The following is a 57,671-nucleotide window of genomic DNA, read 5'->3' as shown; positions in this document are numbered from 1 at the left end:
GACAGCAATAACGCGTCACGCATGGACTCGCTGAAGTCGCTGGCGCAGACGCCCGCGGCGCGGCAGATCTTCATGCTGGCCGGTATCGCCGGTGCCGTCGCGATCGGCATCGCCGCGGTGATGTGGTCGCGCGCACCGAACTACGGCCTGCTTTATGGCGGTCTCGAACAGAAGGATGCCGCCGCCGTCACCCAGGCGCTGCAAGCGGGCAATACGCCGTATACGCTGAGTCCGGATGGCAGTTCGATCTTCGTGCCCGCCGCCGATGTCGCCGGCGTCCGCCTGAAGCTCGCCGGCCAGGGGCTGCCCCAGGGCAGCGCCGCCAGCGCGATCCCGCAAGCCGATTCGCCGTTCGGCATGAGCGACATGGCCGAGCGTTCGCGCTACCAGTCGCTGCTCGAGAACGACCTGTCCAACACGATCGCGGGACTACAGTCCGTGCGTGCGGCGCGCGTGCATCTCGCATTGCCCAAGCCGTCCGCCTTCATCCGCGACAACAAGCCGGCCAGTGCCTCCGTGGTCGTCACCCTGTACCCGGGCAGGCAGCTGGACCAGGGCCAGGTGGCCGCCATCGTCCATCTCATCGCCGCCAGCGTGCCCGACCTCGACACCCGTCAGGTGTCGGTGATCGACCAGGGCGGCAATCTCCTCACCGTGAGCGATCCGGACAGTGCCTCGGCCATCGGCGACAGCCGGCTGCGGCTGTCCAACCGCATCGAAGCCACCTATACGCAGCGCGTCGAAGACTTGCTCACGCCCCTCGTGGGCGCGGGCAAGGTCCGCGCCCAGGTCTTCGCCGATCTCGATTTCTCGCAGACCGAGAAGGCCAGCGAGACCTTCAATCACGACAACCCGGCACTGCGCAGTGAGCAGACCAACAGCGATACGCGCACCGAGCCGGCGAACAACGGCGGTGTACCGGGTGCGTTGAGCAACCAGCCGCCGAACACCGGCGCGAATGCGACGGCCGCCAATCCCGCCGCGGGTGCCAAGCCCGGTGCGCAGGCGGCTGCCACGCAGACGGCGCAGACGCCGACCCAGCAGACGCAGAGTGCCACGCGCAACTATGAACTCGATCGCACGGTGAGCCACGTCACCGACCCGGCGGGCAAGGTCGCTCGTCTTTCGGTCGCCGTGGTGGTCGACAACAAGCAGATGCCCGACAAGGACGGCAAGACCAAGAGCGTGCCGTTCACGCCGGAGGAATTGTCACGCCTCACGGAACTCACCAAGAACGCCGTCGGCTTCAGTGCCGAACGCGGTGACAGCGTCAGCGTCATCAACGAGCCGTTCCACGGCGCCACGGCGGAAGAAGCGCCAGTGAGTGCGCCGTTCTGGGAGCGTCCGGGCATGCTCGACCTGATCAAGCAGGGTCTCGGCGTGATGATCGCGCTGCTGGTCGGCTTCTTCGTCCTTCGTCCGATCCTCAAGGGGCTGTTGAAGCCGGCTCCGCTGGCGATGAACAACGTCGCCCTGGCCGGACCGATGCCGAGCGTGTCCGTGATGGTCGACGACGACGACATGACGCCGGACCGCGTCAGCACGTCTCAGGCGCAACTCGGTTCGCCAGCGTTGCTGGCCTACGAACAGAAGGTGGGCCTTGCCAAGCGCATGGCCGCCGAAAATCCGAAACAGGTGGCGCAAGTCGTGAAGAGCTGGGTGTCCGACGATGGCGGCTGAGCAGAAAGAGGCCCTGACGGGCGCACAGAGGGCGGCGATCCTCCTCCTGACTCTGGGTGAGGAAGACGCGGCATCGATCCTCAAGCATCTGGGTGCGCGCGATGTGCAAGCCGTGGGCACCGCGATGGCGGCGCTGAAAAACGTGACCAAGGAGCAGGTGGACATCGTCCTCACCAAGCTCCAGGAAGATGTCGGCCAGCACACCTCGATCGGCGTCGGCACCGAGGAATACATCCGCCGCATCCTGGTCAACGCGCTGGGCGAGAACAAGGCGGGCGGCCTCATCGACCGTATCCTCCTGGGCCGCAGCAGCAAGGGCCTGGAATCGCTGAAGTGGATGGAAAGCCGCGCCATCGCCGAGATGATCGGCCAGGAGCATCCGCAGATCATCGCGCTGGTGCTGGCCCATCTCGAATCCGACCAGGCTGCGGAAGTGATCGGTTACCTGCCGGTGCGCACGCGCAGCGACGTGGTGATGCGGATCGCCACGCTCGATGGCGTGCAGCCGCACGCCCTGAACGAACTGGACGAGATCATGGAGCGCCAGTTCTCGGGCAATTCGAACAAGCTGAAGTCGGCGAGCGTGGGTGGCCTCAAGGCCGCGGCCGACATCCTCAACGCGATGGAAACCTCGCGCGAGGCGGAGTTGATGGCGTCCATCCGCGGCATCGACTCGGGCCTCGGCGAGCGCATCGAGGAATTGATGTTCGTTTTCGACGACCTCGCGGAACTCGACGATCGCAGTATGCAGACGCTGCTTCGCGAGGTTCCGTCCGCGCGCCTCATTACCGCGCTCAAGGGCGCGGAAACGGCGATCCGCGAAAAGATCTTCTCGAACATGTCCAAGCGCGCCGCGGACATGCTGCGCGACGACCTCGAGGTCAAGGGTCCGGTGCGTCTTTCCGAAGTGGATGCGGCGCAGAAGGAAGTGTTGGCCACCGCGCGGCGTCTTGCTGATGCGGGCCAGATCAACCTCGCCGGTGGCGGCGAAGAATTCGTCTGATGAGCCTGACCTCCATCCTCGCACGCGAGCGGGTCGGCCAGTTCGAACGCTGGGAGCTTCCTGTCGTCGGTGCGCCCGATGTGTCGGACGCGCGCGACGAAACGCTGGACGAAGGCCCGCAGCGGCCGACCGTCGCTGAAATCGAGGCGATCGAGCGGCAGGCGCGCGAGGAAGGCTTTAATGCGGGGCTGAATGAAGGCCGCGCCATGGCGAAACGCGAACTCGCCGCCCAGGTGGGCCGGCTCGACGCCTTGTTCGACGCGGTGGAACGCCCGTTCGCCGAACTGGACAACGAGGTCGCTGGCGATCTCGCCATGTTGGCCACGGTGATCGCCGAGCGCGTGCTGGGCTACGAGATCGCCACGCGACCGGAAAAGATCCTCGACGTGGTGCGCCAGGCCGTCGACGCGCTGCCGGCGGCCTCGCGTCACCTGAAGATCCACCTCAACCCGGCCGACGCCACGATCGTGCGCGAGCACCGTTCGTCGCTCGACCACGAAGGCACGGTGGTCGATGACGCGACGCTGGAGCGCGGCGATGTTCGCCTAGAGAGCGAATATTCGCGTCTCGACGCCCGTGTTCGCACCCGGCTCGCGGCCGTGGTCGACAGCGTTTTGCAAGGGCGGGTCGATACATCGCTCGACGACGGGCCGGCCTCGCCATGAGTGCGACCGATCACGTCGCCGCGCGTAACGCGCATTGGCGTGAATCGCTGGCCGCACAGCGCGCCAGCGCCGAGCACGTGCGTCCCCTGCAGGCGGAGGGCAAGCTGCGGCGAGTCGTCGGCCTGACGCTTGAGGCCGTGGGATGCGAGGCACCGGTCGGCGCCCGCTGCATGGTCGCGGGTGCCGATGGCAAGCAACTGGAAACAGAGGTGGTCGGGTTTTCGGACGGCCGCCTGTTGCTGATGCCCACGGGCGAGATGCATGGCGTGTTGCCGAACGCGCGGGTCATTCCGGTCGCCTCGGTGTCGGGTATCCCGGTGGGCTATTCCTTGCTCGGCCGCGTGATCGGGCCGGACGGTGTGCCGCTCGACGGGCAGGGTCCCTTGCTGGCGCGCGAGCGCGCCCCACTGCGGCGCGACCCGATCAATCCCATGCTGCGCCAACCTATCGATACACCGCTGGACACAGGCGTGCGGGCGATCAACTCGCTGCTGACCGTCGGCCGGGGCCAGCGCATCGGCCTGTTCGCCGGCTCGGGCGTGGGCAAGTCGACCCTGATGGGCATGATGACCCGTTTCACCAACGCCGATGTCGTCGTGGTCGGGCTGATCGGCGAGCGCGGCAGGGAAGTCAAGGAATTCGTCGATCACACGCTGGGCGAAGAGGGCCGCCGGCGTGCCGTCGTCGTGGCCGCGCCGGCGGATGCGCCGCCACTGTCGCGCCTGCGTGGCGCGCAGGTGGCCACCGCCGTCGCCGAATACTTTCGCGACCAGGGCAAGCGCGTCCTGCTGCTCATGGATTCGCTCACGCGGTACGCCCAGGCACAACGTGAGATCGCACTGGCCATCGGCGAGCCTCCGGCGACCAAGGGTTACCCGCCGTCTGTCTTCGCCATGCTGCCCGCGCTGGTCGAGCGCGCCGGTAACGACGCGGAGGGGCGGGGTTCGATCACCGCGTTCTATACCGTGCTGACCGAAGGTGACGACTACCGCCACGACCCCATCGCGGACTCGGCACGAGCCATCCTCGACGGCCATATCGTGCTGTCGCGCGATCTGGCGGAGGCCGGCCATTACCCAGCCATCGACATCGAAGCGTCGATCAGCCGCGTCATGCCCGCCGTCGTCAGCAAGGAGCACATGCGATCGGCGCAGCGCTTCCGACAGGTGTATTCGGCGTATCGCCAGCAGCGCGACCTGATCGCCGTGGGCGCCTACCAGAAGGGCAGCGACCCGCGTACCGACGAAGCCATCGCGCTCTATCCGCGGCTCTCGGCCTTCCTGCAGCAGGAAACCGAGGTGCCGGTGACTCTCCAGGAGGCCGAAGCCGGTCTCGCTGAAACCACGGCGGCCAACTGATGCCCTCGCGCGCCGACCGCCTCCAGCCCGTCGTCGACCTGGCCGCCGAGAAGGCCGATGACGCCACACGCGCGCTCGCCGTACAGCAGCGCGCGCTGGCCGATGCGGAACACCAGCTGGTCGAATTGCGCCGGTATCGCAACGAGTACGCCGAGATGCCTGATGGGATCGGCGTGAGCGCGCTGCTGAACAGGCAACAGTTCCTGCAGAAGATCGACATGGCGATCGTGCAGCAACTGGGTGAGGTGCAGCGGCGTGAGCGCGCGCTCGAAAGGGCGCGCAAGGATTGGACCGACGCGCGTGGCCGCGCCAAGGCGCTGGACTCGGTGACGACGAAATATCGCGAGCAGGAGCGCAAGACGCAGGATCGCCGCGAGCAGGAACAGGCCGACGAACGCTCGCAATATCGTCGTCCCCCACGGAGCGACGGCTGACTCCGGTCAGGCCCGTCCCATTCCGACAGCATCGAACGAGTAACCCGCATGAACAACGCTACGCTCGCCCTCAACGTCTCCCATCCCTCCTCGCCGGCCACGCCGCCGGCCGGCGGCCGCGATGCGGACGTCACGTCACCGTCCAAACGCTTCGATGCCGCGCTCGACGCTGCCCGTGCCGATGCGCGCGACCCGCACAAGCAGCCGGCAAACAACGCGGCGGCAGGTGACGAGACGGTGCCTGCGAAGGCCGCCGTGGCGAAGGACACCGTGCACGATGGCGATGAGCAGCCAACGAAGAAGGATGAAAAGACCGCCGACGATGCCTCGATCGCCGCGACCATGTTGTCGTTGATCGGGGTGCCGGCGAAGGTGGCCGACGTGGCCGCGAAGGCGGTCGGCGCATTGAACGATGCGGCAAGCGCCACGGGCGACGCGCTGGGCGCGACGAGCGGATTGGCAGGGGTGCTGCCGGGATCGGAAGCCGCCGTGGATGGGGCAGTCGCGTTGAAAGACAACACGCTGGCGGCCCTGGGCCTCGCCGGTGTGGCAGGTGCCCCGGGCGGTGCCGCGACCGCGGCTACCGTCTCTCCGTTCGCGTCGTTGCTGGCCGCTCATGGCGATGCGGCGCTTGCGAAGGACGACACCTCGCCGAGGGTCGATGGCACCAGTCCCATGCCGTTCTCCCACGCTCAGGGGCTCGGGCAAGGCGGGGTACCGGCGGTACAGGTGCAGGCCACGCAGCCGGCCACGTCTCCGCAGTTCGCCCAGGAACTGGGCGAGCAGATCGCATGGATGGGCTCCGGCCAGGTCAAGGAAGCGCGAATCAAGCTGCATCCCGAAGAACTCGGCAGCATGGACGTGCGCGTCAACATGGACGGCGGCAAGGTAAACATCGCTATCCTGGCGCAGCATCCGGCGGCGGTGCATGCCGTGCAGCAGACGCTGTCGCAACTCGATAGCATGCTCGCTCACCACGGCCTCTCGCTCGGTCAGGCCGATGTCGGCCAGCGCCAGGCGGAGCAGGGTGGAGAAGGCGGCGGACAAGGCGCGGCGGGCCAGGGCGGCGACGCCGATGCGGCCGGCGTCACCGGGGCCGTAGCCACCTCGCGCGTTTCCCGCGGTCTGGTCGACGAAATCGCCTGACGAGCCGACGTAAAGCCGACGACCGTCAAATAATCGACCTCCTGCACGAGCCGTCACCGTCGAATCAAGGCATGACGCCGCTGCATCGGCGGCAAAATGCGGGTCGCCGGCATGGCACGCCGTTTGCAACACACCGCACCATCAGCATTCCGTATCGCGAGGTTTCAACGCATGGCCGCAGCACCGAAAGAAGCCGAAGGGGCTCCCGTGAAAAAGAAGAAGGGCAGCTTGCTCATCATCGGCGCGCTCGTCGTCCTGGCCGCCGGCGGCGCCGGCGGCTGGCTCATGCTGAAGGGTGGCCACGGCAAGCCGGGCGAGGATGCCGCCGAGGCGGCCAGGGCGAAGCCAGCGGTTTACCTCCAGCTCGATCCTGCCTTCGTCGTGAATTTCCAGGACGAGGCGGCGCTTCGTTTCCTTCAGGTGGGCGTTAACGTGATGTCGCACGATCCCGAAGCGATCGCCGCGGCCAAGCAGGCCGACCCGGAGATTCGCAATGCGCTGCTTATGCTGTTCTCGGCGCAGGACATGAAGTCGCTGTCCGACGTGAAAGGCAAGCAGAAGCTCCAGGCCGCCGCGCTGGCCGAGATCCAGCGCGTACTGAAGGAAAAGATCGGCCGGCCGGGTGTCGACGCGGTCTATTTCACCAGCTTCATCATGCAGTGATGGGAAACCCGCGGCCATGACGGACATCCTCACCCAGGACGAAATCGATGCCCTCCTGGCGGGCGTGGAAGGCGGTGCGGTCGAGACCGAAGTCGACCTTCCGCCGCCCGGCGGCATCCTCGACTACGATTTCACCCAGCAGGACCGCATCGTCCGCGGGCGCCTGCCGACGCTGGAAATGGTCAACGACCGTTTCGCGCGCTACTTCCGCGCCAACCTGTTCAACGTGTTGCGCAAGTCGTGCGAAGTCTCGGTCCTTGGCGTGAGGATGACCAAGTTCAACGAGTACGTGCACTCGTTGGCGGTACCGAGCAATCTCAACCTCATTCGTATCAAGCCCCTGCGTGGCACGGCGTTGATGGTGTTCGAGCCGCGCCTGGTCTTCACCGTCATCGACAACTTCTTCGGTGGCGATGGCCGTTACCACGCCCGCATCGAAGGCCGCGACTTCACGCCTACCGAAAACCGCGTGATCCAAATCGTGTTGCAGGAGGCGTTCGGCGCGATGGCCGAGGCCTGGGCGCCCGTGTTGAAGATGCACTTCGAGTTCCTGAACTCGGAGATCAACCCGCAATTCGCCAACATCGTGAGCCCCACCGAGACGGTGGTGGTATCGCGGTTCCACATCGAGCTCGATGGCGGTGGTGGCGAAGTGCACCTGACGCTGCCGTATTCGATGGTCGAGCCGATCCGCGAGTTGCTCGACGCCGGCGTTCAGAGCGACCGCGCCGAGCGCGACGATCGCTGGATCCAGAACCTGCACGAGGAGCTCCTCGATGCGGAAGTGGAAGTCACCGCCATGCTCGCGGAAGCCCGCCTGACCATCGGCGACTTCCTGCACCTGCGCAAGGGCGACGTGATTCCGATCAACCTGCCCGAGACGGCCACGGTGTTCGCCGAAGACGTGCCCATCTTCCGCGGCCGCATGGCCAGTTCCAGCGGCAACAAGGCGATCCAGTTCGAATCGCTGCTCCGCCGCACGGCCCCCCGCTCCTCCACGGTCCCCACCCAACCGTCCATCGAGCCGGCCTGACGTCACCAAGCCGGCCCGGCGCCCCCAAGCCGGCCTGACGTCACCAAGCCGGCCCGGCGCCCCAAGCCGGCCCTACGCCACTTTTGCGAGCCGGCCGCCGGCCAGGCTTGCCGTGCCTGGTGGGAGCCGCTTCAGCGGCGATCCGCCGGCAGGCGGCACGTCCCCTCACGCCGCCAATGGTCCGTCACGGTGACTAACTGCCGTCAAGCGTCAGCTTTCCGTCTGCCCCTCTGGGTCACCCTCCCGGCATGTACCTTCCCACCCCGGTAAGTACCTGATTTCCCGGGTCGGTACCCTCGCTTCACCGTCGTCCACCCCATGGCACGCGGCTTGCTTCAAAGGGTTCGAACCCTCGACAAGCCAAACTCTGGAACGACATGAACGCCACCCTCGACGAACTTGAAAACGCCAACGACGCCTCGCTGGCGTCCTCCATCGGCCTCGGCAACGAAGTGAACCTCGACGTCATTCTCGACGTCCCGGTCACCATGGCCATGGAAGTGGGCCGGACCAAGATCAGCATCCGCAACCTCCTCCAGCTCAACCAGGGTTCCGTCGTGGAACTCGACCGCGCCGCGGGCGAACCGCTCGACGTGTTCGTCAACGGCACCCTCGTCGCGCACGGCGAAGTCGTCGTCATCAACGAGAAGTTCGGTATCCGGCTGACCGACGTGATCAGCCCGGCCGAGCGCGTCCGCAAGCTTCGGTGATCCACATGCGCCGTACCGTCGCCGCCTTCGCCGGTGGCTTCCTTCCCTGCGCCCTGATGGCGGCCCCGGCCGCCACCCCGGCGGTCGATTCGGGCGCGGAGCTGCTTCGCGTGCTGGTCAGCCTGCTCGGTGTCGTGGCGCTCATCTTCTTCGTCGGCTGGTTCGGGCGCCGCGCCCAGGCGCGCGTGCGCCCCGGCGGCCGGAAGATCCGCGTCATCGAATCGATGCCGGTGGGCATCAAGGAAAAAGTGATGCTGCTGGAAGTGGGCGGCACGCAGCTCCTTGTCGGTGCCTCGCCGACGGGTGGCCTGCGTACGTTGCATGTGCTCGCCACGCCGGTACCGGACGATGCGCCGCCTTCGGCGACGCCGGTGGTGCGTGGTTTCCGGGACGTGCTTGCACAGTGGAAGCGCTCATGAGCACCGTGGCTATCGCGGACAGCGTCCGCTCCCACCGGGCACGGTGGTCGTGGCTGGTGGTGCTGTTGCTTTCGTTCGCGCCCATGGTGGCGTTCGCCGCCGAGCCGCCGGGCATCCAGTTGCTGAACGTGCAGCCGGGCGCCAACGGTTCACAGACCTGGTCGCTGTCGATCCAGATGCTGGCCCTGATGACGGCCTTGACCGCCTTGCCGGCCATCCTGCTGATGATGACGTCGTTCACCCGCATCATCATCGTGCTGGGTTTCCTGCGCCAGGCGCTGGGCACGAACAGCACGCCACCCAACCAGGTGATCCTGGGCCTGTCGCTGTTCCTCACCCTGTTCGTGATGACGCCAGTCATCAACAAGGCCTACGACGCCGGCATCAAGCCATACATGGATGGCCAGATGAGCGTGCAGGAAGCACTGCCGCTCGCCGCTGCGCCGTTCCGTCATTTCATGCTCGAACAGACCCGCGACCCGGACCTGCAGCTGTTCACGAAGCTCGCCGGTGAGCAACCGTACGCCGACAGGGATGCCGTGCCCTATCGCGTGGCGTTGCCTGCCTTCGTCACCAGTGAACTGAAGACGGCGTTTCAGATGGGCTTCCTGCTGTTCATCCCGTTCCTCATCATCGACCTGGTGGTGGCCTCCGTGCTGATGTCGATGGGCATGATGATGGTCTCGCCGATGATCATCTCGCTGCCGTTCAAGATCATGCTGTTCGTGCTGGTGGACGGGTGGACACTGCTGCTGGGCACCCTGGCGGGAAGCTTCTTCCCATGACGCCGGAAACCGTCATCGGCTTCGGCCAGCAGGCCTTGCACATCGCGATGCTGATCGGCGCGCCGTTGCTGCTCACCGCGCTGGCGGTGGGCCTCCTCGTCGGCATGATCCAGGCCGCCACGCAGATCAACGAGCAGACGCTGAGCTTCATCCCGAAGCTCATTTCCATGGCGCTCGTGATGATCATCGCCGGTCCGTGGATGCTGCGTACCCTGGTGCAGTTCACCCGCACGCTGATCGAAAACCTGCCCCAGGCGGTACGTTGATGCCGATCGATGTCGGCCAACTGGAAGCATGGGTCGGCGGGGCGTCCTGGGCGTTTGCCCGCGTCTCGGGCCTGCTGCTCGTCGCGCCCGTGCTGAGCGCGACGATGATTCCGGTGCGCATTCGATTAGGCCTGGCGTTGCTGCTGACCATGGTCCTCGCCCCGCTGGCCCCGTTGGACATCCAGCCGATTTCCGCACAGGGCGTGGCGACGCTGGCGCAGCAGATCCTCGTGGGGGCGTCTCTTGGCTTCGTGCTGAAGCTGGTCTTCGAGGCCGTATCCTTCGGTGGCCAGCTCGTGTCGCAGGCGATGAGCCTGGGTTTCGCCGAGACGGTGAACCCAGGCGTCGGCGGCACCACGCCGGTGCTGAGCCAGTTCTACACGATGCTAGTGACCTTGCTTTTCCTGGTGATGAACGGCCACCTGCAACTCATTTCGCTGCTCGCCGACAGCTTCCGCACCTTGCCGGTGGGCGAGCAGGGCATCGGCGCGAACGGTATCTGGGGCGTACTGACCTTCGCCAGCAACCTGTTCGGCGGTGCCGTGCGCGTGGCCTTGCCCGCGCTCACCGCCACCCTCGTGGTGAACCTGGGGTTCGGCGCGATCAGCCGGTCGGCGCCGTCGATGAACCTGTTCGCGGTGGGGTTCCCGATCACGATCTGCCTCGGACTGCTGTCCGTATGGCTTGCGCTGCGCGCCCTGCCGGGCGCGTTCGACTGGCTGCAGACGGCCGCATGGGACACCATGCGCCGGCTCATGGGGAGCTGACACGCCCATGAGCGAAACCGACAAGGAAGACCGCACTGAAGCGCCTAGTGAAAAACGTCTTCGCGAAGCGCGCGAAAAGGGCGACTTGCCGCGTTCGCGTGATCTTTCCACCGCCGTGGTGGTGCTCGCCGGCGTGACCACCCTGATCGCAGCACGCGAGCAGATGTCGCTGCACGCGGCGAATATCATGCACGTGGGCTTGCGCTATAGCCGCGGCGACCTGTTCGCCGCGAACGGCGTGTACCGCGCGCTGGCCACGGCGGCCCTGGAAGCGCTCAAGCTGCTCGGCCCCGTGTTCGCCGTGACCGCGGTCGCCGCGATCGCCGCGCCGGCCCTCATGGGCGGATTGAATTTTTCCACCCAGGCGCTCGCTCCGAAATTCGACCGGCTCGATCCGATCAAGGGATTTTCGCGCCTGGTCTCGGTGAACGGCCTGGTGGAGCTGGGCAAGTCGCTGCTCAAGCTCGTGCTTATCGGCGGCGCGCTGGTCTGGTTCCTGCTTCGCTCGACGAGGGACATGTACACCGTGGGCACCGGTCCGGTCAGCGTCGGCATCGCGCAGGCCTTCTCCATCTTCGGCCAGGCCTCGCTCGTCTTCGCCTGTGCGCTCGGCGCCATCGCGCTGGTCGATGCGCCATGGCAGAAGTTCAGCTTCACCAAGAAGATGAAGATGAGCAAGCAGGAAGTGAAGGACGAGCACAAGGAAAGCGAGGGCAGCCCCGAACTGAAGTCGAAAATCCGTCAGATGCAGCACCAGATGGCGCGCCGGCGGATGATGGAAGACGTGCCCACGGCGGACGTGATCGTGACCAACCCGACCCACTTCGCCGTGGCCCTGAAATACGACGAAAACCGCATGGGAGCGCCCCGCGTGGTGGCCAAGGGCGTGGACGTGATCGCCCAGCAGATCCGCGATGTGGCGGGTGGGGCGAAGGTTCCGGTGGTGGAAGCACCGCCGTTGGCACGCGCCTTGTATCACACGACGGAAATCGGACGCGAGATCCCCGCGGCGCTGTACATCGCCGTGGCCCAGATCCTGGCGTACGTGTTCCGGCTGAAGCAGGCGATCGCCGTCGGCGACCTCCCGCCCGATCTACCCGAGCAGGACATCGATCCGGATTTGCTCGGCCCCTACCGCATGGATAACTGACGATGGCAGCTTCCTCCAACTTCATGGGCACGTTCCGGCAGATCGGCCGCCGCGGCGTCGCCGCGCCGGTGGCGATGCTGATCATGCTCGGCATGATGATGCTGCCCTTGCCGCCGTTCATGCTGGACCTGCTGTTCACCTTCAACATCGCGTTGTCGCTGGTGATCCTGCTGGCCACGATGTACGTCATGCGGCCGCTGGAACTGGCCTCGTTTCCGACCGTGGTGCTGTTCGCCACCTTGCTCCGCCTGGCCCTGAACATCGCTTCCACCCGCGTGGTGCTGCTGCATGGGCACAACGGGCCGGGCGCGGCGGGCAAGGTGATCGAGGCTTTCGGCGAGTTCGTCATCGGGGGCAACTTCGCGGTCGGTTTCGTCGTGTTCGCCATCCTCACCATCATCAACTTCGTGGTGGTGACCAAGGGTGCGACGCGCGTGTCCGAGGTGACCGCGCGTTTCACCCTCGATGCCATGCCCGGCAAGCAGATGGCGATCGACGCCGACCTCAACGCCGGCCTGTTGACGCAGGAGCAGGCCCGCGAGCGCCGCCAGGAAGTCCGCGAGGAAGCCGATTTCTACGGTTCGATGGACGGTGCCTCGAAGTTCGTCCGCGGCGACGCCACCGCCGGCATGCTGATCCTCGCGATCAACATCATCGGCGGCTTCTTCATCGGCATGTTGCAGCATGGGCTATCCGCGGCCGAAGCCGCGCGCACCTACACGCTGCTGACCATCGGTGACGGCCTGGTGGCCCAGGTGCCGGGCCTGATGCTCTCGATCGCCACCGCGGTGATCGTCACCCGCGTGTCGAAGTCCCAGGAAATGGGAAAGCACGTGATGGGGCAGTTGTTCGGCCAGCCGAAGGCGCTCGGCGTCGCGGCGGCCGTGCTGGGCACGATGGGCCTGATCCCGGGCATGCCGAACATCCCGTTCCTCATCCTGGCGGCGCTCGCCGGTTTCGCCGCGTGGAAGTTGACCCAGGCAAAGCAGGAGCGCACCGCCGCCGCGGCAGGCGCGGGTGCGCCCGGCTCCGAACTGGCGCTGGAGTCCGCGCCGCCGGCGGAGCGCCTGGAGCTCTCGTGGGAAGACGTGGCCCAGGTGGACACGATCGGCCTCGAAGTCGGCTACCGGCTCATCCCGCTGGTGGACAAGGCCCAGGGCGGCGAACTGATGGCGCGGATCAAGTCTGTGCGCCGCAAGCTGTCGCAAGAACTCGGTTTCCTGGTTCCTTCGGTGCACATCCGCGACAACCTGGACCTGGCCCCGCACGGCTATCGCATTTCCCTGATGGGCGTGCCGATGGGCGAAGCGGAGATCCACACCGAGCGCATGCTGGCGATCGACCCGGGCCGCGTGCACGGCACGATCAACGGCATCGCCACGCGCGATCCCGCCTTCGGCCTGGATGCCGTGTGGATCGAGCCGGGCATGCGCGAGCACGCGCAGACCCTGGGCTACACCGTGGTCGATCCGGCCACGGTGATCGCCACCCATCTTTCGCACATCCTGCAGAACCACGCCCACGAACTCATCGGCCACCAGGACGTGCAGCAGTTGCTCGACCGTCTCGCCCAGCAGACACCCAAGCTCGTCGAAGACCTGGTGCCCAAGCGCCTCTCGCTGGGCGTCGTGGTCAAGGTGTTGCAGAACCTGCTCGCCGAGCGCGTGCCCATCCGCAACTTCCGCGGCATCGTCGAATCGCTGGCCGAGCATGCGGGTCAGAGCCAGGATCCCGGCGTCCTCGCGGCGGCAGTGCGTGTCACCCTCGGTCGACAGATCGTGCAGGAGATCGCCGGCCTCGGTACGGAAGTGCCTGTCATTACTTTGGCGCCCGAACTGGAGCAGATCCTGTTGCAGTCCCTGCAAGGTGGCGGTCCCGCCGGCGCTGCGGTCGAGCCGGGCCTCGCGGATCGCCTCCAGCAGAGCGTCGCCGATGCGGCGCGCCGCCAGGAAGCGGCGGGTGAACCGGCCGTCCTGCTGGTGTCGCCGGCACTTCGTCCGTGGCTTTCGCGCTTCACCCGGCATGTGGCCCAAAACCTGCATGTACTTGCGTACAACGAGGTTCCGGACAACCGGCGCGTCAAGCTGGTGACGGCCCTCGGGCGATAGGAACGAGATACCGCGCGGGGAATCGCCGTGCGGACCGAACGAATGAAGACAGGATCGAACGCATGAAAATCAAACGATTCGTTGCTCCGGATATGCGCCAGGCCATGCGCCAGGTCCGCGACGAACAGGGTCCGGACGCCGTGATCCTGTCCACGCGCCGGCTGGACGACGGTATCGAGATCATCGCCGCGCTCGATTACGACGAGGCGCTGGTGCGCGAGGCCGGTTTCGGTTTCGACACGCCGGCCCGCGAGGAAGCGCCGATCCGCGCCACGCGCGATGAAGCCGAACGCGCCGCCCGCATCGACCAGGCACGCGCCGCCACCGCCGCCGCCGTGGAGCGCGCCGCGAAGTCGGGCACGCCGCTGAACACCAACGCACCGCAGCGCCAGTCGAGCGCCGCGCTCGCCGCCAGCGTCGCCGACGTGGTCCGCGCCGCCACCGTGGCGCCGGCCAACGATGCCGCCGTGAACGGCGTGCGCGCAGAGATCAACAACCTGCGCGAGATGCTTGAAGTGCAGCTCTCGACCCTCGCCTGGAACCAGATGGACCGCGAGCAGCCGCTGCGTGCCCGCGTGCTGCGCGAGATGACCCGCCTGGGCATCGACGGTGACGTGGCGCGCGCGCTGTGCGCGGAACTGCCTGCCGACATGAACGCCGAGCAGGCGCGCTACCTGCCGCTGGGCATGCTCTCGCGCAACATCCGCACCAGCGGGCGGAATTTCGACACGGTCGGCGGCGGCACCACCGCCCTGGTCGGCACCACGGGCGTGGGCAAGACCACCACCATCGCCAAGCTCGCCGCCCGCGCCGTGCTGCGCCATGGGGCGTCGAACGTCGCCTTGATCAGTGCCGACCAGTACCGCATCGGCGCCGGCGCGCAGCTGGAACATTACGGCCGCCTGCTCGGCGTGCGCGTATTCAACGCGCATGACGCGACGAGCCTGCGCAACGTGCTGATCCAGTTGCGCGGCAAGCACACCGTGCTGGTCGACACGGCCGGTCTCTCCGGCAACGACCCGAAGTTGCAGCAACAGTTCGAGACACTGCGCGCCACCTCGGACGTGCGCGTGTGCCTGGTGCTGGCCGCCAACGCGCAGGCCCAGGCCATCGATAACGCGATCCGCGCCTACGCGCCGCTGGCGCCGCAGAGCGCGGTCCTCACCAAGCTCGATGAGGCCCCGCTGATCGGCGGCGCGCTCTCGGCTCTTATCCGGCACCGGATGCCGCTTGACTACACCACGGATGGGCAGCGCGTGCCCGAGGACATCGCCTCGGCCGACGCGCGCAAGCTGGTCTGCCTCGCGGCCCAGTTGCTCAAGCAGCGCAACGACGAACCGGACGACGCCCTGCTTGCCGAGCGCTTCGGCATCGCGGCGCCGGCCCTGGCCTGATCGCGCAACCACCCTTCCCGGCAACGCAACCGCAAACACTTACGGCAGTGACTTCCTTCATGAGCACACACGTCGATTCCACCCAGGCCGCCGGACTCAACTGGCTCGCCGACCGCCGACCCACCCGAAGCATCGCCGTCGCAGGCGGGAAGGGTGGCGTGGGCAAGACCACGGTGGCGGTCAATCTCGGCATGGCGCTCGCGATGGGCGGCCGTGACGTCGTCCTCCTCGACGCCGACCTCGCCATGGCGAACATCGACGTCCTGCTCGGCCTCCAGCCCACCCGCCACCTCGGGCACATGCTCGGGGGCGAGTGCGGCATCGAGGACCTGATCCTCCAGGCCGCCCACGGCCTGAAGGTGATCCCGGCCACGTCCGGCACGCGCCGCATGGCGCAGCTGCCGAACATCGAGCACGCGGCCGTGATCCGCGCCTTCGATGAGTACCCCCTGCCACCGGAATACCTGATCGTCGACACCGCCGCCGGGATTTCCGACAGCGTGTCGATGTTCGCCGCCGCCTCGGACGAGGTGGTGGTCGTGGTCTGCGACGAGCCCGCTTCCCTGACCGACGCCTATGCGCTGATCAAGGTCATGAGCCGCGAGTTCGACGTGAACCGTTTCCGCATCGTCGCCAACATGGTCCGGCATGCCCAGGAGGGCCGCCAGCTGTTCGAGAAGCTGTCACGGGTGACAAACCGCTTCCTCGACGTGTCCCTGGATTTCATGGGCATGGTTCCGCACGACGAGTACCTGCGCCAGGCCATCCGCCGCCAGTCGGCGGTGGTCGATGCCTGGCCGAGCAGCCGGTCGGCGGTCGGATTCAAGAATCTGGCCAGGTCGGTCGATACATGGGGTGAACCCGAACCCCGGGCACAGGGACGCATCGGCTTTTTCGCCGAACGGTCCCATCTGGGGGGAGGGCTGCCACTGTGAGCGTCGCGACCGAATATCTCGAGATCACGCGTATCCCGGCGGATCAATTAGTCAAGAACCACGCGCCGCTGGTGCGCCGGATCGCCTATCACCTGATGGGCCGGCTGCCGCCAAGCGTGGATGCGAACGACCTCATGCAGGCCGGGATGATCGGACTGCTGGAGGCGGCAAGGAATTACTCGCCGACTCGCGCGGCCAGCTTCGAAACCTATGCGGGCATCCGCATACGTGGCGCCATGCTGGACGAACTGCGCAAGACGGACTGGACCCCGCGCTCCGTCCACCGGAAGTTGCGCGAGGTCGCGGAGGTGACGAGGCAGATCGAGAACGAGACGGGTGGCGACGCCGAAGACGCGGAAGTGATGAAGCGACTGGGCATCGACGCCATGGAGTACAACCAGATCCTGGCCGACGCGGCGAGCGCGCGGTTGCTGAGCCTGACGGCGCCGGAAGGCGACGAAGGCTCCGCGATCGACGTCGCCGACCCGGACGCCTCGGGTCCGGATGGATTGTTCGAGCAGCAAGGCCTGCGTGACGCGCTGGCGCAGTCCATCGATGGATTGCCCGAGCGCGAGAAGCTGGTCATGTCGCTGTACTACGATGAAGAGCTCAACCTGAAGGAAATCGGTGCGGTGCTGGGAGTGAGCGAATCGCGGGTGTGCCAGATCCATGGCCAGGCCCTCATTCGACTCCGCGCACGCATGTCGGGTTGGAAAGACAAGCATTGACGAACGCGCGGTAGCAAGGCGGAGACGAGTTTTGGACAAGAACATGAAGATCCTCGTGGTGGACGATTTCTCCACCATGCGACGCATCGTGAGGAACCTCCTGGTGGAGTTGGGATTCACCAACACCCTCATCCAGGAGGCCGAGGACGGCAACGCGGCGTTGACGCTGCTGCGCGCGCAGCCGTTCGACCTCGTCGTGACCGACTGGAACATGCCGAACATGACAGGCATCGACCTGCTCCGGGCGATTCGCGCGGACGCAGCGCTGAAGGCCATGCCGGTGCTGATGGTCACGGCGGAGAACAACCGCGACCAGATCATCGCGGCGGCGCAGAGCGGCGTGAACGGCTATGTCGTCAAGCCGTTCACCGCGGTCACGCTGAAGGAAAAACTCGACAAGATCTTCGAACGACTCGCCGCGGCCGCGGGCTAAGGGAATCACGATGAACACCATGCTTTCCAGCGGCCACGACGTGGCTCCCGAACTGCGCGCGTTGCTCGACGCCGACGACAGCGTCTCTTTCGAGCAGGCGCTCGACCAATTGCTGCGCACCCGCGAACAGCACCTGTTCATGGCCCTGGGCCACCTCGCCCGCGACCTGCACGAGTCCGCTCGCCGTCTTGCCGCCGATATTTCGCACGATGGCGTGCCGGGCAACATGAGCGACGCGCGCAAGCACCTGCGCGATGTGCTCGAGATGAGTTCGCAAGCCGCGCATCGCACGCTCGATTTCAGCGAGAAGCTGCGTCCGCAAGCCCAGGCGCTGGCCCGTCAGGCCGACGAGGTGCTGGTGCTCGGTCACGCCGACCCTGCGTTCGCGACCCAGGCCACGGCACTGGCCGTGCGCGTGGGCGATTTCGCGCAGAGTTGCGACATCGGCTTCGGCGAGATGGTCGAAGCCCAGTCCTGGCAGGATCTCTCCGGCCAGCGCGTGGCCCAGGTCGAGGCCTTCATGGCCAAGGTGGAATCCTCGCTGGTGGAACTGGTGCGCCTCACGGGCTCGCTGGCGGGCGGCGCCGCGCCGGCCGCCGACAAGGTCAGCCAGGACGAGGTCGATCGCCTCCTCAGCGAATTCGGGTTCTGAGCGCCGTATGAGCGTGGAGCTGGACAACGAGCTGCTCAACGTCTTCCTGATCGAGGCGCGTGAACTGCTGGAGAGCCTGGGCGAACAGCTCGTGGATCTCGAAGCGTCGCCGAACGACATGGAGCTGTTGAACGCGGTCTTCCGCGCGTTCCACACCGTGAAGGGCGGTGCGGGCTTCCTCGGCCTCAACCCGATGGTCGAGCTCTGCCACCGGGGCGAGGACCTGCTCAACGAGGCACGCAACGGCTCGATCGTGCTCGACGCCGGTTTCATGGACGCGCTGCTGGAATCGCTCGACCTCCTCAACGACATGATGCGTGCCGCTGACGGCGGCCTGCCGATCGAACCTGCGCCGCGTTCACTGCTCGACCGCCTCTTGATTCCTGGCCGGGCGGTGTCCGCGCCGCCCGCCGCCTTGACCCTGCCGACCGCGCCGCCCGTGGCGGCACCCGCGCAGGCACGGCCGTACGATCCGATCGAAGATGAATTCGAAGCGATGCTCGATGCCGCGCGCAGCGATCGCGAACCGGCGACCGCGCCTTCGGGCACCATTTCCGATGACGAATTCGAGGCACTTCTCGATTCCCTCTATGGCACCGGCGCCCCTGGCGCCGACGCGACGGCCGATGCGTCTCCGTCCGTTCCGGGCGTGGCCGCGCCCGCCGCCGGTTCCGCACCGGTAGTAGCCGAGGTGCCTGCCGCCCCCGCCGATGGGAACGCGATCAGCGACGACGAGTTCGAAGCCCTGCTCGACAACCTCCATGGCACGGCCGCCCCTGGCGCCGCGAGTGGTTCCGCCGTGGCGACGGCCGCGGCGCCGCCCGCACCGGTCGCGCCGTCCGCGGCTCCGGCCGCCGCCTCGTCCGAGCCTGTCCCGGCAGGTCCCGCGACGCGGGCGGCCGTGAAGGCCGCTCCGGCTGCCGCGGAGAAACGCGGTGCTTCCACCGCCGACACCACCGTCCGCGTCGACACCCACCGCCTCGATGGCCTGGTCGATGCCGCAGGCGAACTGGTGCTCGTGCGCAACCGCCTCACCAGCCTCGCGCCGCGTGGTACGAACGATCCGATGGAACGCGCCATCGGTGAACTCGAGCGCGTGGCGGAAGACCTGCAGAACGCCGTGTTGCGCATGCGCATGCAGCCGGTGGGCAAACTGTTCTCGCGCTTCCCGCGCATCGTTCGCGACCTCGCCCGCCAGCTCGGCAAGGAAATCGAACTGGTGACCGAGGGCGAGGAAACCGATATCGACCGCACGGTGGTGGAGGCCCTGGCCGATCCGCTGGTGCACCTGCTGCGCAACGCGGTGGATCACGGTATCGAGATGCCCGATGCCCGCGCCCGCGAAGGCAAGCCGCGCGCTGGCACCGTTCGTCTCGCTGCCGGCCAGTATGGCGATCGCATCGTCATCACCGTCACTGATGACGGCAAGGGCATGGACCCCGAAGTGCTGCGCCGCAAGGCCGTGGAAAAAGGCCTGATGGACGAGGAGCAAGCCGCGCGCCTCGACGAGCGCGAGTGCTTCGAGATCGTGTTCCGGCCGGGCTTCTCCACCGCCAGCCAGGTCTCGGACATCTCGGGCCGCGGCGTCGGCATGGACGTGGTCAAGACCAAGATCGTCGAACTCGGCGGCACCTTGTCCATCGATTCGCGCGTGGGCCACGGCAGCACCGTGCGCCTGTCGGTGCCGTTGACGCTGGCCATCCTGCGCGTGCTCATGGTCCGCGTCGGCAACCGGCTGCTGTCGCTGCCGTTATCCAACGTGGCCGAAGTGTTCGAGCTCGTTCCTGGCCAGGTCCAGGAACTGGACGGCCGCATCGTCGCGGCGCACCGCCAGCGCGCGCTGCCGCTCGTCGACCTCGGCCGTTGGGCCGGCGCGGCGGGGAAGGGCGGTCACGTGGTCGTGGTGCAGATCGGTCACCAGACGCTCGGCTGCCTCGTCGACGAGGTGCTGGGGCGGGAGGACGTCATGGCCAAGCCGCTCGGGCCGTTCCTGAAGGATGTCCCCGGCGTGGCTGGCGCCACGATCACCGGTGACGGCAGGATATCCCTCGTGCTCGATCTCGCCGGCCTCGCCGACGAGAGTGGCCAGGTATTGCCTTCACTGAGGATGGCGGTCTGACATGGATATCGTGAGCGTCGTCGGCACGATCCTGGCCTTCCTGGTCATCATCGTGGGCACCATCCTGAAGGGGTCGAGCCTCGATGCCCTGTGGAATCCGGCCGCGTTCGTCATCGTTTTCCTCGGCACCTTCGCCGCTTTGCTCGTGCAGACGCCCGGCGCCGTGTTGAAGCGCGCGTGGAGCATGTTGCCCTGGGTCTACCGCCCACCGGACATCGAATCGGAAAACCTCGTCAGCCGTATCGTCGGCTGGAGCGAGATTTCCCGCCGCACCGGCCTGCTGGGGCTGGAGCCTGCGATCGAGCGTGAAACCGACCCCTTCATCCGCAAGGGGTTGCAGCTCCTGGTGGACGGCACCGAGCCGGACGCGATGCGTTCCGTGCTCGAAGTGGAAGTGCTGGCCCGTGAGCACACCGACATCGAGGCGGCCAAGGTGTTCGAGAACGCCGGCGCCTATTCGCCGACCATGGGCATCATCGGCGCCGTGATGGGCCTGATGTCCGTGATGCAGAACCTTGCCGAGCCGAGCAAGCTCGGCCACGGCATCGCCGCCGCCTTCGTCGCGACGATCTACGGCATCGGCCTCGCCAACCTGCTCGCGCTGCCGATGGCTTCGCGTCTCAAGGGCCTGGCCCGCCGCCGTTCGCAGATGCGCGAAATCCTCGTGGAAGGCCTGGTCTCGATCGCGCAGGGCGACAATCCGCGGCACATCGAGAGCAAGCTGCAGGGATTCCTGTCGTGAAGCGGCGGCATCACGAAGAGCACATCAATCACGAACGCTGGGCGATTCCGTACGGCGACCTGATCACCTTGCTGCTCGCGCTGTTCGTGGTGATGTACGCCGTCTCCGCGGTGAATGAAACCAAGTTCCGGGTGATGGCACAGTCGATCAACGAAGCATTCAACGGTACCGGCAAGGTCATCGAGCCGATCCGCGAGGCCACGCCCGCCGCGCAGGTCCCGCTGCCGAACCAGTCGCGCGCCCCCGCGGCCGCGCCGATCGCCAAGATCGACGTGCCCATTCCGCCGCGCAACCTTCCGCTGCCCGGCCATGAGGGCGCCGCACCCGAGCGCCAGGAAGCCGCCAGCGTCACCACGGCCACGGCGGCCAACACGGCCATCGGCAAGACCGAGGCCGCGAGCCTCAGCCAGATCGCCGACGAAGTGCAGCGGGCGATGAAGCCGCTGATCGACAAGAACATGGTCAGTGTCCGGAAGACGCCTGACTGGCTCGAAATCGAAGTACGCACCGACATCCTGTTCCCCGTCGGCGTGGCGAAGTTGCAGGCGCCGGCCGAGGATGTATTGCGCAAGCTCGCCGGTATCCTCTCGCCCTTCCCGAATGCCATGCGCGTGGAGGGCTATACGGATAACACGCCCATCGCGACGGCTACGTTCCCGTCCAACTGGGAGCTGTCGGCGGCCCGCGCGGCCACCGTCGCACGCCTGCTGACGACGACCGGCGTCGACCCGCACCGCGTCGGCATCATCGGCTGGGGCGAGTTCCGTCCCACGGCCGACAACGCGACCGACGAAGGGCGCAACCGCAATCGCCGCGTGCTGATCGTCGTGATGAGCGACAAGGCGGCTCCGGCCCGCTTCTATAGCGATGCGGACCGCGTCGACCTGTCCGCCGTGGGGACGCCCTGATGCGTGTCTGGGCCATATCCAACCAGAAAGGCGGCGTCGGCAAGACGACCACCACCGTCGCCCTCGGTAGCCTTCTTGCCGCGTCCGGCAAGCGCACCCTGCTGATCGACATGGACCCGCATGCGTCGCTGTCGGGATACATCGGTGTGGAAGGCGGAGCACACGGCAGCGTGTACGACCTCTTCGGCATCGGTGGCAACCCGCTGCCCGTGCGCACGCTGGTGCATGCGACACAGTGGGATCGCCTCAGCGTGTTGCCTGCGTCGGCCGCCATGATCACGCTCGACCGGCAGCTGGGTACGCGGCCCGGCATGGGGCTGGTGCTCACCCATGCGCTCGCCGAACTCGTGCCCGATTTCGATCATGTGCTGCTCGACTGCCCGCCGACGCTCGGCGTGTTGATGGTCAACGCGCTGGCGGCGAGTGATCGCCTGCTCGTGCCGACGCAGACCGAGGCGCTGGCGCTCGCCGGCCTTGAACGGATGCTGCGCAGCCTGTCGATGATCGAGCGCTCGCGCGGGAAACACATGCCGCGCACGATCGTCCCGACGCTCTACGATGCGCGGACGCATGCCTCTCGCGCCTGCCTCGCCCAGTTGCGCGAACAGTATGGCGATGCCGTGAGCGAAGCCGTGATTCCTACCGATACACAGATTCGCGAAGCCAGCGCCGCCGGGGTTCCGTTGGCGTCATGGCCCGCGGCGCGGCGCGGCGGGCTGGCTTATCGCCAGCTCCTCGACGAGTTGCTGGCGCTGCCGATCTCGTCGATGACGGGTGCCGCGGCATGATCCGGGCCATGCACGAAGCGGAGCAGATCGTCGCCGACTATCTGGCGGAACTGCTGACGCCCGCGCCAGCGAATGAATCGGCGCCCGCCGGCGCGGTGCAGGTGGTCTCCTTCGAGCCATGGCGTAACGCCTCTCCGCCGGACCTGGCGCGAACAGGCGAGCCGCGCTACCTGTTATGCGTCGCCGCTGGCGTCAGGCTGGCCGTATCCATGGCCGATGTGACGCACCTCCTGCCCATGCCGCCGCTGACGCCGCCTAACACCGCGAATCCCATTTGCCTCGGGCGATGGCGTCACCCGAGTGGCGAAGCACGCGTGGTCGATCTCGCGGCGATCCTCTCGGCGGACATGGCCGGCGCGCCGACGACCACCCTGGTCATCTTGCGCGACCGTACCTGGGCGCTGGCCTGCGTGGTCGATGAAGAGCCGGTCGAGCTTCAGGCGGAAGCGATCCAATGGCGTACGGCGGCCACGACGCGCCCGTGGCTTGCCGGCATATCGCTCGAACCCAAATGTGGCGTGGTCGGTACCACCGCGATGATCGAATGGCTGGAAAAGGAACTGGGCACATGACCGATACCCAACGCGACGGGCGAGGCGCCTGGCTCGGCTTTTCATTGAAGGGGCAGCGATATGCGCTGTCGCTCACCAGCGTGCGCGAGGTGATCCGTCCCGGCGACATCACGCCGGTGCCCGGCGCTCCGGACGATGTCCTGGGCGTCGTGAACCTGCGCGGGCAGATCGTCCCCGTGCTCGACGGCCGCCGCCGCTTCGGCCTCGAGGGCGCCGCCGGTGCCGACGAGGAAGATGCCCAGCGCGTCATCGTCTTCGACGACGGCGGTACCGTGGTCGGGATGCGCATCGACGTCATCGGCGACATGCTGACCTTCGATCCCGATGAAGTCGACCCGCCACCGCCCGGCCGTGCGGAGCGCCGCGACGATCCGGTCAGCGGCGTGATCACTCGCGACGACGGCTTCATCGCCCTGGTCGATGTGCAGAAGCTCTGCCGCGCCTGAGCCCCGGCGTAGGACAGGCGCCCGAGGACAGGCAACTGAGAGGAGCTCGAGGACATGTGGGAGCCGCTTCAGCGGCGATCCCGCGCCAGCGGGCACGCTTGCCGCGACCACCCATCGCCGCTACCGTGTAGCGCGAATCCACGGAGTCCCTCCCGCATGAACGCCGCCATCGGATACGTGCTGATCGTCTTGGCCATCCTCAACCTGGCTGGCCTGCTGTTCCTGTTTCGCCGTTTCGGCGCGATACCGAAGACGCCGAATCAGCAGGATCCGTCTCCCGTCGCCGATGCTCCCCAGCCTTCGCAGGTGGCATCGTCCGAACCGGCCATCCCCAGCGAAGCGCTTTCCAGCATGCTCCGCCGCCTCGAGAACCGGCTTGGCGACATCGAGGATCAGGTCCGTCGCGGCCCGACGGTGACGATGCCGAACGAGCCGGGTGGCAATACGGATCGTGCGCTTGCGTTGGCGCAGCGACTTGCTCGCCAAGGGGCTTCCGCCAAGGACATCGCGGAGACCTGTGGTATCTCGCTTACGGAAGCCGAGCTGTTGCATCGACTGCACGCATCGCGCTGATACCCGATCACGGCGACTCACCAAGTTCCGTGACCTACGTCTCAATTGCTGAGGACGTGGCCTAAACTCAGAATGCTTCCATTTCTATCCCGGCGGAGGGCGCTTAGCCTTCCTGGCCTTCTGGAAGAAATGGAAGACTCATGTCTGCAATGAATAAAGGCGCTTCGTCCGCAAAGAGCTTGGCTACTCTTGTGTTCTTCGCCGCGTTGGCCTGTCTCGCGGAAAGTACAAAAGCAGAGCAAAAATTAACGGTGAAGCTCGATACGCCTTATCCGTCTGACGCGTCGAGATCGTCTATCGTGCACGTCACTGTTGCGAATGAAGGTGACGAGGACGTTGCCATCTATGAATGGAATACGCCATTCGTGCAATCGGACAACCGGCTTGCCAAGCCTCTGTTCGACGTCACCGATGCGAGTGGAGCGAAGGTCCGTTACATAGGCCGGCGGGTGAACGCGGGGCGCGCTCTTGCCAACCAGTTCATTGTCCTTCGCCCCGGAGAATGGAGGGAGGCAGATGTGGACCTCCGCCTGGAATACGACTACGGTCAAGGTGGCGCTTTTGCCGTCAGCTATGTCCTGTCTCTGGTTCAGGAACCGGATAGCGACGTGGTAACGCCGGAGGAATATGCCGCTTTTCGTCGTAACCGACAGAAAGAGAGCGCATCCAACGTCACGGCGATTTATATCGATTCGCCTGTCGAGCGTGTCAGCTCCATCGGTGACGCCGATTGTGACAGCGGGCAGTTGGGAGTCATCAAGTCGGCGGACTCGAAGCTCTTCGACCCGATCTACGGTGCATGGGTCTACATGTCATCCCGCTATAAGAGTGAGTACGCGGAAGACGGAACGTTGCACAACGTTTTTGTCCCGCACGCCCGGTACACGCGCTGGTTCGGGCAAAAAACCTCGGGAGACCCCAATCTAGGGGAGGAAGGTTTTGTAGCGAGCAACGATGGTCACGCGTACTCGATCGTGCACGCGCTCTTTCGTCGCCTCTTGGATCCAGTAAGCGGAAATCCTGTTCTACGGTGCGGTTGCCCAAATTATCCGGAGACGACGCCTGCATGGAGTGAAGCGGATGCGCCCTATGTAATTCACTTCTGTGACAGCTTTTTTAAGCTGCAGGAGGTAGGTCTGCCGTCTTCCCGTGTGGGCACCTTGGTGCATGAGATGTCGCATTTCAATGACCGCGTAGTAGGCACGGCTGACTATATCTACGGGCGACCCGCCGCCGAGAACCTTGCAAAAAGTGATAGATGGAAAGCCGTCAGGAGCGCTGATAATGTTGAATTCTTCGTTGTAGATACCACTCCGTACGATGAACGCGATCCGACAGTTGAACACCCGATGACCTATAGGGAATGAGGGGTGCGAAATACAGCGAGATTTGCCGTGGCGATACTCCTCGCAACACCCGTGGCGGCTATATCCATGCCGCACGTCGAACTAGCGGTCCATTATCGGCCTACCTCCGAAGCGCACAACGTTGTGCTACGCACGCGGTGGCGCCGCTACCGCTCCAACCGGTAATTGAAGCTTGCCCGGCTGAAATCCGTCGCGTTCTGCGCCTCGAAGTTCCACCGATGGCTGAAGAGGTAGCGCAGCGTGATGACCTGGCCGGGGTCGAACAGTCCGACGCCGTAGCTGAGGTACAGGCGGGGCGACAGGTACTTGCCCACGGTGAAGGCTGAGGTGCCGCCGAGAGCGTCGTTGTTGCTAACGCCGATATCGTCCACACCGATCTTCGAGCCCACGCTCTTCGCCAGCAGGTCGCCCGCCGCGGAGCCCAGGGCCTGGGCCGCGGCACCGACCATGTTGCCTTCGCCGCCTTTCACCTGGGACAGCGGCTTGCCGGTGACGAGGTAAGAGAGGGCGTCGGATTGCTCCATCACCGGATTGGAGAACACGGTGAGAATGGGACGGCGCGCCGTGCCGGAAACGTAGAGTCCGACTTTCTGGCCTTCGTCGATGGTGGCATTGGGATTCAGGGTTCGCGCGGCGCGGATGTTCAGACCGGGATTGTCGATCGGCGTGCTGGCGAACAGGAGCTGGCCCTGTTCGATGCGCAGGTCCTGCCCATAGGCCTTGTAGGTACCGTCGACACCGATCTGGCCCTGTCCCGTCGTGGCGCGGCCAGGACGTTCGCGCACATCCAGTTGGCCAGTGATGCGGCCGTCGATGCCGAAGCCGACAAGGTGAACCTTGTTGCCAAGGTCGACGCGGATGTCGGCGGTGATCGGTGCGGATTCCTCCGTCGCCTCACGCTGCTTGTCGTCGACCACGACGACATCGGGCGATGCTTTGGTCGCGCCCGCGCCGGGCAGGCGTTCGACATCGACGTCCGCCATGTCGACATTGAGCTTGCCGCTGACGTTCATGCCCTTGGCATCCTGCACGATGGTCAGGGCAGGTGAGATGACAGCCTTCGCGGCGGGGATATCCACGGCGGTGAACTTCGAACCCTCGATGCCGAGGCGCATCTGTGCGCCGGTGCCGAGGGACGCGTTGCCCTTGATCGACAACGTACCCTCTCCGGAGCGGACCGTGCCGTCGACGAGGTAGTTCTTCGCGTCGGTGGTGTCGATGCTGATCCGTCCGTCTTTCAGTTTGAGTCCCGCACTGGGTACTTCCGCGGCGAAGGCGCCGACGACGGCCTGGCCGGTGATGGCGGGCGCCGCCATGGTGCCGCCCAGGTTGAAGTTGGCATCGAGGGCGCCCTTCACTTCGGCGAGTTCCGCCGTGAACAGTTCGATGACCGACAGGTCTTTCAGATGCAGGGCGACCGTGCCACCGAGTGCCTGTTGCGCACCGCTGATCGAAACGTTGCCGTCCAGCGATCCACCACCGTTCAGCGAAGCGCGCAAGATCACGCGCTGGTTGTCGGGCGCAAGCTGGGCGTTGGCGGAAAGGTTGTCGTAGACGAGCAGCGGACGGTCGCCGCGATCCGCGTAGGCCACCGAGCCATGCGCGGACGTGACGTTCGCCTGGCCGGATAGTGCGCCTGCCGCCGTGCGCCGGATGTTCCCGTCGCCCTCGATGATGCCCTCGGCGCGCATGGGGCTGTTCGAGGCCTCGGCGGCCGTCATCAACAAGGCGAGTGGCACGCGGCGCAAGCGATAACTCGCGTCAAGGTTGCCCGCCCTGTCCTGCTTCGCGGCGATACACAGAAGCGGATCGCCGGCGGTAAGGCAGAGGTCGCTCATGCTCGCCGCGCCGTCTTTCCATGCCAGGGCGCTGGCATTCTGCAGGCGCCAGGGCGGCAGGCCCTGGTAGTCGATGTTCAACGTGGACAGCGTGCCGTTCCATCCGCCGTTCTTCATCGAGCCGGTGAGCATGAGTTGCGCGGCGAGCGGCCGTCCCTTGGCGTCGATGCTGAGCTGGTGGCGTTCCTGGCTACCGTTGGCGACGACGTCGACCCGGCTGAAAACCAGCCCTCCGCTGACGACCCCCGTGCCGACGACGTCGAACTTGCCACCCGGCGTGCTGATGTCCGGAATGTCCGCATCGACCGAGACCGCTTCGATCTTCTGGTCGGCGTAGATGATGGTGCTGCCGCGCACGTTCGCCTTGACCGCCAGCTTCGGCACGTTCCCCTTCGCGGAAATGTCGCCGGTGACCCTGCCACCCGCGTCGGGAAGCCAGTCGCCCAGCGACGCGATGGCGAGTTTCAGCGTGGCGTCGTTTGCCGTGTCACCCTTGGCGTCGAGGCGGATGGTGCTGCCACCGGAGGCGAGCTCGAGGTTGCCGTTGACCACCTCGCCCGGCTTCAGCGTCAGCTTGCCGCCACCCCTCAGCGGGCGCTTCCGCAGCGTGCCGTCGAGCTTGCGCAATTCGAGCGTGCCCAGCGGCTTGTCATTCTCGAGCCGGCCCTCGGTGGAGAGATCGAGATCGAGCGCGCCCGGCCATTCGGCGAGGAGCTGCCCGGGATCGAAACGATCGCCTTCGAGGTCGAGCTTCCACGCGAGGGCGGGGCGCAGGGTCAGCGTGCCATCGGCGGCGAGGGTGCCGGTGCGCTGCTTCAGTTGCACGGAGTGCAGGGTCACGAGGTCTGGTGTGCCGTCCACATCGAGCGTGAACTTGCCGATACGTCCGGGCGGCCCGATGTCGACATCGCCCTTCGCCTGATACGCCTCTGCGCTGCCCTTGAAAGTGAGCTTGCCGGCGCTGGCGAGATCCTGGCCGGCGACATCGGCGGGCACGAGCACATCCTTCCAGTCGAGGGCCAGGTCGGCCGACAATGGTTGCGCGGCGATCTCGACCGTCCCGCGGGCGGTGAGCGATCCCTTGACCTGCGGCGAGGCAAGGGTCAGCTCGTCGAGTGTCAGGCGCTTGTACTCGTGGTCGAACGCCGCTTTCACGGGTGCCAGACGCACGCGGTAATCGTTGATGTCGACATCGCCGGTGAGTTGCGCCCGGTAACGGTCGCCCGACCCCTGCAACGCGAGGCCGAGCGACGCCAGGCTGCCGTCACCGAGCAGCGGCTTCGGGTCGAATCGCGGCGCGTCGATCTTCGCCGTCCAGGCGTAGTCGCCGCTCTGGACAAGGTGGGCATCGATCTGGGCGACAAAGGGCAGCCGCAGCTTGAGGATGGTACGGGCCTTCGACCCGTCGCTATGCGCCTCGATCTCTCCCGTGTAATCCACTTCGCCGACCTTCCAGGCGAACGATGCCTTGCCGTCGCCTTTGTAACCGTCGCCGATGGCGAGGATGCCGCCGAGGTCGGCCTGGCCATCGGGTGCGCGCAGCGCGAGGGACTTCAGCGCGATACCGTCGGCGGTCCACGAGCCGGCGAGATCGAGCGAGTTGGACTCGAACAAGGGCTTGCCTTCCTGCGTGACACGCACATGGCCGACGTTCACCTTGTCCAACACGATATCCAGCGGCGGCTTCAGGGAGAACGGCTCCGATGCCGTATCCGGTTCCGGCACGGGAGGACCGAGCGTGACATCGATGCCGTCGGCACGGAGTTCATGGACATGGGCGCGTTTGCGCAGCAAGGCGCCGAAGGAAAAGTCCAGATGTGCCGTGGCGACGCGAACATCCATGCCCTTGCCGTCGCGATAGCGAAGCCCGGCGATATCCAGCGGCCCGGCGAGCCGGCCTTCGGCCTTCTCCACCGTGAGCGCGTTATCGGTGAACGCCTGTGCGCGTGCGAGGGCGAACCGAAGGCCGGACGCGCTGCCCACGAGCCACCCTACGCCGAGCAGGACGACCACCAGCAGGACACCCAACGCGGCACCGATACGGATCAACCATTTCATGCCCGTGCTCCTCACAGGTCGGGCCCGATGACGACATGCAGATGGATGCCGTGTTCGTTCTTGTCGCCGATGGGGACGGCGATATCGGCACGGATCATCCCGACGGGCGACAACCAGCGGACGCCGAGACCAGCGCCGACGCGCGGGCTGTAGTCGGTTCCCGTGAACGCGTTGCCCGCGTCGACGAAAGCGGCCATGCCCCAGTTGCGCGTGAAGTAGTGCTCGACCTCGGTGCTGCCGACCAGCAGGCCTTCGCCGCCGATCACCCGGTCGTAGGCGTTACGCGGGCCGATGCTCTGGTAATCGTAGCCGCGCACGGAGCGGTCGCCACCGGCGAAGAAGCGCAACTGCGGGGGCAGGGCGCTGAAGTCGCTCGTCCACAGCTTGCCGGCGCTGCCGCGCAGGATCAGGCGATTGCGGCCCCAGAACGACCGGATCCATTTCACGTCACCGATCACCTGGGAGAAGCTGGCATCCGACAGCAGCGGGCCGGCCGTGCTGCGTGCCGTGAGCGTGAGTGACCAGCCATTGCGAACGAAGGTGGGGTTGTCGCCCTTCTTCCGGCTGAGCGTGATCTCGGGATACAGCAAGGTGCTGCGGCCGCGCTCCAGGCCTTCGGCGTTGTCTCCCTCACCGCCGCGTTTGCCGACGGTGAAGGTGCCCGACAACGCGTTGATGCCGATGGTGCGTTGCCAGCCATGCCACAGACGTGTTTCGTTCGCGACCAGTTGCAGCGTGCGCGACTGCGAGGTGACGGTGTCGGCGTCGCGGAAGTTGGCGCCGAAGTTGAAACTGCGCTGGTTGGGACCGGGCATGGGAATCTGGTAAAGCGTGGAGAGTGTCTTAAGGCGCTGCGCCAGCACCAGTTCGTTCTTCCACTTGTGTCCGCGATCGTTGATCCAGCGCTTCTCGATGCCGCCGCGCAGGCCCGCGCCGGTGTCGGTGCCGAAGAAGGGGCCGCCCGTGTAGATCGTGCGCTTGGCCGGCGCGAGTTCCACGGCGATGTCGATCGTGCCGTCCTTCGCGTTGTCGGTATCGGGTATGACGTTGACCACGGCGAAATAGTCGGCGCCGTTCAATGCTTGTTGCAATTCGAGTAGCTGGTTCTGCGAAAAATAGTCGCCGCTCTTGAAGGGTACGTAGCGGTCGAGGAAGCCCTCGCGGAATTGCGAATTCCTGAACACGATGCGGCCGTAGCGATAGCGCTGGCCCACGTCCCACTTGAGGGTCACCACGGCGGAGTGTTCGGCGCGGTTCACTTCCACCGTGCGCGTGACGAGGCGCGCGTCGAGGAAGCCGGTGGCGGTGAGAGTGCCGCTCACCGTGTCGCGCGCGCCGTCGTACGCCCCGTCGTCGAGTGTCTTGCCCTTGAGGTTTTCCACGCCGCGCAAGGCGCGGCGGATCGCCGGTATCTTCGCCGCGTCCTTGTCCATGTCGACGTTGACCGCGGTCACTTGAACCGGCGTTCCGGTGACCACGTGAAGCGTCACCTGCCAGTCGTTGCCGACCTGCTTGAGATCGCCGGTGGCCGTGGCTTCGTAATAGCCATAGGGGCGCAAGGCGGTCTGGACCTCGTCGGGCGCCTTTTCGTAGAGCCGGCGCACTTGCGCCGCGGTGACGTCACGCTTCGCGTACTGGCTCAGCTCGACACTCGCGACGATGGCGTTCCTGAGGTTTTCGTCGACTCCGTCGACGTTGAGCACGATGCCCGCGTGGGCGATCGATGGCATGAGGAACCACGGCAGAAGCAGCAGTCCATGGCGTCTGGTAAGGCGCATGAGCGTCCCGTCCGGTCGTGATCCAAGGCCGTGTGACACGGCCGCTAGCGGGGATGCGTCCGGCATCCCCTGACGTCAGGTCTTGGCGTAACTTACCTCGCGAGACGTGTAACGTCGATACACGAACGTGAACGGACGGCCGGCTCAGCCCGCTTCGTCGCCGGCGCGATGCGCGATCCATGCGCCGGCCAGGGCCGATACGTAAGGAATCGACTGGGCGCCGAGGATGAACATCCACAGGACGCTTTCGACGTAGCTGGTGCCGTAATGCATGCCCATGCCGATCACCGCCAGGAGCAGCGCGATGGCCATGAGGCCTTCCTCACGTACCGGCGCGAAGGCGGCGAAGCTGCTGCCGCCCATGCGGCGGCTCTTCGCTGTGACCACGAAGGCCGTTTTCTCGCGCGTGAGACCGTGCAGGATGCCACGGGCGATGGCATGCGAGAGGCCCATGCTGGCTACCGACGCCATCAGAGTGTCGTACCAGCTGCATGGCACGCGCGCGCGGTAGAGCACGATGCCGAAGATCGCCTTGGCGAAGAAGAAGCCGATCACGGGGATCAGGAACAGCTGCATCGGCAGGTTGAAGTATTCCGGCGCGTAGATCATGCCGGCTGTCCACAGCAGGCCCATCATCGTGAAGACGAAGTGCAGGGCGTCGGCGAACCAGCTGAACCAGCCGGTGAGGAAGTGGAAGCGCTGGCCGGCGGAGAGCGGGCCCTTGCGCGTCATCCAGCTCCAGCGGCCCTTGAGGATCTGCATGGCGCCGAAGGCCCAGCGATAGCGCTGGCTCTTGTATGCCTTGAAATCGGCCGGCGTGAGCCCCTTGCCCATCAATTCGTCGACGTAGACCAGTTCGTAGCCCGCGTGCATCAGGCGCAAGCCGAGTTCGGCGTCCTCGCAGATGGTCCACTCGGACCAGCCGCCCGTGCCTTCGAGGGCGGAGCGGCGGACCATGGTCATGGTGCCGTGCTGGATGATCGCGTTGCGCTCGTTGCGGTGATGCATGCCGATGCGGAAGAAACCGTCGTATTCCCACGCCGTCATGCGGCGGAAACGGTTCTTCTCGAAATCACGGTGTGCCTGCGGGCACTGCACCACGGCCACCTTGGCGTCGTGGAAGTAACCGGTGAGGGAAGCCAGCCAGTCTTCGCGGACGACGTAGTCGGCATCGATCACGGCGACCACGTCGGCGCGCTCGTCGGTGGCCGTGAGGCCGAAGTTCAGCGCGCCGGCCTTGTAGCCGGGCCATGGCTCCAGGTGGAAGAAGCGGAACTTGGGGCCCAGCTTCTTGCAGTATTCCTCGACCGGCTGCCACACCGCCGGATCCTTCGTGTTGTTGTCCAGCACGAGGACTTCGAAATTCTCGTAGTTCAGCGCCGCCAGCGAATCGAGCGTGATCTGGACCATCTCCGGTGGCTCGTTGTGGCAGGCCAGGTGGATGGAAACGAAGGGCTGCTTCTCGACCGGGTCGTGCGGCAGCATGCCGGCATGGCGTACCCAGCTGCGCCGCCAGAGCACTTCGGTGAACTCGAAGCCGTTGATCAGCAGGATGCCCAGGATCGCTATCTGGGCGGGGAACAGCAGGATCAGCATCGCCCAGTCGAACGGACTGAGGTAGAAATTGAAGGGCAGGGTGGCCGACCACACGATCAGGCCGCAGGCAAGCTGGATCAGCGCCATGAAGAACAGGCGGCCCATCAGCTTGAAACGGCTGAAGCGGATACCGAACCAGAGCATCGGGAAGAAGGCGAGGATGGAGGCGGCAAAGGCCTTCCACGGCCAGCCCACGTCCTCGGTCACGGGCCCCGTGAATGGGAACTTCAGCTGGCGGTCCGCGTTGAACATGCCCCAATAGGCGCCGGTGCGGCCCTCTCCGAGGTTTTCCTTCCAGGGCTGGTCGATGGCCTCGAGGACGTAGTAATCGTCTATGCCGTCGGCCTTGGCGGCGTTGAAGAAGGTGCGCAGGAAGATCGCCTCGTTGGAGACGCTCGGGTAGGCATACTTGTAGCGATCGCCGTTGGACGGCCAGCCGATCTCGCCGATGACGATGTGCTTGCCGGGGAACTGCGCGCGCAGGGCCTTGTAGCTCTCGATCGAGTCGGTGACGCCGGCGCGGGCCTCGATACCGTTCCAGTAAGGGAACAGGTGGACGGTGATGAAGTCGACGTGGTCGGCCAGCTCGGGGTTCTGCAGCCAGATATGGAACGGCTCGGCCACGGAAACCGGCTGGTGCACGGCGGCGCGCACGCGGTCGAGGTAGGACATGACCTGGTCGGGCTTCAGGTCGCCGCGGAACAGCACCTCGTTGCCGACGATGACCCGGGACACGGTCTTCGGGAAACGGTGCGCCTGCGCGATGAGGGCCTCGATCTCGCGCTCGTTGTTCTCGAGGCGTGTGTCGATCAGCGCGCCGGCCATCACGTCGAGGCCTTCCTTGTCCGCCAGGCGTATCACCTGGGGGTTCTCCATCATCGAATACGTGCGGATGCGTGGCGAATAGCGCTTGATCAGGCGCAGGTCCGAGTCGATTTCCGCGTCGGTGGAGACGTCGCCCTTGATGGGATTCTGGTAGCGCTGGTAGGCGGTGAACGCGAAACCGGGGATGGGACCGTGCCAGTCGCTGGGACCGTTAGGCAGGTTGGCGACGAGCCACAGCCCGAAATTCAGGGCCGCCACGAGGATCGCGAGGATCAGCGCGGCAAGGATCGGATGGCTTCGTTCGGTCGTCGTGGCAGCGCTCAAAACAATCCCCGGACCGGCTGGCCCCCGAGTGGTATCAGTGAGGTAACCCGGGGAGCTTAACGAACGGTGCGTGACGGCTCAACGCATGGCGGGCCGACCGGTCAGGCTGAACTCAGAGTAGGGGGCTGTGGCGGAAGCGTGACCCACGGAATCGAGCGGTCCGAAATGGGGCAAAACCTCAAGTTGGAAGCGATCCGGGTGGGAAGCGGCCTTGGCCGCGATGGATCTGGCCGAGAAGCCGATCGCGCGCCAGCGCGCTTCCCACCCCCAGCCTGGCTTTCGCCTGGCCTACTTCAGCAGCGAGCGCAGCATCCAGGCGGTCTTCTCGTGGTCTTTCAGGCGGCCGGTGACCATGTCGGCCGTGCCTTCGTCACCTACGGCCTCGGCGGCCTTGATGGTGTCGCGCGAGGTGGCGGCGGCGATCTCGTGGCCTTCGACCAGCTGGGCGACCATGTCTTTCCACTCCGGCACGCCGGCTTCTTCCTTGATCGAGGTGAGCTTGGCGAACTGGCTGTAGGAGCCCGGGGCGAAGATATCGAGGATGCGGATACGCTCGGCGACCTCGTCGGCGGCCAGCCACAGGGCGTTGTACTGGACCTCGAACATCGCGTGCAGGCTGTTGAACTGCGGGCCCGTGACGTTCCAGTGGAAGTTGTGGGTCTTCAGATAGAGCGAGTAGGTGTCGGCCAGGAGCTTGGACAGCTGCTTGGCGACCGCCTCGCGATCCTTCTTGGCAATACCGATATCGATGGCCATGTTGCGACTCTCCTTGGGTTTTCTTCGATCGTTGACGTGAAATCTTAACGGCCGGGCCAGTGCACGTGAAATGAAACCTTCCGATGCCGACGATAGGCGCACGCTATCATTGGCGTTCCCATGAGTACTTCCACACGCCCCGCACGTCCATCTTCTCCCGACCCGCGCCTGCGGGAGCTGCGCGACGCGCTGACCCGGGTGGCCAGCCGTGACTTCGGTCGCCTACTGGGCCGCTGGCGCGCGCTTTCGCGCAAGCCGGACCCTGCCAGGACCGACGCACTGGCGGCCGACATCGCGGCTTCGGCCGCCCGCCGCGCCGCCCGGGCCACTTCCAAGCCCCCGATCACGCTCGATGCCTCGCTCCCGATCGCCGCGCGCGCCGACGACATCGTCAAGCTGATCCGCGAGCACCAGGTGGTGGTGATCGCCGGCGAGACCGGCTCGGGCAAGACGACCCAGTTGCCGAAGTTGTGCCTTGCCGCCGGTCGCGGCGAGGCGGGGCTGATCGGCTGCACCCAGCCTCGCCGTCTCGCCGCCCGCTCGGTGGCGACGCGCGTGGCCGAGGAACTGGGCACGCCGATCGGCGACAAGGTCGGCTTCCAGGTCCGTTTCACGGAGAAGGTGTCCGACCAGGCGCTGATCAAGTTCATGACCGACGGCATCCTTCTGGCCGAGACGCAGTCGGATCCCTGGCTGTCGGCCTACGACACCATCATCATCGACGAGGCGCACGAGCGCAGCCTCAACATCGATTTCCTGCTGGGCTACCTGAAACGCCTCGCGGCGCGCCGTCCCGAGCTGAAGATCATCGTCACCTCGGCGACCATCGATACCGAACGTTTCGCGGCGCACTTCGGCGACGCGCCGGTGGTGACGGTGGAGGGACGCACGTACCCGGTTGAGGTTCGCTACCGTCCGCCGGGCGAACGCGGCGAGGGGAACGTCGCGCAGCAGATCGCCGATGCGATGGACGAGATCACGCGCGAAGATCCGCGTGGCGACGTGCTGGTATTCCTGCCCGGCGAGCGCGAAATCCGCGATACGCACCTGTTGCTGTCGCGCAAGCAGTATCGCGAGACCGAAGTGCTCGCGCTGTATGCGCGGTTGTCGGCCAACGAGCAGGATCGTGTGTTCCGCCCGGGCACGAAACGGCGCATCGTCCTGGCGACGAACGTGGCGGAGACCTCGCTCACGGTGCCACGCATCCGCTATGTCGTCGATTCGGGCACGGCGCGCGTGAAGCGCTACAGCCAGCGCGGGCAACTCGAACGCCTGCACGTCGAACCGGTGTCGCAAGCCGCGGCCAATCAGCGCAAGGGCCGCTGCGGTCGAGTCGGCCCCGGCATCTGCTATCGCCTGTACGACGAGGCCGAGTTCTCGCTGCGGCCTGAATACACCGATCCGGAATTGCTGCGATCCTCGCTCGCCAATGTCATCCTGCGCATGCTTGCGCTCGACCTGGGCGAGGTGGAGGATTTCCCCTTCCTCGACGCGCCGGATCCGCGTGTCGTCGCGGATGGATACCGCCGTCTCGCGGAGATCGGCGCCATCGGCGAGGATCGCCGACTCACCGAGGTGGGACGTACGGTGGCGCGCCTGCCGATCGACGTTCAACTGGCGCGGATGCTGGTCGAGGCACGGCGTCTGGACAGCCTCGCCGAGATCACCACGATCGTCGCCTTCCTCAGTATCCAGGATCCACGCGAGCGCCCGCCGGAAGCACGCGGCCAGGCCGATGCGGCCCATGCGCAGTTCGCCGATCCGAAATCCGACTTCGTGGGCGTGCTTAACCTGTGGAAGGGTTACCTGGCCAGCGCCGAGGAACTCACCTCGTCGAAGTTGCGCGACTGGTGTTCGCGGCACTTCCTGAGCTTCATGCGCATGCGCGAATGGCGCGAGCTGCACCGCCAACTGGTGCTGGTCATCCGCGACCTCGGCTGGTCGACCACCACCACCCAAGCCGATCCCGGCCCGTCAGGACAAGCCGGCTCGGTGGGAGCGGACCCTGTCCGCGATGGAAGCCGTCGCTCCGCCCGAATCGCGGACAGGGTCCGCTCCCACCAGAGCACCTCCCGTCAGACTGGAAAGCCTGAAAAGGGAAAAGTCACACCCGCGCCGTCCCCCCAAGGCGACGTATTGTTCGAAGCCGTCCACCGCAGCCTGCTCGCCGGCATGCCGACGCAGGTCGGGCACAAGGACGACAAGGGCGTGTTCCGCGGCACGCGCGAGCGGCGCTTCCAGGTCTTTCCAGGATCGGCACTGGCCAAGGCTCCCCCGGCCTGGGTGTTCGCCGCGCAGATCATCGATATCGGCGGACGCATCTGGGCCATGATGTGCGCCCGCGTCGATCCTTCATGGATCGAGACACAGGCAGCCCATCTGGTGAGGGCGACGGCGCGCGACGCGCACTGGTCGCGCAAGCGCGGCACCGTGGTCGCGTACGAGCAGGTCACGCTGTTCGGCCTGGTGCTGGTCGAGCGCCGGCCCGTGACCTTCCACAAGCAGGACCCCCGGCTGGCCCACGAGATCTTCGTGCGCGAGGCGCTGGTACGCGCGGACATCGACAGCCGTGCGGACTTCGTCCGTGCCAATGCGCGCGTGCTGGAGCAGGCGCACGACATCGAGGCCAAGCAGCGACGCGCCGGTCTGATCCGTTCCGACGAGGAGCTTGCGACGTTCTTCGACGGCAAGCTGCCCGTGGACATCGCCGATGTACGCGCGCTCGACGCCTGGTATCGCAAGGCTTCGCCTGGCGAGCAGGCGGCATTGCGCTGGACCCTCGCCGAAGTGATGGACAGCGGCACCGGCCTGGACCCGAAGGCGTTCCCGGCGTCGCTGGACATCGGCCAGCATCGATACCGGCTGGAATACCGTTTCGTGCCGGGCGACCCCGCCGACGGTGTCACGATCCAGGTGCCCCTGGCCTTCCTCAATGCGCTGCCTGCCGCTCGCGGCGAATGGCTCGTGGGCGGCCTGCTGGCGGACAAGGTCGCGGAGCTCATCCGTTCATTGCCGAAGGCGTTGCGCCGCAACTTCGTGCCCGCTCCCGATTTCGCGCGGGCCTTCGCCGAGGCCGAGAGCCCGCGTGACGAGCCGCTGGCGAGGGCGCTGGCGGCGTTCCTCAAGCGGACCACCGGAGTCGACGTGGACGCCGCCGCCTTCGCCGACGCCGAACTGCCCCCGCACCTGCTCATGCGTTACCGCGTGCACGACGAGGATGGCCGTACCGTCGCCGAAGGCCGCGACCTGGGCGAGATCCGCGCGCGCTGGGAAGGCAAGGCGCGCGAGGCCTTCTCACGCAAGACCGACGTCGAGCTGACCCGTGAGGACATCGTCGCGTGGGACTTCGAGGCGATTCCGCGGGAGGTTCGCTCCGAAGCCGGCCTCAAGGCGTACCCCGCGCTGGTGGACCTGGGCGAGGCGGTGGCCTTGCGCGTGTTCGAACGCGCTGACGAGGCTGCCGAGGCACATGTGGCTGGCGTGGAGCGGTTGCTTCGGCAGGCCCTCGCGCCCGAATTCAAGCGTGCGCGGCGGCAATTGCCCATCGCCCACGCACTGTCGTTGAAATACGCCCCCCTGGGTAGTATCGATGGCCTGCGCGAGGACCTGGTCGAGGGTGGATTCGCCGACCTCATCGCGGAACGCCGGCTCGATGCGCGAACGCAGGGCGCGTTCGAAGCCTTGCGCGTGGAACTGGGGCGCGAATTGTTCGGCGCCGCCATGGCGCGCCAGAAGCTGGCGGAGCCGATCATCGAGGCACAGGCCGAACTCAAGCCGTGGATGGAACCGCCGCTGATGGGCTTTGCCAAGGCAAGCTACGACGACCTGCGCGAACAACTGGCCGCCTTGCTGCAACCCGGGTTCCTCCGCGAATTGCCGTTGTCCCGGCTGGCGCACTATCCGCGCTACCTGAAGGCGATGCGGCTGCGCGGCGAGCGCTTGCGCCAGGACCCGGCGCGCGACCAGTCGCGTATGCTGCAGGTGCTGCCGTACTGGCGCGCACTGCTCAACGCGGGTGGAACCGCGCTGAACGACGCGACCTGGGACGAACTGCGCTGGCTGCTGGAGGAATGGCGGGTTTCGCTGTTCGCCCAGGAATTGAAGACGGCCGAACCGGTGTCGGCCAAGCGCCTGGCACGCGCGCTGGAGACCGCGCAGGCGGGGGCACGATGAGGAATCCCGAGGACAGGCGATGAGCGACGCACGCTCCCCCGAAGCGAAGGCCACCGCGATGCCGCTGACCGAGCGTGCGCGCGAGGCTTGCGCCGCCCTGCCGGTATCGGCGCGCGCCGAGAGCGAAACCGTCATCGAATTGCTCCGCCAGCTGGGATGCGACGACGAGACCTGCGCGTCGGCGCTGTGGTTTTCGTTTTCCAAGGCCAGTCCGGGTGCCGCCGGCGAAGCGGCGAAACAGTGGGCGCCGTCGTTGCGCCGCCTGGTCGAGGGGCAGGGTGAAGCGGAGAAGGTCTGGGCGCTGCACGCTCAACGCGGGCCGGCGAGCGGTGCCGAGGGTCTGCGCAGGCTGCTGCTCGCGATCATCCGTGACCTGCGCGTCGTCTTCGTGCTGCTCGCACGCCAGTTGGCGGCGATGCGCACGGCCATGGCCTTGCCCGATCACGAACGGCGTGAACTGGCGCAGCTCACCTCGGACATCCATGCGCCGTTGGCGAACCGCCTGGGCATCTGGCAGCTGAAGTGGGAACTGGAAGACCTGGCGTTCCGTTACCTCGAACCGGACACCTACCGGCGCATCGCGCGCCTGTTGGACGAGCGCCGGGCCGACCGCGAACATTTCATCGCCGCCAGCCTGGCGCAACTGCACACGGTGCTGGAAGGCGCCGGAATCAAGGCCGACCTGGCCGGACGCCCGAAGCACATCTTCTCCATCTGGAAGAAGATGAAGAAGAAAGGGTTGGAGTTCTCCGACCTCTACGACATCCGCGCGGTACGTATCCTGGTCGACAGCGTGGCCGACTGCTACGCCGCGCTGGGGCTCGTGCACAGCCTGTGGCCGCACCTCCCGGGGGAATTCGACGACTACGTCGCGCGGCCCAAGGGCAACGGCTACCGCTCGCTGCATACCGCCGTGCTCGGTCCGGAGGGCAAGACCCTGGAGGTGCAGATCCGGACGCACGAGATGCACCGGGCCAACGAACTCGGCGTCGCGGCGCACTGGCGTTACAAGGAAGGCGGCAGCGCCGACTCCGAGTTCGAGGCGAAGATCGCCTGGATGCGCAAGCTGCTGGAACCACGCGGCGAAGACGAGGCCGAGCTGGCGGCGGGGTTCGAAACCGAACTGATGGAAGACCGTGTCTACGTACTGTCGCCCAAGGGCGAGGTGATCGACATGCCGCGCGGCGCCACCGTGCTCGATTTCGCGTACCACATCCATACCGACGTGGGTCACCGTTGCCGCGGCGCGAAGATCAACGGCCGTATCGTGCCCCTGACCACCCAGCCGCGCAGTGGCGACCGCGTGGAAATCCTCACGACGAAGGTGTCCGAGCCCAGCCGCGACTGGCTCTCCGTGCACCACGGTTACCTCAACACGTCGCGTGCGAAGGAGAAGGTGCGTGCGTGGTTCCGCCGCGAGGCGCACGAAGCGAACATCCTGGCTGGCAAGGCCAACCTGGAAAAGGAGCTGCGCCGGCTCGCCCTGGACGATGTCGACCTGTCGAAACTGGCGGCGCATTTCCGCCTGAAGAACGTGGAAGAGCTGTACGTCACGGTGGCCCTGGGCGAGGTGACGCTCGGTCAGATCGCGCGTTCGTTGCAGGAGCCCGTCGAGCCGGAGGTCACGCAGTCGGGCAATCCGGTCGCCTCGCGGGCCGCGCAGCACGACCGGGGAGCATTATCGATCGAGGGCGTGGGCAACCTGCTCACGACGCTGGCGCGTTGCTGCCAGCCGCTGCCGGGCGATCCCGTGCGCGGATTCATCACCCGTGGCCGCGGCGTATCCGTGCACCGCGCGGATTGCGCGTCGCTGGCCCGGTTGGCGCGACGTCATCCTGAGCGTGTGATCGACGTCAGCTGGGGCAGGGTCGACGTGCAGAACTACGAGGTCGACGTGGAACTGCGCGGCTACGACCGCAAGGGCTTGCAGAAGGATGTGGCCACTACGATCAACAACGTAGGCCCGCACATCGTGGCTTCCTCCAGCCGCGTGCACGTGCGCACGGGCGAGGTGGAGATGCGCTTCACGCTACGCGTGAAGGATTACGAACAGCTGTCGACCTTGCTGGGCCGGTTGGGGGCGTTGGCGAACGTGACGGATGCGAGGCGGTTGGGCGGCAGGTAAGGCTTTGGCTGGCATGTGTCGTGTGGCGAGCGCCATCGCCGACAGGGTCGGCTCCCACCGAGCCACCATCTCTGGAGTGGCTGGCGACCTGGTGGGAGCCGACCCTGTCGGCGATGGGGAAGCCCTCAACCGCCCAGCAGCAACCGCGTACCCCAATCCGATAGCGGCTGGGCGATGAGGATGCGCGCCAGGAACAGCCCCAGCAGCACCGCCGTGGGCGAAAAATCCAGCCCGCCGATGGTAAGCCGGCCGCGCAAGGGACGGACCAGCGGCTCGGCCAGGCTCGATACCAGCCGTGCCACCGGGTGGTAACGATCCGTGGAGAGCATGCTCATCAGCGACCACACGAACACCAGCACGATCCACGTCAACAGGAAGAAATCGAGCGTCTCGGCCACGCCAGCCACCAGGATGCCCAGTGGCGCCGGGGCGACGCCCGCCAGCGCGATGATCAACACGACCTTCAGGCATTCCAGCACCAGCACGATGGCCAGCGCGGCGGTGTTGATCCGGCGCACGGGCGGCAACACCTTGCGTAGCGGGCGCACGGCCGGGTTCGTGAAACGATAGAGGAACTGGCAGATGGGATTGTGGAAGTCGGCCCGGTGCGCCTCGGCCAGCAGTCGCAAGACGAAAAGAGTGACGAGGGCGCCGAAGGCGAACTGGAGGATCAGGGCGCCCGCGTTGGTCAGGTAATTCACGTCTTAGATTCCATGTCTTCTGAAAGTTCGATGCCACGGCGACGCGCCGCGTCGACCGCGCGCGCCACGATGGCGGGGAAATGGTCGGCCTGGAAACTCTCCAGTGCCGCCTGGGTGGTGCCATGGGGCGAGGTGACGCGCTGGCGCAGGGTGGCGGCGCTTTCGCCGCTTTCGATCAGCATGCGGCCAGCGCCAAGGGCGGTCTGTGCCGCGAGCGCCCGCGCGGTCTCGCGGGAAAGTCCCTGGGAGAAAGCGGCGTTTTCCAGCGCTTCCACCAGCAGGAAGAAATAGGCGGGACCGGAGCCGGAGAGGGCGGTGACGATGTCCAGCTGGTCTTCGTCGGGCACCCAGACGGTCAGGCCCGCGGCGTCGAGCACGTGCTGCGCCTCGGCCCGTTGTGGCGCGCTTACCCGGGCGTTGGCAAAAAGGGCCGTGGCACCGGCGCCGATCATGGCCGGCGTGTTTGGCATGCAGCGAACGACGGGCAGGGCGGCGTCGAGCCAGCGCTCGATCTGCTGGATACGGATGCCCGCGGCGATCGAGATCACCACGGGACGATACTTCTGCACCACGGCGCGCAGGTTCCGGCAGACATCGGCCAGCATCTGTGGTTTCACGGCCAGCACCAGGATGGAGGCACCTTCAGCGGCATCGCGGTTGTCGGTGTACGTGGCCACCCCGTATTCGCGGGATAGCTCGTGCAGGGCCTCGGCACGAGGTTCGGCCACGGCGATTCCGCCGGGCTGGGCGCCGTGGCGGATCATTCCGGCGATCAACGCGGTGGCCATGTTGCCGCCGCCGATGAAGGCGATCCGATTCATGGGGGTATTCGCTCCGTTGGCGACGAGGTTCACATACACCGAAGCATATACGGTGCCGCGCCTTGCCGCCGACCCCCGGGCATGGTTACCTATGCCCACCAAGATAGGGGACCTCAATGGATATCGCCGAACTCCTTGCCTTCTCCGTGAAGAACAAGGCCTCCGACCTGCACCTTTCCGCGGGTCTTCCGCCGATGATCCGTGTCGACGGCGACGTCCGGCGAATCAACATACCGGCGCTGGAACACAAGCAGGTCCACTCGCTGATCTACGACATCATGTCGGACAAGCAGCGCCGCGACTATGAGGAATTCCTTGAGGTCGATTTCTCCTTCGAGATCCCCGGCCTGGCCCGCTTCCGCGTCAACGCGTTCAACCACAATCGTGGCGCGGGCGGCGTATTCCGTACCATTCCTTCCGAAGTGCTCACCCTGGAAGACCTGGGCGCACCGAAGATCTTCCGTGACCTGATCGAGCAGCCACAGGGCCTGATCCTGGTCACCGGCCCCACTGGCTCGGGTAAATCGACGACGCTGGCGGCCATGGTCGATCACGTCAACAAGAACGAATACGGCCATATCCTCACCGTCGAGGACCCGATCGAATTCGTGCATACCTCGCAAAAGTGCCTTATCAACCAGCGCGAAGTGCATCGCGACACGCACGGATTCAACGAGGCATTGCGTTCGGCGCTGCGCGAGGATCCCGACTACATCCTGGTGGGCGAGTTGCGCGACCTGGAAACCATCCGCCTGGCGCTCACCGCCGCGGAAACCGGGCACCTCGTCTTCGGCACGCTGCACACGTCCTCGGCGGCCAAGACCATCGACCGCATTATCGACGTGTTTCCCGCGGGCGAGAAGCCCATGGTCCGCTCGATGTTGTCCGAGTCGCTGCGAGCGGTCATCTCGCAGTCCCTGCTGAAGAAGGTCGGCGGCGGCCGCATCGCCGCCCACGAGATCATGGTGGGCATCCCGGCCATCCGTAACCTGATCCGCGAGGACAAGGTGGCCCAGATGTACTCCTCCATCCAGACGGGCCAGCAGTACGGCATGCAGACCCTGGACCAGAACCTGGCCGACCTGGTCAAGCGCGGACTCATCACGCGCCAGGAAGCCTCGACCTATGCGAAGAACAAGGAAGGCTTCCGCTAAGAGGCCCGTCTTCAGTGGAGGGCTTGCCGCCTTCGGGTGGGAAGCGGCCTCGGCCGCGATCGGGGCTTGCGGCAAGCGCCCATCGCGCGCGAGCGCGCTTCCCACCAGGCGGTCTCTGCAGGCTGCAATCCACTAGGTATATGATCGCGGAACAGGGGCGCCGGCCCGGTCCGGCAATGGGAATACCAGGCCATGAGCGACTTCGATTTCACCTCCTTCCTCAAGCTGATGGTGCACAAGCAGGCATCCGACCTGTTCATCACCGCCGGTGTCGCACCATCCATGAAGGTGCAGGGGCGCATCGTCCCCATCACGCAGAGCCCCCTGTCGGCGCAGCAGTCGCGCGACATGGTGCTCAACGTGATGACCCCCGCGCAGCGCGAGGAATTCGAGAAGACCCACGAGTGCCAGTTCGCCATCAGCGCGTCGGGCATCGGACGTTTTCGCGTGTCCTGCTTCTACCAGCGCAACTGCGTCGGCATGGTGTTGCGCCGGATCGAATCGAAGATTCCCACGCCGGAAGAACTCAACCTGCCGCCGGTGATCAAGCAGCTGGCGATGACGAAACGCGGCATCATCATCTTCGTCGGCGGCACGGGTACGGGTAAATCCACCTCGCTGGCCTCGATGATCGGCTACCGCAACCAGAATTCGACGGGCCACATCATCACCATCGAGGACCCCATCGAATACGTGCACAAGCACGAGGGTTGCATCATCACCCAGCGCGAACTGGGCATCGACACCGACAGCTGGGAAAACGCCCTGAAGAACACGCTGCGCCAGGCGCCGGACGTGATCATGATCGGCGAAGTGCGCACGCGTGAAACGATGGAACACGCGATCAACTTCTCGGAGACGGGCCACCTGTGCCTGTGCACGTTGCACGCGAACAATGCGAACCAGGCGCTCGACCGCATCCTGCACTTCTTCCCGGAAGACCGCCGCCAGCAGCTCTTCATGGATCTCTCGCTGAACCTGAAGGGCGTCGTCGCGCAACAGCTCATTCCCACGCCCGACGGCAAGGCACGCCGTGTCGCGGTGGAAGTGCTTCTGGGCACGCCACTCGCGCAGGATTACATCCGCCAGGGCGAGGTGCACAAGCTCAAGGAACTGATGCGCGATTCCAACCAGCTGGGCATGCGCACCTTCGACCAGAGCCTGGTCGAGCTCTACCACGCCGGCGAAATCTCCTACGAGGACGCCCTGCGCCACGCCGACAGTTCCAACGAAGTGCGCCTGCGCATCAAGCTCGCCCAGGGCGGCGATGCGCATACGTTGTCGCAGGGCCTCGAAGGCGTCGAAATCGACAAGAGCAACGACCGCAATACCTTCGGCGGCATGTTGCACCGGTAAACCTACACACCGTAATAAAAGAGGGAGCCTTGCGGCTCCCTCTTCGTTTTCACGTTACGCGGCCGGTTACTTGGCGGCGGACGACGAGACGGTCAGGCCGCTGGCGTCGACGCTCTTCACTCCCTTGATGCCCTTGGCGATCTTCTCGGCGTGGCTCTTCTCCTTCGCCGTGGCGACCGTACCGGTCAGGGTGACGACGCCGTCGCTGGTGCTCACCGAGATATCGGTGGCCTTCACACTCTTGTTGGCGGCGAACTCGGACTTGACCTTCGTGGTGATCCACGTGTCGTCGGCCTTGCCGGCGACAGTCTGGTTGTCGCCCTTCGAGGAAGCCGCGGCGGAGTCCTGGGCATACACCTGCGCGAACGGGACCGTGCCGAGACCGGCGACGAGGGCGGCGGCGAACAGAGCCTTACGGAGGGTGGCATGGTTCATGGGTGACTCCTTCATCTCGCACTGAATGGACTGGCGATGGCGCCACGCACTGTGGCTGCCGGTTCGCGGGGCCTATGGAAACAGCGCATCCGTGAACGATTCGTGCCGGGCAAATCCGGCCGTTCAGGTTAGTAAAGTTCCGCACCATCGGCTTGCAAACCAACCCCTTGGGAGACCCTTCCCACCAAAAAAAAGCGCCCCACTAGGGGGCGCTCGTTTGTCGCTCGGTGACGATCGCTTACTTGTATTCGACGGCGCCCGAGATCACCAGGCCCTTCTCGTCCACGTGCGCTTCGCCGCCGACCTGCACGATGCGCGCCGCCTGTGCTTTCATCGCGTCGAACTGGACCTTGGATCGCTGGGCGGCCGCGGTCTGCGTCGCCTGGTCGTCCGGTGCTCCATCGGCGCCGGAGGCATCGTCCATCGCCTTGGCGTAAGCGTTCGCCTTGTCGGCCATCACGTCGACCCAGGCGCGATACATGTCGCCGTTGAGGTGCAGGCGGGTGAAGCGGCCCGCGTCGCCGATCGGTCCCATCAGCATCTCGTCGAGCTTGGCGTCTTCGCCTTCGCCCATGCCTACCGCGATGGCCTGGCCGTTCATCGCCGCCCAGCCCGGCATGCCGAGCATGGCGCTGATGTTCTGCGGCAGCGGGGCGGGCTTGCCGTCACCGGCGAGCTTGAAATCGCCACCGAGCATGGCCTGGCCCATCGCCAGCAAACCGGCCGGATTGCGCGTGGCGAGCAGGACGCGGCCGGTGAAGGTCGGCATCTGCTGGCCCGCCGCGGCCGGCTTGAACGAATCCAGCACGATGCGCACGCCACGGATGTCACCGAAGGGCGGGATCGCCGCCTGCTGCATCGTCGAACCCAGCTTGGCGAAGCCGTCGTTCATGTTGACGAAGGCGGGGCATTCGAAAGGCTTCGCGGCGACCGCCTCGGACTGAGCGGTGAAGAACGTGCGGATCTGCTCGACCGGTAGTGCCAGGCTGATGTCGAACGGAGCGCTGGCGTCCTTGCCCAGGCCCGGCAATTCCACCTTCAGGCCCGAGAAGGCCTTGGTGATGTCGTCGGCCAGCGCCACGTCCACGCGCTGCTCCTGATGGTGCAGGTCGAGACGCGTATAGCCGAAGCTGAGCGACGGCACTCGTGCCGCGATGCGCGAGGCTTCCGTCTGGCAGCTTGGCGGCAGTTCGGGAACGGGCTCGCCGGTCTTGGCCGACTGGTGCTTCATGAAGGCGGCGAAGAGCGGGTCCTTGCCGGCGGCCACGAGGGGCAGCAGGCGGACGAGGTCGACCTGGCCGACCGCGTAGTCCTTGTAACCCTTGTCCTTGGCGAGATCGGCGAGGCGGCCGTCGTCCTGCAGGCTCTTTTCGGGGCGATCGACGCCGAGGGCCTGGCGGACCAGCGGCTGCGCCGCGTCGGCCGGGAGCAGCGAGACGACCGCCTGCTTGCCCACGGTCGCGATCACCAGCTGCACGCCGGAGTCGGACAGGGTCACGTGGCGGTAGGCCTGCCCACCCGCGTCGGCGGTGTCCAGCTTCTTGCCGTAGGCGGTCTCGAGACGGCCCACGAAGGCGTCCCATGCCGCCGGATCGGCCAGCGCCACGCGCGCGACCGGGCTGAGGCCGAGACCATAGATGGCCGAGCCCGTTTTCACGTCCAGACCCATGTTCTTCAGCGCGGCCTCGGCGGTCTTGCCGTCGAATTCGGCGGCGAAGGCCTTGAGCAGGCGTGCGCCTTCGGCATTGCCCTTGGTTTCGAGGTCCTGCGCGACGGACTTCATCTGCGCGACTTGGGTGGGAAGCTCGGTGTTGGCCTGCGAGAGCATCGCCTCGTAGGCGTCGTCGTCGAGCTTGTCGAGGTTGGACAGCACGTAGGGCGTATCGGCCGGCACGAAAGCCAGCGGGGCGTCCTTGTCCTTGTGGCCGCAGGCCGCCAGCAGCACGCTGGCGACGCCGAGCGCGATGAGTCGCTTCGTCGGTCGCATCTTGTATCCCATTGTTTGGTTTCCCTTGGTGCGGCCATTATGCCGGAACCGCGGCGCCGCCACGCGCCCGCCGGCGCGGCGGGCGCAAATTCTTACGGGTCTATCGGCCCATGACCTCGGCCAGCACGGCCATCCGCACGAATACCCCGTTGCCTACCTGCTCGAGGATGCGCGATTGCGCTCCGTCGGCCACGTCGGTCGCGATCTCGATCCCCCGGTTGATCGGGCCCGGGTGCATGACCAGGCAACCCTTCGCCGCCTTGGCGAGGCGCCGGGTGTCGAGGCCGAAGCGGTCGAAATAAGCGGCTTCGTCGGGCAGGTCGGTGGCGGCCATGCGCTCTTTTTGCAGGCGCAGCATGATGACGACGTTCGCCCCGTCGATGGCTTCGTCGAAGTCTTCGTGATAGGTGACGTTGTCCAGTTCGCCCTCGGTGGGCAGCAGCGAGGACGGCCCCACGAGCCGGATGTCTTTCGCGCCCAGGGCCGTGAAGGCATGCACGTCGGACCGCGCCACGCGTGAATGACGCACGTCGCCGCAAATGGCGATGCGCAGCTTGCGGAAGTCCGGGTGGTGGTTGCGGATGGTCAGCGCGTCGAGCAGTCCCTGGGTGGGGTGGGCGCGGTTGCCGTCGCCGGCGTTGACCACGGCGACGCCGCTCATCGCGTGGCGCACCAGGGACTCGGGCGTACCCGATTCCTTGTGCCGGACGATGATCGTGTCCAGGTGCATGGCCTCGAGCGTATGCAGCGTGTCGAACAGTTCCTCGCCCTTGGCGGTCGACGAGAAACCGATGTCGAAGTTGATCACGTCGGCGCCGAGGCGGCGCGCGGCGAGTTCGAACGACGTGCGCGTGCGCGTGGATGGTTCGAAGAAGAGGTTGAGCACCGTCCGGCCCGCGAGCAGGTCGAGTTTCCGGGTTCCATGCGCGGTGGCCTCGCGCATGCTGTTGGCGCGGTCGAGTATCCGCTCGATGTTTTCGCGAGGCAGGTTCTCGAGGGTGGTCAGGTGGCGCAGGCGTTGTGTCATGACGTCCCCAAGGTGGTTAGAAGATAGGACTCGAGGATGACCGCCGCCGCCTCGGCGTCGATCGACTTCGCATCCGAGCGCTTGCGCGTGCCCGCCGCGCGGCCGGCGGCGAAACGCCTGGCGGCTTCCTGCGAACTCATGCGTTCATCCGCGAAGGCCACCGGGAGGGTGTAGCGCTCGCCGATGCGCTCGGCGAAACGGCGTGCCGTGCGGGTCATCGGCTGCTCCTTGCCCTCGTTGTCGAGCGGCAACCCCACGACCAGCTCAGCTGGCAACCATTCGCGACGCAAGGTGTCCAGCGCGTGCCAGTCGGGTTCGCCGTCGCGCACGGGCACGGCGGCGAGCGCGCGGGCGGTGCCGGTCAGGCGATTGCCGACGGCGACACCCACGATCTTCGTCCCGACATCGAAGCCGAACAGGCAGCTCATCGTGCCCCGTGAGTCAAGCGTGACCGGCGTAGCCGGCCAGCTGGGAGGGATCTTGCACGCCGAGCTTGCGTGCGGCGGCGACCCAGCGTTCGTCGATGGGCGTGTCGAAGATGATGCGCTCGTCGGCGCGCGTGGTGAGCCATGCGTTGTCCATCACTTCCTGCTCGAGCTGGCCGGCTTCCCAGCCGGCGTACCCGAGGGTGACGACGGCGCGCTGGGGGCCTTCACCCGCGGCCATGGCCACGAGGATGTCGCGCGACGTGGTAACCGACCAGTCTTCGTTCACGCGGTAGCTGGAGTCCCAGTTGCCGGGCTCGCGATGGAGCACGAAGCCGCGTTCCTGCTGGACAGGGCCGCCGATGAGCACGGGGTGGTCGGCGATTTCCGGATCGTCGCACGACAGTTTCATCTGGGCGAGGACATCGCCCAGGCGGTATTCGGAGATCTGGTTGATCAGCAGGCCGACCGCCCCGTCTTCGCCATGCTGGCAGAGGAAGGCGACGCCGCGCGCGAAGGGGGGCTCCGCCAGCGTGGGCATGGCGATGAGGAATTGCCCTGCGAAGGTGTTGGCGATCGTCATGGCCGCATTGTAGCCGCTACGAACATGAGCCGTGTGCGAATGTTCAGTGCTCCGCGCTTACCGTGTGCGCAAGATCACAAGGAGACGCCGTCATGCGGAAGGCAATGTTTACCAAGGGTTTTGTCGTCATTGCGCTGGTCCTGGCAGGCGCCGCCCAGGCGTCCGCGCCCAGCGCCTGGAAGGACTACGACCAACGGCTGACGCGCGCCTGCATCGCAGCCAGCGGCTTGAAGGACGCGAAGCCGGTGGGCGGCCCGATCCGGTACGACGACCGGGTGCCGGTCACCGCGCTGGTGCTGGCGGGGCGTTACCCGCAGAAGCACATGAACAACCGGCCCGGGCGGGAATTGGGCGTGTGGGACCGGAAGGCGGGGAAGGCGTACGTGAGTGAGGCGGACCAGTTGTTGCCTGCACGTTGAATCGCCGACAGGGTCGGCTCCCATCCAGACAGGTGGATTCCCGCCAGATCGGGCCGAGTTTCCAGATGGCGGGTGGGAGCCGACCATGCCGGCGATGGCTCAGTAGTTGCGCAGCACATTCCCCGGCAGGAACTGCCAGGTGCGCGTGATGTACAACTCGTCCACCCGCGTCTTATCCGAAGGCAGGGCGGGGAAGGGCGCGGCCAGGCGGACGATGCGCTGGGCGGCGTCGTCGAGCAGCTTCTGTCCTGAACTCTTGATCACGTCCATGCTCTTGATCGACCCGTCGCGATTGAGGCCGACCGTGAGCACCAGCTCGCCATGCAGGCCCTGCCGGCGCGCCTCGTCCGGATAGTTGAGGTTACCCACCCGCTCGACGCGGCCGACCCAGCCTTTCATGTAGGCGGCATAGACGTACTCGCGCGTGTTCGAGGAGATGAACTTCTTCTTCGGGCGCTTCGCGTATGCCTGCGACTGCTCACGGACCTCGGCCGCCAGCTTCGCCATTTCCAGCTTGCGCTGCACCTCGTCGTCGGCCAGTGGCAAGGGGCGTTCCTTCTGCTCGGTCTGCTCGCGCCGGGTGTCGACCGCGAAGGCTGTCTCGCCCGAGGTGGTGAGCAGCGCGTCCGGCGTGGCCTGGCGCGGCGTGGGCGCACGGGCTTCGGTCGGTTCGGCCGCATCGCCGGCGTTACGCGTGGGCAAGGGGCCCGACGCGCGCTCCGACGGACGCGCCGCCTTGTCCTGGTCGCCCCCGCCCGAATTGTTCGCCTGGGCCAGGAAGTCCGCCTTGTCCGGCGGCTCCTGGTTGGCGACGTCCACGAGGGTGACATCGAGCGTGGGCACGCTCGGTTTGGGCTTTTCCGCCTCGAAGGTGATGCCGAGGATGACGACACCGTGCAGCAGCAGCGAGAACAGCAGGGTCGCGCCGAACAGGTCGGCGCCGGTGGTACGGGTCGTCATCGGGCCTCGATCGCGTCGAACATCAGCCCGGCGATGTTAATGCCGAAGCGGGCGTCCAGTTCGCGCACGCCGGTCGGAGATGTGACGTTGATCTCGGTCAGGTAGTCGCCGATCACGTCCAGGCCCACGAAGCGCAGCCCCCGGCGGACCAGTTCCGGCCCGACCTGGGCGGCGATCCAGCGGTCGCGGTCGGACAGGGCGATGCCCTGGCCCTTGCCGCCGGCGGCAAGGTTGCCGCGGAACTCATCGCCCTGCGGAATGCGGGCCAGTGCGTAGGGCACCGGCTCGCCATCGATCAGCAGGATGCGCTTGTCGCCAGCGGTGATCTCGGGGATGTATTTCTGCGCGATGGCGAAATGGCGGGCGCCGTCGAGCAGGGTCTCGAGCATGGAGTTGAGGTTGCTGTCACCGGCCTTCACGCGGAAGATCCCACGCCCGCCCATGCCGTCCAGCGGCTTCAGCACGGCCTCTCCGTGGCTGGCGACGAACTGTTTCAGTTCGTCGCGGTCGCGCGAGACCAGGGTCGGCACGATGCACTGCGGGAAATCGAGAGCGAACAGTTTCTCGTTGCAATCGCGAAGCGAACGCGGGTCGTTCACCACCTTGCAGCCGGCGCGCTGGGCGCGCTCCAGTACCATGGTGTCGTAAATGAACTGGGCGTCGACCGGCGGGTCCTTGCGAGCGAGGACGATGTCGATCTCGCCAAGCGGGCGCCACTCCGGCTCGCCCAGCGTGAACCAGCCGGCGGGGTCCTCCTTCACCGTGAGCGGGCGCAGCCGCGCCCATGCCTCGCCGCCGCGCAGGGCCAGGTCGCCTTGCTCCATGTAGAGCAGGCCATGGCCCCGGCGCGACGCTTCCAGGAGCATGGCGAAGGTGGTGTCCTTGGCGATCTTGATCGCGCGGATCGGGTCCATCAGTACGGCGACGGAGAGCGGCATGGAGGTGTCCCGGTAGGCAGGAAAGGTGCCAAGTCTAGTCAAGGCGGGCGGAATTGGGGCGAATTCGGCAGATGCCGCGTTTCCTTTAAGAACAATTCATCTTGACGCAGCCCCGGCCAACCATTAAACAGCGGACGGGAGGAACGCCGAAGAGCGGGCCGCTGGAGCCGTCGGTTCCGGACATCGACCTGGCGCACGGAATAGTCGGCACGAAACCGGCTATCCTGCGGCGGGATTTGCGGTTTTTTTGCGTGGCACGGGGGCGCAGTGAACGAAAACGGACGCGGTAACGACCTGACGGGGTTGCGGGTCATGGTCATCGACGATTCGAAAACCATCCGACGCACGGCCGAGACCCTGCTGAAGAAGGAAGGCTGCGACGTTCTCACCGCGGTCGACGGTTTCGAGGCCCTGGCCAAGATCTCCGACCAGAAGCCGAACATCATCTTCGTCGACATCATGATGCCGCGCCTGGATGGCTACCAGACCTGCGCACTGATCAAGAACAACGCCCAGTTCCGCGGCACGCCGGTGATCATGCTGTCCTCCAAGGACGGCCTGTTCGACAAGGCCCGTGGCCGCATCGTGGGTGCCGAGCAGTACCTCACCAAGCCGTTCACCCGCGACGAACTCCTCGGCGCGATCCATCGCTACGCGAAGGCGAACTGACCGTACATCACCGCTAGACGACGTCCAGGGGGACGTGTGGCAAACATTCTCATCATCGACGATTCGCCCACCGACGTCCGCGTGTTCACCACGTTGCTCGAGAAGGCGGGTTTCTCCGTTTCCAGCGTCGACAACGCCGAGGCCGGCCTCGATCGCATCCGTGCGAACAAGCCCGACCTGGTGATCATGGACGTGATCATGCCGGGCATGAATGGCTTCCAGGCCACCCGCACGCTGAGCCGGGATCCGGCGACGGCGGACGTGCCCGTGGTGATGATCACGACCAAGTCCATGGAAACCGACCGCGTGTGGGGCCTGCGCCAGGGTGCCAAGGCGTTCATCACCAAGCCGGTGAACGAGAAGGAACTGCTCTCGACCATCGCCAGCCTCCTGCCGAACAAGACGCATTGAGGACGCCATGAGCGAGAACGCCTCACTTACGCCTTTCGAGCTCCTGGCCCGCTACGAGAGGGCGTGCCTGACCCATTCGGCCGACGCGCCCGAACGCGTGGACGGGGTTGGCCTGTGGCGGGGCATCGGTTTCCGCGTGGGGCGCCGTGCCTTCGTCAGCGGGATCGAGGAAATCAACGAGCTGCTGGCCGTGCCGCCGTTGACCAACGTTCCGGGCACGCAGCCGTGGCTGATGGGCGTGGCCAACGTGCGCGGCAACCTGGTGCCGGCGATCGACCTCGGGCGGTTCCTGTTCGACGAACGCACGCCGTCGTCGGAGCGTACGCGTTTGCTGCTGGTGCGCCAGCATGGCGGCACGGTGGGCCTGCTGGTCGACGAGGTGTTCGGCCAGCGTACGATGGACGAGGCACAGCGCGGCACGGGCGAGGAAGAGCACGATCCGCGGGTGGCGCGCTTCGTCGCGGAAAACGTGCAGTTGGGTGAACAGACGTTCGGCTTGTTCAGCATGAGCCGGCTGGTTCGTGCGCCGGACTTTAGGCAGGCGGCGTTGTAAGACGCCTCATTGGGGGAGGGGGACGGCCGGGTGGCCGGCCCCTGACAGGACAGGCGGAGCCGGCATGGCCGGCTTCGCGATGGGAACGGAGGGGCGGTCAGCGCGACCGCTTCGTCTTGCCGGCGGCCTCGTCGAGGCGCCGGTGGCTAGCTTTGCCAGGTTTGGGTGAGGTGGATATGAGTACGACAGCAGGCGGCGCAGGCCGGGAACGCGGGTACACGATCGTCATCGTGTTCCTTCTCCTGGCGATCGGTTTGGCGTCGGTCGACTTCTGGTGGCTGAACAACAAGAACGGCGAGGACCGCGAGGCTATCGCGCTGACAACCCAGGTGCAGGTGCTTTCGCAGCAGACCGCGAAGTACGCGCTCGAGGCGTCGGACGGCAATCGCGACTCGTTCCGTGAACTGTCGGCCACGCGAAACACGATCGACTCGGCCGTGCAGCGCCTGGTGAAAGGCGACGACAAGACCGGCATGCCGGCCTACGCGGACGCCAGCGCCAACGCCGCCCCGGCGGGCCGCGCGATCGGCGCGCTGGCCAACGCCTGGCACCAGCTCGACGCGGACATCGGCAAGATCCTGTCCAACAAGGATCTCGTGCTGTCGTCGGGTGAGCGCGCCGACCTGTTCTCCAAGCAGATGCCGCTGCTGAACGCGCGCACCGACGAGGTGCTCAACATCGTCCAGCAGAAGAACGCCTCGGTGGAGCAGACCTTCACCATCGCCCGCTGGATGCTGATGGCCGACCGCATGATCCGCCGCGTGCAGGAGATCCTGCAGGGTGGCGACGGCGGCGCAATCCGCCGCCGACGGCCTGTCCCGCGACGCCCAGTTGTATGGCGCCGTGCTGAAGGGTCTGGTCGACGGTAACCCGGACGGTGGCGTACGCGCCATCGGCGACGCGAACGCCCGCAAGATCCTCGAAGGCATGCAGACGTCCTGGGCGGAGCTGGTCGACCCGGTCGGACAGCTCGTCGCCGCCTCGCCGAACCTGCAGGACGTGAAGCGCGCCGGTAACCAGGCCTCGCTCGATTCGCAGACGGTTCTGCTTCGCGCGAACGAATCCGCGGAACAGATCGCCAAGCTGCCGCTGACCCGCCTGTTCCCCAATGTGTGGTGGGGCTTGCTCGGCGCCATCGGCGCCGTGCTGTTCGCCCTGCTGCTGGTCTACAACCTCGTGCGCGACCAGCGCCGCCGGTTCGAGACGACATCCGATCTGAACCAGCGTAACCAGAACGCGATCATGCGCTTGCTGGACGAGATGGGTACGCTCGCCGAAGGCGACCTGACCATCAAGGCCACCGTGACCGAGGACATCACGGGCGCCATCGCGGACGCCATGAACTCCGCGGTCGACGAGATGCGCAACCTCGTCACCACGATCAACGAGACCGCCGTGCGCGTGTCCGCGGCGGCACAGGAGACCCAGGCCACCGCCATGCACCTGGCCGACGCGGCGGAACAGCAGGCGCAACAGATCACTTCGGCGACCTCCGCGATCAACCTGATCGCCACGTCGATGGATACGGTGTCGAAGGATTCGGCCGAATCGGCCGACGTGGCCCAGCGCTCGGTGCAGATCGCTTCGCGTGGCGCGGAAGTGGTGCGCGAGACGATCCAGGGCATGGACTCCATTCGCGACCAGATCCAGGAAACGTCCAAGCGCATCAAGCGACTGGGTGAGTCCTCGCAGGAAATTGGCTCGATCGTGGAACTCATCAACGACATCGCCGAGCAGACCAATATCCTCGCCTTGAACGCGGCCATCCAGGCGGCATCGGCCGGTGAGGCGGGCCGCGGTTTCGCGGTGGTCGCGGACGAAGTGCAGCGCCTCGCCGAACGTTCGGCGAGCGCGACCAAGCGAATCGAGACCCTGGTCCAGACCATTCAGTCCGATACCAACGAAGCGGTCAGTTCGATGGAGCAGACCACCGCGGAAGTGGTGGCCGGCGCACGGCTGGCGGAGGACGCGGGTACCGCGCTGGGCGACATCGAGCGCGTCTCGAACGACCTCTCGGCGCTGATTCAGAACATCTCCGCGGCGGCACGCCAGCAGTCCGCGGCGGCGACCGACACCTCGGCGACGATGAACGTCATCCAGGAGATCACCTCGCAGACATCGCTGGGTGCCAGCCAGACCGCCGAGTCGATCGGAAACCTGGCCCAGCTCGCGAACGACCTGCGCCTGTCCGTCGCGAACTTCAAGCTCCCGGGCTAATGCAGTGAGACTTCAAGACCATACCGATTTCACCACGCTGCACTGGGTCAAGGCCGAGCTCGATGACGCCTTGTCCAAGGCACGCCAGGCCCTCGAGTCCTACGTCGAGGACTCGCGCGACGCCTATGTCATGCACACCTGCGCGGCGGACCTGCACCAGGTCCACGGCACGTTGCGTATGGTCGAGCTCTATGGCGCCGCGATGGTCGTCGGCGAAATGGAGCAGCTGGTCGCCGCGCTGATCGATGACCGCGTCGCCCATCGCGACGACGCCTATGCCGCCCTGATGCGCGGCATGATGCAGATGCCCGATTACCTGGAGCGCCTGCAGAGCGGTCACCGTGACGTGCCCATCGTGCTGTTGCCGCTGCTCAACGACCTGCGCGAAAGCCGGGGCGAGCAGTCGTTGCACGAGTCCGCGTTGTTCACGCCGAACCTCGACACGGTGCTCCCGGCGACCGCGCCCGGGGCGGCCCATCCGGGCGTGGCCGAGGCACACCGCGGCGAGCTGGGCGACCTGCGCGTGCGTTTCCAGCAACAGTTGCTGGCGTGGTTCCGCGGGCAGGGCAACGAGCGCCAGTTGCTCGGCATGCGCGCGACGCTCGACAGCCTTGCCGCGCGTTGCTACACGATCGCCGGGCGGCGGCTGTGGTGGATCGCCGCCGGTGTGCTGGAAGGGCTGGAGCGCGGCGTTTTGCGAGCCCACGAGAAAGACGTGCGCCAGCTCATCGGCCGCGTCGACCGCTCCATCCGCGAACTTGTCGATGGTGGTGAGGATGCGCTGCAGAACGGCGATTCCGACGAACTGGCGCGCAAGCTCCTTTACTACGTCGCCCAGGCCAAGCCCGGCAGCGAGCGGATCGAGGAATTGCGCCAGACCTACCGCCTCGACGGTTTGCTGCCGCAGGCCGCCGAGCTAGAGCACGCACGTGGCTCGATGTCTGGGCACAATCGCGCCTTGCTGGACACCGTCTCGGCCGCGATCAAGGACGACCTGCTTCGCGTGAAGGAAGCGCTCGACCTGTTCCTGCGCCGTCCGGATGGCGATCCCGCCCAGCTGGGATTGCAGACCGACGTACTCGACCGCGTGGGCGACACCCTGGGCATGCTGGCCCTGGGCGTGCCGCGCCGTGTCGTGGGCGAACAGCGCCGCATCCTCGGCGAGATCGCCACGGGCGCGCGTGCGCCCGACGAGGAATCCCTGCTCGACGTCGCCGGCGCGCTGCTCTATGTCGAGGCCTCGCTGGACGACCATATCGAACGCCTCGGCGCGGAAGGCGACCATGCTTCGCCGTCGAGCGACCTCGGCCCGGCGCCGCTGCCGCGCAGCGAGGCCCGGCACATCCTGGCCACGCTGATGCGCGAGGCCACCGCGAACACGTCGAGGGTGAAGGACGCGATCGTCGGCTTCGTCGAATCCTCGTGGGATCACGAACAACTCGCCGGCTCGCCGGAGCTGATGGCGGAGATAGGCGGTGCGATGCGCATGCTCGGTGCGGCGCGTCCCGCCGAGCTGGCCGACGGCATCGGTTTGTTCATCCATCGCGAACTGCTGGGCGACCGGCGCGTGCCGAACGGCACGCAGATGGACCGGTTGGCGGATGCGCTGGCCGCGCTGGAATATTACCTGGAGGCCGCGCGCGAACATCGCGGTGGCCTGGAACACATCCTCGACGTCACCCAGCAGAGCCTTGCCGA

Annotated in this window: 50 protein-coding genes and 1 pseudogene (2 of these 51 cut by a window edge); 38 read left to right on the top strand and 13 right to left on the bottom strand. The window is 66.2% G+C overall.

From position 1 onward, the window contains the following. The 28 genes from fliF to QFZ41_RS04700 all read left to right on the top strand — a co-directional run. Window positions 1-1,680: the 3' portion of a flagellar basal-body MS-ring/collar protein FliF gene (fliF, locus tag QFZ41_RS04835; protein ID WP_429197704.1), read on the top strand. 27 nt of this gene lie to the left of the window's left edge; the window shows 1,680 of its 1,707 coding nt (coding positions 28-1,707); the start codon falls outside the window, past its left edge; its stop codon occupies window positions 1,678-1,680. A gap of 13 nt (window positions 1,681-1,693) precedes the next feature. Further along, window positions 1,694-2,683, top strand: a complete 990-nt coding sequence (gene fliG, locus QFZ41_RS04830; RefSeq protein ID WP_429200183.1) for a flagellar motor switch protein FliG — start codon at window positions 1,694-1,696, stop codon at window positions 2,681-2,683. After that, entirely contained in the window at window positions 2,683-3,348 is a 666-nt protein-coding gene (locus QFZ41_RS04825; RefSeq protein WP_429197703.1) for a FliH/SctL family protein, read from the top strand. The genes fliG and QFZ41_RS04825 overlap by 1 nt, the downstream gene beginning before the upstream one ends. Beyond that, a complete protein-coding gene (gene fliI / locus QFZ41_RS04820) occupies window positions 3,345-4,706 on the top strand; it encodes a flagellar protein export ATPase FliI (RefSeq protein WP_429197702.1) in 1,362 nt (453 codons plus the stop codon). The genes QFZ41_RS04825 and fliI overlap by 4 nt, the downstream gene beginning before the upstream one ends. Continuing rightward, on the top strand, window positions 4,706-5,140 hold the full coding sequence (gene fliJ / locus QFZ41_RS04815) for a flagellar export protein FliJ (protein ID WP_429197701.1): 435 nt from the start codon (window positions 4,706-4,708) through the stop codon (window positions 5,138-5,140). The genes fliI and fliJ overlap by 1 nt, the downstream gene beginning before the upstream one ends. A gap of 48 nt (window positions 5,141-5,188) precedes the next feature. Then, window positions 5,189-6,286: a flagellar hook-length control protein FliK gene (locus tag QFZ41_RS04810; protein ID WP_429197700.1), complete on the top strand. Its 1,098-nt coding sequence runs from the start codon at window positions 5,189-5,191 to the stop codon at window positions 6,284-6,286. A gap of 96 nt (window positions 6,287-6,382) precedes the next feature. Continuing rightward, entirely contained in the window at window positions 6,383-6,949 is a 567-nt protein-coding gene (locus tag QFZ41_RS04805; protein ID WP_429197699.1) for a flagellar basal body-associated FliL family protein, read from the top strand. A 16-nt stretch (window positions 6,950-6,965) separates the two neighbouring features. Continuing rightward, entirely contained in the window at window positions 6,966-7,982 is a 1,017-nt protein-coding gene (fliM, locus tag QFZ41_RS04800; protein WP_429197698.1) for a flagellar motor switch protein FliM, read from the top strand. A gap of 422 nt (window positions 7,983-8,404) precedes the next feature. Then, the gene (gene fliN / locus QFZ41_RS04795) at window positions 8,405-8,692 is read left to right on the top strand and encodes a flagellar motor switch protein FliN (RefSeq protein ID WP_429200182.1); all 288 of its coding nucleotides are present in this window, start codon (window positions 8,405-8,407) and stop codon (window positions 8,690-8,692) included. A 5-nt stretch (window positions 8,693-8,697) separates the two neighbouring features. Then, window positions 8,698-9,111: a flagellar biosynthetic protein FliO gene (gene fliO / locus QFZ41_RS04790; protein ID WP_429197697.1), complete on the top strand. Its 414-nt coding sequence runs from the start codon at window positions 8,698-8,700 to the stop codon at window positions 9,109-9,111. Window positions 9,112-9,194: 83 nt separating this feature from the next. Beyond that, a complete protein-coding gene (gene fliP, locus QFZ41_RS04785) occupies window positions 9,195-9,896 on the top strand; it encodes a flagellar type III secretion system pore protein FliP (protein WP_429200181.1) in 702 nt (233 codons plus the stop codon). After that, window positions 9,893-10,162, top strand: coding sequence for a flagellar biosynthesis protein FliQ (fliQ, locus tag QFZ41_RS04780; RefSeq protein WP_426287067.1), 270 nt, complete (start codon window positions 9,893-9,895; stop codon window positions 10,160-10,162). Before fliP ends, fliQ begins: the two co-directional genes overlap by 4 nt. Next, a complete protein-coding gene (gene fliR / locus QFZ41_RS04775; RefSeq protein WP_429197696.1) occupies window positions 10,162-10,929 on the top strand; it encodes a flagellar biosynthetic protein FliR in 768 nt (255 codons plus the stop codon). Before fliQ ends, fliR begins: the two co-directional genes overlap by 1 nt. Before the next feature lie 7 nt (window positions 10,930-10,936). Then, window positions 10,937-12,079 (top strand): flagellar biosynthesis protein FlhB, encoded by a 1,143-nt coding sequence (flhB, locus tag QFZ41_RS04770; RefSeq protein ID WP_429197695.1) that lies wholly within the window; start codon window positions 10,937-10,939, stop codon window positions 12,077-12,079. A 2-nt stretch (window positions 12,080-12,081) separates the two neighbouring features. Continuing rightward, window positions 12,082-14,187, top strand: coding sequence for a flagellar biosynthesis protein FlhA (gene flhA / locus QFZ41_RS04765; protein ID WP_429197694.1), 2,106 nt, complete (start codon window positions 12,082-12,084; stop codon window positions 14,185-14,187). A gap of 62 nt (window positions 14,188-14,249) precedes the next feature. Next, window positions 14,250-15,581: a flagellar biosynthesis protein FlhF gene (flhF, locus tag QFZ41_RS04760; protein WP_429197693.1), complete on the top strand. Its 1,332-nt coding sequence runs from the start codon at window positions 14,250-14,252 to the stop codon at window positions 15,579-15,581. Window positions 15,582-15,640: 59 nt separating this feature from the next. Continuing rightward, entirely contained in the window at window positions 15,641-16,516 is an 876-nt protein-coding gene (locus QFZ41_RS04755) for a MinD/ParA family ATP-binding protein (protein ID WP_429197692.1), read from the top strand. After that, entirely contained in the window at window positions 16,513-17,244 is a 732-nt protein-coding gene (locus QFZ41_RS04750) for an RNA polymerase sigma factor FliA (protein ID WP_429197691.1), read from the top strand. The genes QFZ41_RS04755 and QFZ41_RS04750 overlap by 4 nt, the downstream gene beginning before the upstream one ends. A 31-nt stretch (window positions 17,245-17,275) precedes the next feature. Further along, window positions 17,276-17,677 (top strand): chemotaxis response regulator CheY, encoded by a 402-nt coding sequence (cheY, locus tag QFZ41_RS04745; protein WP_429197690.1) that lies wholly within the window; start codon window positions 17,276-17,278, stop codon window positions 17,675-17,677. A 10-nt stretch (window positions 17,678-17,687) separates the two neighbouring features. Beyond that, window positions 17,688-18,329, top strand: a complete 642-nt coding sequence (locus QFZ41_RS04740) for a protein phosphatase CheZ (RefSeq protein WP_429197689.1) — start codon at window positions 17,688-17,690, stop codon at window positions 18,327-18,329. A 7-nt stretch (window positions 18,330-18,336) separates the two neighbouring features. Next, window positions 18,337-20,448: a chemotaxis protein CheA gene (locus QFZ41_RS04735; RefSeq protein WP_429197688.1), complete on the top strand. Its 2,112-nt coding sequence runs from the start codon at window positions 18,337-18,339 to the stop codon at window positions 20,446-20,448. Window position 20,449: 1 nt separating this feature from the next. Then, window positions 20,450-21,190, top strand: a complete 741-nt coding sequence (locus QFZ41_RS04730) for a flagellar motor protein (protein ID WP_429197687.1) — start codon at window positions 20,450-20,452, stop codon at window positions 21,188-21,190. Beyond that, window positions 21,187-22,098 carry a flagellar motor protein MotD gene (gene motD / locus QFZ41_RS04725; RefSeq protein ID WP_429197686.1) on the top strand — a complete coding sequence of 304 codons (912 nt, stop codon included), beginning with the start codon at window positions 21,187-21,189 and terminating at the stop codon, window positions 22,096-22,098. Before QFZ41_RS04730 ends, motD begins: the two co-directional genes overlap by 4 nt. Further along, the gene (locus tag QFZ41_RS04720; protein WP_429197685.1) at window positions 22,098-22,886 is read left to right on the top strand and encodes a ParA family protein; all 789 of its coding nucleotides are present in this window, start codon (window positions 22,098-22,100) and stop codon (window positions 22,884-22,886) included. The genes motD and QFZ41_RS04720 overlap by 1 nt, the downstream gene beginning before the upstream one ends. Further along, a complete protein-coding gene (locus tag QFZ41_RS04715; RefSeq protein ID WP_429197684.1) occupies window positions 22,883-23,458 on the top strand; it encodes a chemotaxis protein CheW in 576 nt (191 codons plus the stop codon). Before QFZ41_RS04720 ends, QFZ41_RS04715 begins: the two co-directional genes overlap by 4 nt. Next, complete coding sequence (locus tag QFZ41_RS04710; protein ID WP_429197683.1) at window positions 23,455-23,904, top strand: chemotaxis protein CheW; 450 nt, start codon at window positions 23,455-23,457, stop codon at window positions 23,902-23,904. The genes QFZ41_RS04715 and QFZ41_RS04710 overlap by 4 nt, the downstream gene beginning before the upstream one ends. A 156-nt stretch (window positions 23,905-24,060) precedes the next feature. Further along, on the top strand, window positions 24,061-24,477 hold the full coding sequence (locus QFZ41_RS04705; protein ID WP_429197682.1) for a DUF2802 domain-containing protein: 417 nt from the start codon (window positions 24,061-24,063) through the stop codon (window positions 24,475-24,477). A 140-nt stretch (window positions 24,478-24,617) separates the two neighbouring features. After that, window positions 24,618-25,844: a M35 family metallo-endopeptidase gene (locus QFZ41_RS04700; protein WP_429197681.1), complete on the top strand. Its 1,227-nt coding sequence runs from the start codon at window positions 24,618-24,620 to the stop codon at window positions 25,842-25,844. A 146-nt stretch (window positions 25,845-25,990) separates the two neighbouring features. Here the strand turns inward: QFZ41_RS04700 and QFZ41_RS04695 are convergent, their stop codons facing one another. The 4 genes from QFZ41_RS04695 to QFZ41_RS04680 form a co-directional block, all read right to left on the bottom strand. After that, a complete protein-coding gene (locus QFZ41_RS04695; protein WP_429197680.1) occupies window positions 25,991-29,740 on the bottom strand; it encodes a translocation/assembly module TamB domain-containing protein in 3,750 nt (1,249 codons plus the stop codon). Between the two features lie 11 nt (window positions 29,741-29,751). After that, a complete protein-coding gene (locus QFZ41_RS04690; protein ID WP_429197679.1) occupies window positions 29,752-31,518 on the bottom strand; it encodes an autotransporter assembly complex protein TamA in 1,767 nt (588 codons plus the stop codon). A 144-nt stretch (window positions 31,519-31,662) separates the two neighbouring features. Then, window positions 31,663-34,263: a glycosyltransferase gene (locus QFZ41_RS04685; protein ID WP_429197678.1), complete on the bottom strand. Its 2,601-nt coding sequence runs from the start codon at window positions 34,261-34,263 to the stop codon at window positions 31,663-31,665. Between the two features lie 288 nt (window positions 34,264-34,551). Further along, window positions 34,552-35,019, bottom strand: a complete 468-nt coding sequence (locus tag QFZ41_RS04680; RefSeq protein WP_429197677.1) for a Dps family protein — start codon at window positions 35,017-35,019, stop codon at window positions 34,552-34,554. Window positions 35,020-35,139: 120 nt separating this feature from the next. On the opposite strand from QFZ41_RS04680, the gene hrpA reads away from it, so the two are divergent. Together hrpA and QFZ41_RS04670 are read left to right on the top strand one after the other, a co-directional pair. Next, a complete protein-coding gene (gene hrpA, locus QFZ41_RS04675) occupies window positions 35,140-39,192 on the top strand; it encodes an ATP-dependent RNA helicase HrpA (RefSeq protein WP_429197676.1) in 4,053 nt (1,350 codons plus the stop codon). A 19-nt stretch (window positions 39,193-39,211) separates the two neighbouring features. Continuing rightward, entirely contained in the window at window positions 39,212-41,317 is a 2,106-nt protein-coding gene (locus QFZ41_RS04670; protein ID WP_429197675.1) for a bifunctional (p)ppGpp synthetase/guanosine-3',5'-bis(diphosphate) 3'-pyrophosphohydrolase, read from the top strand. Window positions 41,318-41,442: 125 nt separating this feature from the next. Here the strand turns inward: QFZ41_RS04670 and QFZ41_RS04665 are convergent, their stop codons facing one another. Both QFZ41_RS04665 and proC read right to left on the bottom strand, forming a co-directional pair. Beyond that, entirely contained in the window at window positions 41,443-42,018 is a 576-nt protein-coding gene (locus QFZ41_RS04665; protein ID WP_429197674.1) for a YggT family protein, read from the bottom strand. Beyond that, entirely contained in the window at window positions 42,015-42,839 is an 825-nt protein-coding gene (gene proC, locus QFZ41_RS04660) for a pyrroline-5-carboxylate reductase (protein WP_429197673.1), read from the bottom strand. The genes QFZ41_RS04665 and proC overlap by 4 nt, the downstream gene beginning before the upstream one ends. A gap of 116 nt (window positions 42,840-42,955) precedes the next feature. Here proC and QFZ41_RS04655 point away from each other — a divergent pair, with 116 nt between their 5' ends. Then, complete coding sequence (locus QFZ41_RS04655; protein WP_429197672.1) at window positions 42,956-43,993, top strand: type IV pilus twitching motility protein PilT; 1,038 nt, start codon at window positions 42,956-42,958, stop codon at window positions 43,991-43,993. 192 nt (window positions 43,994-44,185) lie between these two features. Next, window positions 44,186-45,349: a PilT/PilU family type 4a pilus ATPase gene (locus QFZ41_RS04650; protein WP_429197671.1), complete on the top strand. Its 1,164-nt coding sequence runs from the start codon at window positions 44,186-44,188 to the stop codon at window positions 45,347-45,349. Between the two features lie 66 nt (window positions 45,350-45,415). Here the strand turns inward: QFZ41_RS04650 and QFZ41_RS04645 are convergent, their stop codons facing one another. From QFZ41_RS04645 to QFZ41_RS04625, 5 genes are all read right to left on the bottom strand, one after another. After that, a complete protein-coding gene (locus QFZ41_RS04645; protein ID WP_426287090.1) occupies window positions 45,416-45,784 on the bottom strand; it encodes a BON domain-containing protein in 369 nt (122 codons plus the stop codon). A gap of 238 nt (window positions 45,785-46,022) precedes the next feature. Next, window positions 46,023-47,771 carry a hypothetical protein gene (locus QFZ41_RS04640; protein WP_429197670.1) on the bottom strand — a complete coding sequence of 583 codons (1,749 nt, stop codon included), beginning with the start codon at window positions 47,769-47,771 and terminating at the stop codon, window positions 46,023-46,025. 100 nt (window positions 47,772-47,871) lie between these two features. Beyond that, complete coding sequence (locus tag QFZ41_RS04635; RefSeq protein ID WP_429197669.1) at window positions 47,872-48,798, bottom strand: aspartate carbamoyltransferase catalytic subunit; 927 nt, start codon at window positions 48,796-48,798, stop codon at window positions 47,872-47,874. Next, window positions 48,795-49,226: a Holliday junction resolvase RuvX gene (gene ruvX / locus QFZ41_RS04630; RefSeq protein ID WP_429197668.1), complete on the bottom strand. Its 432-nt coding sequence runs from the start codon at window positions 49,224-49,226 to the stop codon at window positions 48,795-48,797. The genes QFZ41_RS04635 and ruvX overlap by 4 nt, the downstream gene beginning before the upstream one ends. A 13-nt stretch (window positions 49,227-49,239) precedes the next feature. Beyond that, entirely contained in the window at window positions 49,240-49,806 is a 567-nt protein-coding gene (locus QFZ41_RS04625; RefSeq protein ID WP_429197667.1) for a YqgE/AlgH family protein, read from the bottom strand. Window positions 49,807-49,910: 104 nt separating this feature from the next. Between QFZ41_RS04625 and QFZ41_RS04620 the strand changes: the two genes are divergently transcribed. Further along, window positions 49,911-50,225 carry a hypothetical protein gene (locus QFZ41_RS04620; RefSeq protein ID WP_429197666.1) on the top strand — a complete coding sequence of 105 codons (315 nt, stop codon included), beginning with the start codon at window positions 49,911-49,913 and terminating at the stop codon, window positions 50,223-50,225. 99 nt (window positions 50,226-50,324) lie between these two features. Here QFZ41_RS04620 and QFZ41_RS04615 read toward each other — a convergent pair whose 3' ends face one another. Continuing rightward, window positions 50,325-51,185, bottom strand: coding sequence for an energy transducer TonB (locus tag QFZ41_RS04615; RefSeq protein WP_429197665.1), 861 nt, complete (start codon window positions 51,183-51,185; stop codon window positions 50,325-50,327). Then, window positions 51,182-52,123 carry a glutathione synthase gene (gshB, locus tag QFZ41_RS04610; RefSeq protein ID WP_429197664.1) on the bottom strand — a complete coding sequence of 314 codons (942 nt, stop codon included), beginning with the start codon at window positions 52,121-52,123 and terminating at the stop codon, window positions 51,182-51,184. The genes QFZ41_RS04615 and gshB overlap by 4 nt, the downstream gene beginning before the upstream one ends. A gap of 312 nt (window positions 52,124-52,435) precedes the next feature. Here gshB and pilG point away from each other — a divergent pair, with 312 nt between their 5' ends. The 5 genes and pseudogenes from pilG to QFZ41_RS04585 all read left to right on the top strand — a co-directional run. Further along, window positions 52,436-52,792 (top strand): twitching motility response regulator PilG, encoded by a 357-nt coding sequence (gene pilG, locus QFZ41_RS04605; protein WP_371022263.1) that lies wholly within the window; start codon window positions 52,436-52,438, stop codon window positions 52,790-52,792. Window positions 52,793-52,828: 36 nt separating this feature from the next. Then, window positions 52,829-53,203: a response regulator gene (locus tag QFZ41_RS04600; protein WP_306851614.1), complete on the top strand. Its 375-nt coding sequence runs from the start codon at window positions 52,829-52,831 to the stop codon at window positions 53,201-53,203. 7 nt (window positions 53,204-53,210) lie between these two features. Further along, window positions 53,211-53,756: a chemotaxis protein CheW gene (locus tag QFZ41_RS04595; RefSeq protein WP_429197663.1), complete on the top strand. Its 546-nt coding sequence runs from the start codon at window positions 53,211-53,213 to the stop codon at window positions 53,754-53,756. Window positions 53,757-53,932: 176 nt separating this feature from the next. Continuing rightward, window positions 53,933-55,973 (top strand): annotated as a pseudogene (locus tag QFZ41_RS04590) (methyl-accepting chemotaxis protein). A gap of 4 nt (window positions 55,974-55,977) precedes the next feature. Further along, window positions 55,978-57,671: the 5' end (the start) of an Hpt domain-containing protein gene (locus QFZ41_RS04585; protein WP_429197662.1), read on the top strand. Its footprint extends 4,453 nt past the window's final position; 1,694 of the gene's 6,147 nt are visible here — the first part of the coding sequence; the start codon lies at window positions 55,978-55,980; its stop codon lies beyond the right edge, outside the window.

The sequence above is a fragment of the Luteibacter sp. W1I16 genome, assembly GCF_050434905.1.
GTDB lineage: Bacteria > Pseudomonadota > Gammaproteobacteria > Xanthomonadales > Rhodanobacteraceae > Luteibacter.
Note: the sequence above shows the minus strand (reverse complement) of the source record. Positions and strands in the feature narration are given on the sequence as shown.

Bases quoted from the DNA above. Each gene is read 5' to 3' on its own strand.
- QFZ41_RS04730 (WP_429197687.1), top strand. From the start codon at position 20,450: ATGGATATCGTGAGCGTCGTCGGCACGATCCTGGCCTTCCTGGTCATC.
- flhB (WP_429197695.1), top strand. From the start codon at position 10,937: ATGAGCGAAACCGACAAGGAAGACCGCACTGAAGCGCCTAGTGAAAAA.
- QFZ41_RS04805 (WP_429197699.1), top strand. From the start codon at position 6,383: ATGCGGGTCGCCGGCATGGCACGCCGTTTGCAACACACCGCACCATCA.
- QFZ41_RS04705 (WP_429197682.1), top strand. From the start codon at position 24,061: ATGAACGCCGCCATCGGATACGTGCTGATCGTCTTGGCCATCCTCAAC.
- fliO (WP_429197697.1), top strand. From the start codon at position 8,698: ATGCGCCGTACCGTCGCCGCCTTCGCCGGTGGCTTCCTTCCCTGCGCC.
- QFZ41_RS04810 (WP_429197700.1), top strand. From the start codon at position 5,189: ATGAACAACGCTACGCTCGCCCTCAACGTCTCCCATCCCTCCTCGCCG.
- fliP (WP_429200181.1), top strand. From the start codon at position 9,195: ATGGTGGCGTTCGCCGCCGAGCCGCCGGGCATCCAGTTGCTGAACGTG.
- flhF (WP_429197693.1), top strand. From the start codon at position 14,250: ATGAAAATCAAACGATTCGTTGCTCCGGATATGCGCCAGGCCATGCGC.
- QFZ41_RS04735 (WP_429197688.1), top strand. From the start codon at position 18,337: ATGAGCGTGGAGCTGGACAACGAGCTGCTCAACGTCTTCCTGATCGAG.
- proC (WP_429197673.1), bottom strand. From the start codon at position 42,839: ATGAATCGGATCGCCTTCATCGGCGGCGGCAACATGGCCACCGCGTTG.
- fliI (WP_429197702.1), top strand. From the start codon at position 3,345: ATGAGTGCGACCGATCACGTCGCCGCGCGTAACGCGCATTGGCGTGAA.
- QFZ41_RS04670 (WP_429197675.1), top strand. From the start codon at position 39,212: ATGAGCGACGCACGCTCCCCCGAAGCGAAGGCCACCGCGATGCCGCTG.
- QFZ41_RS04740 (WP_429197689.1), top strand. From the start codon at position 17,688: ATGAACACCATGCTTTCCAGCGGCCACGACGTGGCTCCCGAACTGCGC.
- QFZ41_RS04755 (WP_429197692.1), top strand. From the start codon at position 15,641: ATGAGCACACACGTCGATTCCACCCAGGCCGCCGGACTCAACTGGCTC.
- fliJ (WP_429197701.1), top strand. From the start codon at position 4,706: ATGCCCTCGCGCGCCGACCGCCTCCAGCCCGTCGTCGACCTGGCCGCC.
- QFZ41_RS04715 (WP_429197684.1), top strand. From the start codon at position 22,883: ATGATCCGGGCCATGCACGAAGCGGAGCAGATCGTCGCCGACTATCTG.
- QFZ41_RS04690 (WP_429197679.1), bottom strand. From the start codon at position 31,518: ATGCGCCTTACCAGACGCCATGGACTGCTGCTTCTGCCGTGGTTCCTC.
- ruvX (WP_429197668.1), bottom strand. From the start codon at position 49,226: ATGAGCTGCCTGTTCGGCTTCGATGTCGGGACGAAGATCGTGGGTGTC.
- QFZ41_RS04595 (WP_429197663.1), top strand. From the start codon at position 53,211: ATGAGCGAGAACGCCTCACTTACGCCTTTCGAGCTCCTGGCCCGCTAC.
- fliM (WP_429197698.1), top strand. From the start codon at position 6,966: ATGACGGACATCCTCACCCAGGACGAAATCGATGCCCTCCTGGCGGGC.
- pilG (WP_371022263.1), top strand. From the start codon at position 52,436: ATGGTCATCGACGATTCGAAAACCATCCGACGCACGGCCGAGACCCTG.
- QFZ41_RS04635 (WP_429197669.1), bottom strand. From the start codon at position 48,798: ATGACACAACGCCTGCGCCACCTGACCACCCTCGAGAACCTGCCTCGC.
- QFZ41_RS04680 (WP_429197677.1), bottom strand. From the start codon at position 35,019: ATGGCCATCGATATCGGTATTGCCAAGAAGGATCGCGAGGCGGTCGCC.
- QFZ41_RS04615 (WP_429197665.1), bottom strand. From the start codon at position 51,185: ATGACGACCCGTACCACCGGCGCCGACCTGTTCGGCGCGACCCTGCTG.
- QFZ41_RS04700 (WP_429197681.1), top strand. From the start codon at position 24,618: ATGTCTGCAATGAATAAAGGCGCTTCGTCCGCAAAGAGCTTGGCTACT.
- gshB (WP_429197664.1), bottom strand. From the start codon at position 52,123: ATGCCGCTCTCCGTCGCCGTACTGATGGACCCGATCCGCGCGATCAAG.
- QFZ41_RS04620 (WP_429197666.1), top strand. From the start codon at position 49,911: ATGTTTACCAAGGGTTTTGTCGTCATTGCGCTGGTCCTGGCAGGCGCC.
- QFZ41_RS04720 (WP_429197685.1), top strand. From the start codon at position 22,098: ATGCGTGTCTGGGCCATATCCAACCAGAAAGGCGGCGTCGGCAAGACG.
- fliQ (WP_426287067.1), top strand. From the start codon at position 9,893: ATGACGCCGGAAACCGTCATCGGCTTCGGCCAGCAGGCCTTGCACATC.
- QFZ41_RS04625 (WP_429197667.1), bottom strand. From the start codon at position 49,806: ATGACGATCGCCAACACCTTCGCAGGGCAATTCCTCATCGCCATGCCC.
- QFZ41_RS04650 (WP_429197671.1), top strand. From the start codon at position 44,186: ATGAGCGACTTCGATTTCACCTCCTTCCTCAAGCTGATGGTGCACAAG.
- hrpA (WP_429197676.1), top strand. From the start codon at position 35,140: ATGAGTACTTCCACACGCCCCGCACGTCCATCTTCTCCCGACCCGCGC.
- QFZ41_RS04825 (WP_429197703.1), top strand. From the start codon at position 2,683: ATGAGCCTGACCTCCATCCTCGCACGCGAGCGGGTCGGCCAGTTCGAA.
- QFZ41_RS04645 (WP_426287090.1), bottom strand. From the start codon at position 45,784: ATGAACCATGCCACCCTCCGTAAGGCTCTGTTCGCCGCCGCCCTCGTC.
- fliR (WP_429197696.1), top strand. From the start codon at position 10,162: ATGCCGATCGATGTCGGCCAACTGGAAGCATGGGTCGGCGGGGCGTCC.
- flhA (WP_429197694.1), top strand. From the start codon at position 12,082: ATGGCAGCTTCCTCCAACTTCATGGGCACGTTCCGGCAGATCGGCCGC.
- QFZ41_RS04655 (WP_429197672.1), top strand. From the start codon at position 42,956: ATGGATATCGCCGAACTCCTTGCCTTCTCCGTGAAGAACAAGGCCTCC.
- QFZ41_RS04640 (WP_429197670.1), bottom strand. From the start codon at position 47,771: ATGCGACCGACGAAGCGACTCATCGCGCTCGGCGTCGCCAGCGTGCTG.
- QFZ41_RS04695 (WP_429197680.1), bottom strand. From the start codon at position 29,740: ATGAAATGGTTGATCCGTATCGGTGCCGCGTTGGGTGTCCTGCTGGTG.
- QFZ41_RS04710 (WP_429197683.1), top strand. From the start codon at position 23,455: ATGACCGATACCCAACGCGACGGGCGAGGCGCCTGGCTCGGCTTTTCA.